Genomic DNA, 57,671 nt, shown 5'->3' on the forward strand with positions numbered 1-57,671 from the left:
TTGCACTAGACCAAATGAACTATAAGTACTTAACAGAGATTAAACTATAAAATAATAAGCTACCTTAATATCGGAAGCTCGATAATTACCTCCAATCCTCCTAAGCCGTTTTCCATGAAACCTAATTTTCCAGAATGCATTTTTACAATTTGTTGTACGATATAAAGTCCAAATCACTTTTGTTTATGTTCGTATATGTCACTTCCAGTCAAATAATTTGACTGAATCTCCAGAAGCTTCTTTGAGCAATAGTGGTGATATTATACTATGGGATATAATTAAAAACTTTGGAAAACTTGATATCATAGTTAATAATGCAGGGGTCAATTTATCAACAAAAGGAGTTTATAACACTAGAAATTTTACGAATTTGTCAGGTATTTTGATAAATTGATAGCTTCCAATAAATTATCTACCCAAAAGTTTTTTAGTTATGAATTCATTAAAAAATAAGTCTCTGTAAATATTTCCTATGGGAATTTCGTTTTCACCAATGTAAATAGTATTGTTATCTAAAGAATCTATACTATTTGAGTTTATAATATATGATTTACTCACTCTGGCAAAAATATTTTTTGGTAATTGTTCCTGAATTGTTTTGATATTCATCGCAGTAATTATTTTTTGATTTTCAGTATGCAAAATCACATAATCTTTCAAACCCTGAATAAAAAAAATTTCGTTAAAATAAAGTTTAAACATTTTGCGTTCTGCTTTCACAAATAGATAATCATCTGTAGCAGGCTCTATATTTGAGGTTTCATTTTTAGGTTTTAGAAGCTTAGAATAGATTTTGGCTTTTTCTACCGCTTTTTGGAAACGTTCTAATCGTATGGGTTTAATAAGATAATCTACCGCATCTACTTCATAACTATCAACAGCAAATTCTGAAAATGCAGTAGTAAAAACGACAAGCGTTTCTTTTGGGATACGATTGGAAAATTCGATTCCGTTGGTTCCTGGCATCTGAATATCGAGAAAGACTAAATCCACAGTGTTCGGATTGTTGTTTAGAAAAATTCCCGCAGATTCTGCACCATTAAAAGTATCCAGTAAAATCAAATTCGGTGTTTTCTCAATTAACATATGTATTGCTTCTCTTGCAAGAGGCTCATCATCAACAATAATACATTTCATTTCTTTAAATTTATAAGATAATAATTACTTTCAATTTTACTCAACAAATTAGTATGTAGCGATCTTAAAATGTCATCGATAAATAAACGGAAAAGGTTTGCTCATTATTCTCAATTGTTAGTGAATGGGTGGCTGGAAATAATAATTCTAGTCTTCGTTTAACATTCACTAATCCTAGACCTCCGGATTGAGAAATGGTTTTTTGTAGCGGTTTTGAATTGATGCATCGAAAGATCAATGCTTCATTCTTTACTTCAAAAAAAACATGGACGTAAGATGATTTTACAGAATCGTTATTATGTTTTACTGCATTTTCTACGAATGAAATAAACAGTAAAGGTGGAATCTGCACCCCACTTATTGCACCTTCTTTCGAGATAAGAAAACTGAAATTGTCACGTCTTATCTGTTCTAAATTAAGAAAATCTTCTACAAAATGAATATCCGCTGTTAGCAAAACTTTCTCTCTTGTACTGTCATATAGTTGGTAGCGCAGCAGATCACTTAACTTAAACAAAACCTGAGAAGCTTTTTTAGGGTCTTTTTGAGTCAACACGTTAGCATTATTCAACATATTGAATAGAAAATGTGGATTGATTTGATTTTTTAATTGTTCTAATTCGGTACGGGCATTAGCTTTTACCAATTCATTGATAAGTTGTGCATCGATGATCCATTGCTGAAATAATTTTATAAATGCAGAAGCAATACTGAGCACGATCACAACAAAAGACAATGACAGGAAATTAATTTTGTCATCCTGATAAGGCAAAAGATAGGGTTTGAAAAAATATGCTGCCAAATGATGTGTAAATGCCCAAAAAATGACATATAAAAACACAAACAATCCATAGATAGAATATTTGCTTTTGAAAAGATACCTGGGAACCCAAACATACATATTGATATAAGAAAGCAAAAAAACCTGAAAAAAAATCAACAGCCGATTGTATGTCTCTATTGGTTCAAAATATTCAGGATTACTGTAATATAAAACCACAAGACTGAAAACAATAAGTAATAGATGTCTATAGATCCGATGTTCCGGAGAAATGATAAATTGGAAGATCCGATTTTCATTGATAAACTTATTCTGTAAATTTTTGTTCATTCCATCAAAAAAATTAATAATAACAAATGTAAAGTTTACAACAATTATAACCGGATTTTTTATACAAGAGTATGTCTTTATTATACGAAAACCAAAATAACATCATTCTCAAATGAGAAATCATTTAAGCCAAAAAAATTTAGTCGTTGAAACATATACTTTCATATAAAAATCAATCACTTTCGTATAATTACAAGATAATGAGGTTTGTCCAAAGATAGCTTTGCTTCAGAATTTAAATGAATCTAAAACGATAATGAAGAACAAACTTTACATCCCGTTGTTTCTAGCGATTTCAATGACTGCTATTGCACAAGAGAAGGTAACACTCAGCGGCACCATTGCCAACAAATCTAACAACGAAACCCTTATTGGCGCAATTATTTCTATTCCGGAAGCCAATATTACGGTGGTTACAAACTCTTATGGTTTTTATTCTATCACCCTTCCACATGGTAATTATACTATTGTGATAAGCAATTCGGAATTTGAAACTTTCGAAGAAAGAATTTCATTAACCGAAAACACAAAAAGAAATTTCGTTCTCAATGAAAATAGTCGTACCAAAAATATTGACGAAGTTGTTCTCACAAAAAACACAACAAAAGCCAATATCCGCACACCGGAAATGAGCGTGAATAAACTTTCTATAGCAGCCATAAAAAAAATGCCTGCAGTGATGGGAGAAGTGGACGTTTTGAAATCCATTCTTCAGCTCCCTGGTGTATCCAATGCGCAGGAAGGCGGTTCGGGCTTCAATGTGAGAGGTGGTTCTGCGGACGGGAATCTTGTTCTTCTGGATGAAGCTGTGGTTTATAATACATCCCATTTATTTGGGTTTTTCTCGGTTTTCAATTCGGATGTGATTAAGGATTTAAAATTGTACAAAGGCGGGATTCCCTCTAATTTCGGAGGAAGGATTTCGTCGGTTTTAGATATTTATCAGAAAGAAGGAAATAACAAAGAATTTCACGCCAATGGAGGAATTGGTGCTGTATCGAGCAGATTGCTCGTAGAAGGTCCAATTGCGAAAGAAAAAGCTTCGTTCGTGATTGCAGGAAGAGCTTCCTATGCCCATCTTTTCCTGAAACTGGCAGATGAACCCAATTCTGCTTATTTCTATGACCTGAATGCCAAATTGAATTACAAGATCAATGATAAAAACAATTTATATCTCTCCGGTTATTTCGGTAAAGACGATATGAGCTTTAATAATAGTCTGATGAATGATTATGGCAATTCACTTTTCAATATAAGATGGAATCATATCTTTTCTGATAAACTATTCTCGAATGCTTCCTTAATTTATAGTAAATACGATTACGGTTTGAAAATAAAATTCGCCGGGCTGAACTGGAATTCTGACATCAAGAATTATAATTTTAAATACGATCTCAAACATTATTTGTCAGATAAGATCAATCTAAGCTATGGTATCAATGCAATATATTATCAATTTAATCCTGGGACAATTGATCCTTTTGATGAATATTCTCCGGTAATTCCAAGACAAATAGCGAAGAAATATGCGTTCGAAAGCGCACTATACATTAATGCAGAACAGAAATTATCTGATAAACTCTCCGTTAATTACGGCCTCAGATACAGTAATTTTCAAAGATTGGGAGATGAAAAAAGAAATATTTATCAAAACGGTCAGGCTGTGGTTTACAATCCGGAATTAAAAATTTACGAAGAAGGAACGCCGATCGGAACTGTTGACTATGGAAAAAACAAAAAAATTATTTCATTTGATAATTTGGAACCTCGTTTAGCAGTCGCTTATTCGTTCAATAATGATCAATCTATAAAGGCTAGCTATAACAGGATGAGCCAGTATGTTCATTTAATATCCAATACCGCTTCCATTTCGCCACTTGATATCTGGTCTCCAACTGACCAATATCTGAAACCTGAGATTCTGGACCAAGTCGCATTAGGTTATTTTCAAAATTTTAAATCAGGAAAATATTCTTTGGAAACTGAAGTCTTTTATAAAAAAGTCAAAAACAAAACGGATTACGTGGATGGCGCAGACCTAATTGCAAATGATGCTATTGAAAGAGTATTACTTACAGGTGAAGCCCGTTCTTACGGATTAGAAATTCTATTAAGAAAAAATACGGGAAAACTTACGGGATGGCTTTCTTACACACTTTCGAAAGCAGAACAAAGAGCACCGGGAAGAACTGCCGAAGAACCGGGAATCAACAACGGGGAATGGTACAGAGCAAATTATGACAAAACCCACAATCTCTCACTGACTGCAGCATATCAATTTACGAAAAAATGGAGTTTCGGTGGAATTTTCACTTATCAGACCGGAAGAGCTGCAACTTTCCCGAACGGCAAATACCAATATCAAGGAATTACGGTTGCCAATTATGGAAAACGGAATGAAGACTCGCTTCCTGCATATCATCACTTAGATATTTCGGCAACTTATACTCCCAAAGCTGACAGCAATAAAAAATGGAAAAGCGAATGGGTTTTTAGCATCTACAACATTTATGCAAGAAAAAATGCAGCTTCTTTAACATTCGGACAAAATACCGATACCGGCTTGAGCGAAGCCAGCAGAATATCAATTTTCGGAATCATTCCGAGTGTGACCTATAATTTTAAATTTTAATTCTAAAAACATATAAAAATGAATTTTTTCAGAAAATATTTTATCATAGCATTGGGATTGCTTCTGGTTTCTTGTGAAGATGTAATAGATGTTGACTTAGATACAGCAGAACCAAGATTGGTAATTGATGCTTCTATCGATTGGCAAAAAAACACCACGGGGAACGAGCAAAAAATCAAACTTTCTATGACCACAGCCTATTACAATGAAGAATTTCCAATAGTTTCCGGTGCTACTGTTACCGTTTCAAATTCATCTAACACGGTTTTTAATTTCGTAGAAAATACGGGAACGGGAGAATATGTATGCAACAATTTTCAACCTGTGATTGGAGAGACTTATACCCTAAAAGTTATTATAAACGGAGAAACTTACACCGCAACGGAAAAAATGATGAGTGTCGTAAAAATCGAAAACAATATCGACCAAAACAACGAAGGCGGAATAGCAGGTGACGAAATCGAAATCACTTATTATTATCAGGATGACGGCTCTCAACTCAATTATTATTTATACAGCAATAAAATTCCTCAGGTTGCTTTTCCACAATATGAAGTTGAAGATGATGACGATACGCAGGGAGGATTGACGCCGGTTTATTTTTCCAACGAAGATTTGAAACCCGGAGATATCGTCAACATAAAATTGTACGGAATATCGAAAAGATATTATGAATATTTCAGAAAACTCCTGAATGCTTCAGGAAATGACGGAAATCCATTTTCAACAACACCAACGGATGTTCGGGGTAATATCATCAACCAGACTAACAGCGGCAATTTTGCTTACGGATATTTCAGATTGTCAGAAGTGGCTCTAAGAGATTATACGGTTCAATAGCTTATCTTTATTTCGCATTTTACAAAAATGCATTATTTATAAGACCCTTTACTAGTGAAGGGTTTTATAATTTAAAATATTATCTTTTAATTCTTCCACAGAAAGTTTTCTTAATTCTACGGGGAAATGTGAGCGCAACTTTCAAAAAGCCATATCTTCACCAATAGGAGATCGGATATAAAAAAAGACTGACAATTAATTTTTATTATATACTTGCGCAGCACTTTGAACGCACCAAATAATCAAATAATCCTCTTCATTAAATTGGACGGCAAATATAATAGTATTGCTACGATTATCTATATTCTTAGATCAAGTTTAGCCTATTTTTTATTTTTAGGGAAAATTAAAACCCGATGAATTACCAGACATTTGACCAACATCAAGAATTGAAGATGCTTTTACCAAAGCAACAATATCAAAATCCAAAGCTGAAATTTCTTTCAGTGTAGAAATGATCGCTGTTGACGATATAATGTTGCAACTGTAGTTATCAATTTTAAAATACTGCGATGAAACATCGAGTCCTTCTGAAAAGTCCCTTTGCACGATCGCATTATTACCATAGATATTAGCGACCTTGACCTTTTCATCTGTGAGCATAGCGTCTCTATATACTTCGATCCCACGTCAAGTTTATTCTGGATGAGCCCATATTTTCTGCAGCTCTTCCTCAGATATCGATCTTTCTTCCTGTTGAACGATTTCATCAACGACAAAACGCAGTTCAATGTAAGAATTCTTGATGCTCTTCTCAATAAACCCTCTAAGAGTATAGATCTCATTGTTGGTGATCTTACTTCTTAGCAAGGAAGAAATACGAATCCCGATTGAAGTATGGTCATCTTCTGAGAACAAAAGGTCGTAGTAATAGTTCGCATAGGATTTGCCACCGCCAAAAGCATATCTGCCTTTAGATAGATCAAGATTGACCGTTTCGTTTAGCTTCAAAATACCTATTACTGATGCCGTCGAATAGACGTGATAAGAGACTTCTTGATCGTCCATGTGATTGACCGTCGTTTTAAAAAAAATTATGAGCAAAGATATTGCTAATTGAAATAAATAGTGTTCCTCATATAATAAAAGCCCGTGGGTTAAAATCACAGATATGTTATACCTTTTCCCAGAAAAGAAAAGCCAATAAAAAGATAAACTGATTTCCCATCAAGGCAACACTTATATTCTCGGTTTTCATGACAACAAAAATTTGTATTTTTAACGTGTCCATTATAAAGTTAAGAAATTATAAAAGATGGCATCGATTCCCCAAATTAAAACCTATCATTTTCTGCCCTTCAAATATGGATCGGAGCTTCTATTGGATATAGGACGTATTGAAACTCTGAAAAATTATGTACTGGACGGCACATTGCATCAACTCAGTTTTTACGAAATTATCTTCATCACAGAAGGTTCAGGAACATTGGCACTGGGCGAGAATAAAGTCTCAATTCAACCGAAAACCATCATATTTACCAGTCCAGGGCAGGTTCGCCGGTGGGAAATTGAACAACAGGTCAAGGGATACACGCTGTTCTTTGAAAAAGATTTTCTCCATCTCTTTTTTTCGGATGAACTTTTTCTGTACAGGTTCCAGTACTTTCATCAGTATTCGCATCCCGCTGAAATGCAGATCGATGAACAATCATTCAGGAAATGCCTGCAACTTGTGCAGGAAATAGAACTGGAATTCGGGCAAATCCGGAATGACAGCAATCATATGATCAGGTCAATTCTTTACCAACTGCTTATCGTACTCAACCGCTATTATGCCGGTACGTACAATATCCAGCCGGATACCTATGTCCATGCGGATTTCTATCGATTCCGGTCGCTGCTGGAAAAAAGATTCCTACAGGACCAGACCGTTGAGTCCTATACCAGAGCGCTTAATATCAGTCCAGGATTTCTCAATAAGATCTGCAGGCAGTTCAGCGGATTGTCAGCGCAGCAGATGATCCATCACAAGCTGGTTTCAGAAATAAAGAAACAGCTGCATCAGAATAAATCCGCAAAAGAGATCTGCTATGAGCTGGGATTCTCTGACCCGTCCAACTTTAACCGTTTCTTCAAAAAGATCACGCACATCACGCCGCAGCAATACCGGAAGAGTATAAAATGACAACTTTAAAGATAAAATGACCTTTTTTCAGGCGACGTATCTTTCTACTTTTACAGAAAAAAGAATATGATAAAATCTGCAACACTCGGTCTTTTAATCTTGTTTATGAATCTGCTTTGGATCAGGGCAGAGCAATTTTATGTGGATCCCCTGAAAGGAAGTGATACCAATTCAGGAACTAAGGCTCAGCCGTTAAAGAACCTTTTAGAGGCTGCCAGACGCGTCAACCTGAACAAACAGCAAGGAGAAACAACGATCATTCTTTCAGAAGGTATTCATATTTTAACTCAAACTGTTCTATTTAACAATGATAAATACAGCGTTAACAACCGTCTTATCATTCGCGCAGAAGTGATGCCGGATGATGCAAACTGGACACCCGATAAAATGCCGGTCATCATAACAGCGGTACCCCTTGAGCCCGGCATAGGCGGAGAAGAAGCGAAAGGCATACAGACCGAGGTAAGCCACGTGACCATTGAAGGCCTAAGGTTTACAGGCAGTCCTGATTATACTTATCTCGATCATGATAATTTGCGTCGCTCCTACCCTATATGGCGTGATGGAAAAAAACTGGATGACTTCTGGTAACCCAGTGCCTGTTTGCAGGGAATGTAGATGTAATGCCATTACACGTTGGTGTCATAGCCAATGGTTACGGTCTGGTGATCGACCATTGTGTTTTTTTCAACTGTAAGATCCCTGTTGTCTTCTGGAAAAACGATGGAAGCACCGGCAGCCGCAGTGCCATGAGACATTCGTTGGTCTATGGCGGATACTTCTGCGGGGTCTGGACAACACAGGGAACCAATGGAGATGATTTTGACTTTCATCACAATATCATCGCGAACACAAGTACCATATGGATAAGGGAAAAAGGAAGTCAGCGCAGATACAAAGCGTCTGATTGTATGTTTGTCAATTATAATAAACTGGCAGGATATGGAAACGGCCCCTTAAGCGACAGCGATGCCACCTCAACGGATTTTCTGGAAATGAAAAATATACAGACCACAGGAAACATTGTCATTGAAAAAGACCAGAGCAAACGCAATTACCTGCAATTGGCGGAAGGTTCGAAAGGTTCAGAATTAAATGCCGGGCTTTTTAAAAAACGAACACTATAAATACAGGTGCTAATCTTATGCCCATCAAATAATATGAAAAATACAAGAATAATTTTGTTTCTTTTTCTTTTTGCAGCAGAAAGTGCATACAGCCAAAAAGTAAATTTAGACAGTAGCAATCTTATACCTAATAAGGTCAGTATGCAAATTGATCATTCACAAGGTGAAAGTATTGTAAGGGTCGTTAAAGATCCTATTATAAAGGAAGCGGACGAACCTACATTTGTAAGGATAAAGAACATTAATTTTAAAAATGGCATCATCGAGGTAGAGGTTCTAAGCCGGCTTCTTCCTACAGCTTCTCCAACAGACCGCGGATTTATCGGATTGGCATTTAGGATCAATGAAACCAGTTCCAAATTTGAATCAATATATATACGTCCGACAAATGGAAGAGCTGAAGATCAGGTAAGACGGAATCACTCCATTCAATACTTTTCTTTTCCAGATTATAAATATGAACGTCTGAGAAAAGAGAATCCTGAGAAATATGAGACCTATGCTGATATGGGTTTGAACGAATGGATCAAGATGAAAATTGAGATCAAAGGCAGTCAGGCAAAGCTTTTTTTAAACAAAGACAAACAGCCTTCCCTTATTGTGAATGACCTCAAGCAAGGAGCAGATATTTCTGGGGCTATTGGTTTATTTGTAGATGTGGGCACAGAGGGTTACTTCCGCAATCTTAAAATTACCCCTTCAAATTGATTCATACGGGTACAGGCCTTGTACATATTAAGAGAATTTGATTGATACTATTCTCTAACAGAATGGTAATTTTTTTTAGCCGGCATGCTCTTAGGATCTGTATAAAGTATTTATAAGCTTACAACGAATTTACTACTTTGTATTGCATAGTATTTATAAATAGATATATCTTTGTATAAATTATAACTCAATGCAAAAATTTTTATTATTAAGTCTTGTTGTTTTGTCTTCTTTCCTTTCGAAGGCTCAGGATCTGAGTCGAAAAATTGATAGTCTGATCCAATCAGAATTTAAGGATATCAATGAACCCGGCGGCGTTTTCCTTATCTCCAAAAAAGGAAAGCCTGTTTATGAAAAAGCCTTCGGGATGGCCAATCTGGAATTGGATGCGAAGCTGAATACGAATAGTGTTTTTCAGATCGGTTCGATGACCAAACAGTTTACGGCCATCGGCATTCTGATACTGGAAGAGCAAGGAAAATTAAAGGTCAGTGATCCGATTTCCAAATACATTCCCTCATATCCCAATGGAGATAAGATCACTATCCATCATCTTCTGACCCACACTTCAGGTATCAAGGATTTTACGAAAATGAAAGCCCTGCAAGACATAGCCCAAAAAGAAATGACCCCGGAAAAGATGGTCGATTTCTTTAAGAATGAACCAGCCGATTTCGCTCCCGGAGAAAAATTCGAATATAATAATTCAGGATATGTCGTTCTGGGTTATATCATTGAGTTGGTATCAGGCGAAACATATGAAGATTTTATAAAGAAGAATATATTTGACAAAGCAGGAATGACGAATTCTTATTATGCCAGTGACAGGAAGATCATTAAAAACAGGGCATTTGGCTATCATAAGAAAAGTACCGGTTACGTGAATAAAACAGTCATTAATTTCAGCGTTCCGTTTTCTTCAGGTTCATTGATGTCTACTTTGGATGACATGCTTAAATGGCAGAATGCTTTAAATCAAAACTTACTATTAAGTTCTAAAGAAGAGACGAAAGCTTTTACCAAATACAAACTTAACAACGGCAAGGAGATAGAATACGGCTACGGCTGGCATTTGAAGAACATCAATGGAATCCCGACCCGTGAACACGGCGGAAGTATCTTCGGATTCAAATCGATGGCTGTTTACATTCCAAGTGAGGATTCTTATATACTTGGATTCAGTAACTGTGACTGCAACTCTCCTACTCAGCTGATAAGAGACATTGCAAAATTAACTATGGAAAATTCCAAAGTTAAATAACTTCAGGTGGATAATACTCCATCAAACAACAATCTTCAACCATCAAAAATATTAATATCATGAAAAAACTTAAGGCAGAATTTTCATTAATCTTATCTCTGACCATTTTACTTTGTCTTCAGAACCTATCGGCTCAAAGTATTATCAATACTCAAAAGCAACCAACCAGATCAATTGACAGCCTTATCGAAAAGAAAATGAATGACGCAGGAATCATCGGAATCGGAGCCGCCATTATCATCGATAAAAAACTGGCTTGGACGAACGGATATGGTTATGCAGACGAAGAAAATAAAATTCCTTTCAAGCCCACAACCATTATGAACATTGCTTCAATTAGTAAAACCTTTACAGGATTCTGCATCATGAAAGCAGTCGAGGAAGGAAAGGTCGATCTGGATGAAGATATCAACCATTATCTGCCTTTCAAAGTCATCAATCCTAATTTTCCCAATGAGAAAATTACCCTGAGACATCTGGCTACCCATACTTCAAGTCTTGCAGACCGTTATCCTTTCTACACGGACAGTACTTATGTTTCTAATGGTCAAAAACCAGAGCCTTTGGGTGATTTCTTAAAAAACTATTTTGTAAAAGGTGGAAAGCATTACGATAGAGATAATTTTATAAATTCTAAACCAGGTACAAATCGCGACTATTCCAATATTGGTGCAGGTTTAGCCGGCTATATCATTGAGCTGAGAACAGGACAAAAACTCAGTGAATACAGTAAAAAATATATTTTCAAACCTTTAAAGATGAAAAACTCCGGTTGGAATCTATCGGAGATCAACTCGAATAACCACTCCAAACTTTATCAAAAGGAAAACAATAAAATAAAGTCAATACCGCTGTATGAAGGTACAACTTATCCAGATGGCGGTGTCAGGACTTCTGTAGATGAACTTTCAAGATTTTTTATCACTCTGCTGAATGATGGAAAATACAATAACACGAGATTACTGAAAAAAGAACTGGCAGAAGAAATGATTCGGTTTCAGTTCACACAATCTAATACACCTGATAATGTCAAACCTGACAAGCTTAATTCAGGAATTTTCTGGGCAACAAAAATGGGAGGTACAAGAATTGGCCACAATGGTTCAGATCCAGGCGTCAGAACATTTATGCTTTCTGATGTAAAGAAAGATGTAGCTGTAATCGTATTTTTCAACACCTCATTGAGGGAGGCAGATGAAGACAAATTTTTCTATATCTATGAAGACTTGTATAAATACGGTATTAAATTGAGATCAGGATTATTACAAAACTGAATCTTTAAAATGTAGAAGATCAAACATTCCATTATTGAAATAAGCGTTCAAATGTACAACAGAGTACAAATACCAGACAGACCAATATGTTTTTTTAGCTGACCTTCAGATTTTCAATTCTTTTTATTTGAAAATTTGTAATTTTATACGTAACGGAATTCATATTTGAAGATTTGAATCCAAATCTATAGAATAATCACAATAACAACATCATGACCGAACAGAAAATTAAAAAACCGGCAAAGTCCTGCTATGACCATTTGGGTGGAAAATTAGGAGCATTGCTCATGGAGAAATTTATAGAAAAAGGCTGGATCGCAAAAGAAAGTTCAGGTGACAAATATTTCTTTATCACAGATAAAGGTCAGCAGGAATTTTCAAATCAGAAAAATTATAAATGAATTGTAAGTGTTTACCAGTATCACCTGATAAGACTTTTTCCGGATCGATCATCTCATAATTGCTAAAGTTTATTTTATCCATAGATTTGCAAGCATCATCCTAAAGGTCCATAGCAGTTATAGTCATTTAAACCGATGCGGAACCCAAATAACCTATTTTATGAACAAGAATTTTTTGCTCGCATGTTTCCTTCTCATTTCAACATCACTGATGCCCCAACAATTCAAAAATGACAGTATAAAAGACTTTATCGACAAGTCTATAGAGTTGATAAGGTTAAATTCAATACACACCGAAAATCTGGATCTGATCAAAAGTGAATTGTACAACAGGTCGAAAGACGTTCAATCGTTGGACCAGGTCGCCCCTTTTTATAAAGAAGTATTCAAAGACCTCAATGACCACCACGGCAGCTTAAAATACAAAGGCAAGACCTATGGCTGGGATAAAGCTTTGGCGGCCTCAAACCCATATCTTAAAAACAAGATAAAAAGTGAAGATAAAGTGGTCAGCACTCTAATAGACAAAAGGTTTGCATACATCAGGATCCCGGGAAATAATGATTTTGCATTTAAAAAGGTAGACAGTATTGCGAATGATATTGTTTCTCACATCAACAACATCAATTCAAATAAAATAAAAGGATGGATCATTGACCTGAGGTTGAATACAGGAGGAAATATGTACCCGATACTACTGGGGCTCAAAGAATTCATTGGAAATGATATTGCCTTCGGAGGATTTAGGGATTCTCAAAATCAACCGACAGGAAATTGGGAGATCAAAGCCGGTAAAATGATCATTGACGGAGTGGAACTGGAAAGAAAACTGGTCTTAAAAAGACCTATAGGAAATTTGCCGGTCGTCGTCCTTACCAGCTGCTATACCGCAAGCGCGGGCGAAATGACCGCCATCTCTTTTATCGGAAGGGATAAGACCTTTATCGCCGGAGAAGCTACAGCCAACTATACCACCGCAGTTCAAGGTTTCAATATCAACAAGGTTGCAGGGATCAATTTATCTACAGATTATGTAGTGGATAGGAACCAGAAAGTTTACAAAAGCAATATAACACCGGATATAGAGGTTATGGGCGGAGACAATTTAGATAACCTTGATAAGGACCGCAAAATAATAAAAGCAATACAGCTGCTAAAAAAGTAGTTTTGAATATTACGATTCAGACCATATTTCTACTATTAAAGCGGCAAAAAATGCCGCTTTAATAGTAGAATGTTTTAAACCATAAGATTAGTTTCAATAACTCATCTGCAACTTTTTCACAAGAAGCTGGATTTTCTCCGGTGACAAATCTCCGGTCAACGATAGTATAAGGGCTCCAGTCTTCTATCTTGCTGTATATACCACCATTCTTTTTAAGCATATTTTCGACCAAGAACGGAACAACATCAGTCAGTTGAACAGCATCTTCCTCGGTATTGGTAAACCCTGTGACATTTTTATCCTTTACCAGATACTCACTATGTATTTTTACATCTTTTAAAGCCCTCGGGTGCATGACACACAAACGCTACTGGTTTATGATTGTTATAAAAATCAACAATAAGGTCTTGTGAAACTTTATCTTCAGCGAGATCCCAAAAAGGACCGTGTCCACCAGGATAAAATACCGCATCAAAATCTTCGCTTTTAACTTCCGATAGTTTACGTTTTTTTTTAACTTCTCCTTTAAAATTACATCATCGGCCATTCTTCGCGTGGCATCCTTTTGAGATGATGAAATAGATGGATCTCCAAATAGAATCTCAATAAAAGATACTCAGGAGGAAACTAAAAAAGCTAAATCATTTAAGAGAACTCTCGATTAAAATTGAAAAGCTCCAGCTTATTTGAAAAATTATTTGTGTTTTACTAACCTTAGTTCGCAATAACTTTTCACAAAATATAAGTTGGCAATTAGTACTAGGTTAAGTCGAAGTAATGATTGGGATTATCAAAAAATATTGTCATTTCAGATTTTAAAAATAAATCGACGTAGTATAGTATGTTCAACCAAACCAACTGCTTAAATCTTAAAAGAAATTACTACAATTCTATTAAATAAACCTATTTTATGTTGATTTTAACATATTAATATAAGTTTAGCATACCATTTGTTATTTGATACATAACAGCAATATCATGGTGGTTTAGAAGAAGAGTCTGTACAAACTAAAAGAATTATACCCTATCATGACAAATCATCGACCAGCCTACTCCGACAATGAATTATTTATTTTCCTCATATCCCGAGAAAGAAAACATTTTGAAGTAATCTATACGTTATACAGTCCTGTGATTTACGGTTTCTTGATTCGTTTAGGTCTCGCTGAAAAATACTCTGAAGATATATTACAGCAGACTTTCATTACGATCTGGAACAAGCCAGTTCCAATAGTATCAAACAACAAGTTGAGTTTCCTATCATGGATTGTACAGATAACCATAGAATCCACAAAAAAATATTTGGAAAATAAAGGTCGTAAATTCATCATCCACCAGAAAAGCTATCCTTCGGTATCAATTGAATTTACCGATGTACTGGAGCATGAATGTAAAGTTCAACATATTGCATAGCTTTGTTCAATGTGCTAAAGTGATTCACCTCAACATTATAAATTTGCGTCAAAGAATCAAAATCATGAATCATCGAAAAAGAATATTTACTCACCGTTACTAAAATCCATTTCCTGAAGAAAACGAAACTTATTCACCTCAAAAAAATGGTATAAATTTTTGGTCATTATAACTGCTCAAATTTATATATACTTTCATGATTCTTTTATAACAAGTCAAATTTAAATCACATTGCGTTTTGATAGATCATGGTGACATAAAATTTTCATTTATAGTACACATCGGCTGTCATCACCATAATATTTGCTTCTCGCGTGACTTTTTGCTTACGGTTGTAGGTCGTCATCCTGCCGCTGTAAAAATCTTATGCACTTGGCATCGCAATTTCACACTTACATGTTTTTAAAAAATTCACTAATTTAATACTGTATTAGTGAATTTTTATTAAATTGCAACAAGTTTATCACCATAAAATATAAAAAAAATTTGTAATAAACTTTTTTCAGCAATATATGAGTAAGTGGCATTAGCATTAAATTGCTCGAAGTACTTTGAATTTATTTCTATTGTCTATAATTTATTTAATATAAAATTTCAAATATTTAAAGTTTGAAAAATTCATATGCATTTATTCAAAATGATAGTAATATTCAAACCCATTATTTATGTGATAAATACACTAAATATATTGGAAGTACATTTGGCACTAAAAAAAACATAAAAATATTTATTCAATAAATTTAAGCATTAATAAAGTAAATCTTTTATGAAATAATTACAGATATAAAATATTACTCATTATCTAATGCTATTTATCTTTTTGATCTAATAATTACAATAAATAATAATATACGAATAAATTACTTGTGTGAAAAAGTTAATTAATTCGATCATCTGCAGATAAGAGTACCTTCTTCAGTTTGATATTTTGATGTCAATATAATTTTTTTACGATTCCACATGCATCACTTTATTAATTCCGGAACAAATATTTTGCTACTAACTCAAAATAATCAGCTTGAATTAAATCACTGTTCCCAGATCTTGATTGAAAACATTTAAAAGACACCAAACTAAATTTTATCTGAAATTGGAATCGTCGTTTACCTACGAATTAAAGTGGATAAATTTTGATTTTGTGCCAAATTAACTGTGACTTTTTTTAAATAAGTACCATTACAAATGAATAAAAATTACTATTATTTTTTGAAAAACATAACCATTATTATTTTTTCTCTGTTGTCTCAATTTTTATGTGCTCAGATAGACGAAAAGCGACAACAAGAGATCCAGAATTTATGGAATAACTCCGATAAGTATATACTCAGAGATGCTGTAAGTTCAATGAGATATGCCAAGCAAGCTTCACTACTCTCCGAAAGGTATGGAGATTCTTTTAATAGGGCAAAATCTTACTTGATACTGGGTAAATGCCTACTTTCTATTGATATGTATAGTGAAAGCTTATTTTATCTGGACAAGGGCCTTAAAGAGCAGGCAACTGTCGATCATCATGTTTTAAAAGTCCTTTTTAAAGAGTTCAAAGGTGACAATTATGGAAAAATGGGCTTACCTGAGCAGGAATACAATGAATATATTGATATTTTATCTTTTGTTCCTAAAGATGAAAAAAATCATGAATATCAGAGATTGATATCCCGTACCTATGCAAGAATGTCTGCCAATCTTGCCGGAAGGAAGGAATATGACAAAGCTGATAAATACATTAATAAGTCAATAAAAATACAAGAAAACTTTTTAGATTCAGAAGGAGAAATATATAACATATATATGATCAAAGGAGACATCTGCCTTAATAGAAAAGTTTATGATTCTGCCTATTATTTTTTTAATAAAAGTTATAAACTAGTCCGGAAAGATATTGAATATAAATACATGAGCTTGAAGTCATTCGGGGATTATTATAAAGAGATTGGAAATAAATCTAAGGCAATTTTGTTTTATCAACAAGCTCTGGACGACATCATTAAATTCAAAATTGATAATATTTTAAATAAGGCAGAGTTGTATAAGAATTTGTCCCAGCTCTCGGGAGAAATGGGTAATATCGGCAATAAAAATTATTATTCCGAACTTTATCAAAAGGAGTATGAAAAACTGCAAAATAAAAATAGTAAAGATATTCAGTTTGCGGTCAGATCCATACTAAATAATGAAAAACAAGAAAAAAGAATAATGGAAAAGCATAATTTCCAGACAATGCTTTCTATTATTGGAATTTTCTCAATACTATCTATTATTTTTTATTTTCAGTTTATTAAAATTCACAGGAAGAAAAAAGAATTAAAAATAAGGTTTGATGAAATTGTAAGTGAATTAGAAGAAAGAAAAAAAAGACAGGAAGAAAATATTTTGGAAAATGTTGATTTTTCGCACTCAACAATAAATGAGAATTCTACAATAGCTGTTAAGAAAAACACAAAAATGATTTCTGATGAAAAGGAAAAAGATATTATTACAAGGTTAACGATATTTGAAACAGGAACAGCATTTACAGAAAAAGGATTTACGCAATCCAATCTTGCAACAATCCTTGAAACCAATACGAAATATTTGAACTACGTTTTAAAAATACATCGCAACAAAAATTTTAATGACTATGTGAACGGACTTAAAATAAATTTTATTGTTGATAAGATTTATAATCATCCTGAATATTTGAATTATAAAATCAGTTATTTGTCCGAAATATGTGGATTTTCATCTCAAAGTCGTTTCACACATATCTTTAAAGAGGAACAGGGTATGTCTCCATCAGAATTCATAAACCAGCTAAAAAAACTCAATCAAAACACAAGTAAATAAATAACAAATACTAAATAAAGTTTTGTTATTTTCCGGAATTCTACCAATGTCAATTTAGGATTCGATACTACCAACAGATATCTTTGTATGGAAATAAAAAACATCAATGACTATCAAAGCACAACAAACAAAGTTCGCTTATCTAATGTTAATGTATAAAATAAGTGAACAAAAAGAACTTTACTTGTACGATTTCTACCGGCGTGGTCTCAATGAAGTTCAGCTAAGAATTTCAAGTTTAAAATCGTTACTACAAGACATGTAAAATACAACAAGAAGCATTTGGAATTTATTTGCTTAAACTGCAGTTTAAATTTAGAAAAAGTACATACATATCAAAACACAATGTTATTATAAATAGTAGATAGGATTATAGAAATTTAAAATCCTCTTCGAAAAATTACAGAAAATGGGACGGCTTTGTCCCAGTCTGTAATTTGTGAATGCATATGTTACAAAAATACTGTGCTATCCTCTACCACCCAAATAGTGAATTCAATAATATATATTCGAAACAAAATAACACACTGTTTAAACTCAAAATAATAGTATTGCTAAAGTACTTAGTTATTGATCCATTTAAGTCTTCGTTACCTTAAATAAAAGACTAGATTTAAATACTTTTTAAACAAAGTTCCTAGATTCTGGAGAATAAAATACGTCAATTTAATGGCTGTGATCTATGAGGACATTTTAGCATATTTAAATTTCAGTTCAATTACAAAACCTATAATACATTGATAACCAAAACATTATTAAACAACAGTAATACTTAAGTAGTGCTTTTTTTGTAGTTACACAAAAAAACATCGGTAATTTGTCTCCAGATTACGTAGATGACTAAAAATTGAAAATAAGTCAAAATGAGACTTTTTTATTAATAGTTGCTTGGAGTATATCGGCAAAAAATTAAGATGTTTTTTACAATAAAAAGCCGAGTCACGACTACCACTCAAATAAATTTTGATTCCTACAACTTTTCAAATATTTACTGCGATACTCAAAACAATAATGATTATAGATAAACACTTTAGTAAAATTATTAAATATAAAACAATGAGAAAAACGATTTTTTTTACATTCATGCTATTTTCAACCATAGCATTCGCCCAAGTAGGCATAAACACAGAGAATCCAAAGCAGGTATTTCATGTCGATGGAAGCAAGGACAATCCAAATACAGGAATGCCAAATTCAGCCCAGCAAATGAATGACGTAGTGATTACCAGTAGTGGACAAGTAGGAATAGGAACTATTACTCCCGGTGCAAAATTGGATGTCTCAGGAAACATTAATGTTAATACAAACTCTACCGGAAACGCTTCATCAATTAACTTTTACGAAAACTCATCAAATGGTACAAATTCAGTTTCTCTGAAAGCTCCATCAAATTTGGGTACAGACCGTTCAATTATTCTGCCTTCCAATACCCCCTCAAACGGTTTCGTATTAAAAACTAATGATTTAGGAGCAACAGAATGGGGACCGGTCAATCCCGCTTCCGCAACATTAGCATCAATCTCTTTAAGCAACGCATCATCCGGTTCCACTTCTATAACGAATGGTGGAACAAACGGAACAACGGTAAATCAGCGATTTTTTCAAAAATTTGATAATACAGTCACTGACCCTAATAACAGATTTGATGTCAGCACAGGTACCTATACTGTTTCCCAGTCTGGTATCTACCTCATTACCGCCTACATCATGCCCAATGCAGCGCCCAACAGGAATGAAATGGGATTTTACTATCCAGTCAATCTTGAAATTAGAAAAAACTGTGGAGGAAATCCTTCTGCAGGTACTAATATAATGGATAATGCGACAATCAGGTGGGCGACTCCGGGACAATCGATCTTACGCTATTCTGTGGTAGTTACCGGCATGGTTTCACTCAGTGCTGGTGACACATTAAATACCGTCATTTATCTAAACGGAACCAATGCATTTGGGTCAAGCAATGAAGGCATATCTTATCCATCAAACTTTACTTATGCAAACATTTCCGACTTCAAAGCCTTATTTAGTGTCACAGCTCTATAATTTCATATATAGAAAACAGTATCCATTGATAATTGTTTTAAGTTGAAATAGCAATGTTAACAACAAAAGCGACAAGCCCCGGAAATTTATTAACGCTTATACAAGCATTCCGGGCTTCCGTTTATATTAGAAAGCCAAAATGAACTATCGGGAAATTCATATAGGTTCTATGATACAAAAGCTGGTTAAGGAACTGGGGATCGAATCATCGAGAATCTGTAATTTTTTTAATATTGCAGAATCTGAAATTGATTTAATGTACAAGTCCAAGACCCAAGATACTGAAACTCTTCTAAAATGGAGCAAATTGCTGGAGTACGACTTTTTCAGGGTTTATATACAACACCTGATCCTGTATTCCCCGCAAAACTCTAAAGGTTCGCCCGATAATATCAGCAAAAAGACATCTCTGCCCAGCTTTCGTAAGAACATCTACACAAAGGAAGTAGTAGATTTTATCTTGGAAAAAATAAAGTCGGGAGAAATGACAAAGATACAAGTAATAGAACGATACAAAATACCTAAAACCACCTTATACAAATGGATACTAAAATACACAGAGTAAAGCCTGACTATAAGCTCATATATTGGGATATTTTACAATTTAAATATCCTGAGAAGATTTCTTCCTGCAAAGCTATAATGCAAAAAGACAGTCTCTCAGCACTGGAAGTTATTAAGCTCAACAGCATGATTTTTGGTAATTCAGAAAAAAAATCAATAAAAAGAAATCAGAGTTATCGTGCATACGGTCAATCAGACATACTTCATATACTCGAATACCAGAAAAATAACAGCTTAAACAATACTGAGCTGGCCTGCCATTTCCGCCTTAGCAGGAATACGGTTACGAAATGGAAAAAATTGTTTATAGTCAAATAAAAGATGTTAAGGTATCTGACTTTCTAATTTAAAAGTGCCTTCCAAATTTTGATTTTACAATCAATTTCAGATATGATCACACATCAAATGTTTTAATCACCCATGCACAGCTTAATTGCAATATCGGCAAGAAATTTGGATTTTTTTGCCGATTTATTTTTTGCAAAGAAGCCATTTCACACCTCTTTCATAAGATAAGCGTACAATACTATCAGAAAGTATCTTAGATCTGTACTACAGCTCTTCTATATTATTGTTGCAACAGAAATTAAAAAAACACAAGTGGGTATTTGCTAGTGTTTTTAGATTTGAACTTTTGCATATTTCCAGAATTCTGCCAATGCAATGTTAGGATAAAGCTTTTTAATCATCATAATTTTGCAGTATTAAAGTTGAGAGTTAAACAAATTAATTTCGTGATAATTTCTGGACTTTTTAAAATTTAATACTAATTTAAAAACATATTTGATGAAAAAAATGCTTATCATTTTTGCTTATGTCGCAAGTGCGATGATGTTTGGACAGGTCGGAATCAATACCGAAACGCCCCATCCCAGTTCAGATCTAGAACTTGGCTCTAACAATAAAGCTCTATATTTAAATAGAGTGGCAAGTCCTGAGAACGAAATATCTTCTCCCCAGAACGGTATGATTCTTTACGACAGCACCAAAAAATGCGTGCGTGCCTATCAAGCTAACGCATGGTCTAACTGCCTTGGCGTTCCAATTGGAAATGAGGGAACCGTTCTATCTTTGGAGTGCAACGCTGCTACTCATTCTGGAACTATTTATTATGGTACAGCCTACACTTCCGGAATAGAAACAAGCGTTCCATATTCTGGAGGAAATGGTGGTTCATATTCTGCGGTGGCTATAAACTCTACAGGAGTTACAGGATTGGTCGCAACTTTACAAGCTGGAAATTTAAACAATGGTTCTGGGAATTTAGTCTTTCACATTACGGGTAATCCATCAGGAACCGGTAACGCTTTATTTACGGTAAATATAGGAGGAAAAACTTGCAGCTTTACCCGCAGCGTAGGACCAGCAATCCCAACCGTCGGGACTGTTACTACCTTAAATTGTAATGCACAGCTAAACCCAACTACATTGTTTATAGGCCAGAATTACTCTGGAGTGTTAAAAATTCAGTATACCGGTGGTAATGGTGGATCTTATAATTCAGACACATTTTCATTAAAAGGGCTTACATTTACACGAAATGCCGGGAATTTTGTAATAGGAAATGGCGAAATTATTTACAATGTCTCAGGGGTTCCTGATTCAACAGGTAGTATCATAATCAACGAAATAATCATTGGCGGACAATCGTGTACATCATTAAATATCGGTATCATAACAGGACTTACTCTATATTGTGGCACAGGGTCATACCAACCGGTTTTAAACCCTGACAATCTGATAGCAGGACAACCTTATACTGGAACTTATACCATAAAGTATTTTACGAATTCCGGAGGTTTTTATGATGGAACAACCTATCCCGCGGAGAGCTTTACAGTCAACGGACTCACATTTTCAAGTTTAGCAGGTACTTTTACAGGAGGATCAGTGACGGATATAGTTTATAATGTAACTGGAACTCCTACTACTAGTGGAAATATGAATATTACAGTCAATTTAGCTGATAAAAATTGTACAAAATCTGTAAATGTAAGTGCAATATCTGCTGGTTGTATAAATAACGATTACATAATACATAACGGACAAAAATCAGTAAGGATTTGTGGACAAATATGGATGCAGCATAACTTAGGAGCGAATACGAACCTCGATCCCAACGCCAATCCCCAATCACAAGCTCTGATTGGTAATTATTATCAATATGGAAGAAATGCGGTAATTGCAACGGGATACACTTCTTCAGGTCCTATAACAGGTTTTGATAACAACTGGCCCGTACCGGCAAATCCTGCACAAAGATGGAATACAGGTTCAGAAACCTCACCTGTAAAAAATACAACTTATGATCCTTGTCCTTCCGGATTTCGTTTACCAACCTTAACAGAATTTCAGACATTAGCTGCAAATACAAATCTAGAAGTCTATGGCAATAATTGGAATGAAAATGATAACAATTATAACAACGCCATAATCTTCAAAAGTGGAAATGTACAAATAACCTTTCCTGCAGGAGGATTTAGAACAGTAAACGGTCCGGGAAATCTTCAAGGAAGAGGCCAAGGAGGGACTTACTATACAAGCACTATAGGTAATGTAAACCCTTACAATACAAAACCTGCCTTTCTTGGTCAATCTGGTCTCGGGGGTGGAATGCAGGCTGGTAATAGAGCATTTAATGTAAAATGTATCGCCCAGTAATATTAATAAATACAATTAAAAATGATCTATCCTGTGAGTATTCCGGATCTACATTTTGTTATAAAGTAAAATTAATAATAGTAACACCATTCATATCGGCTATTTAATTAGCCAAAAGGTTACAGAGTTCGGGATAAATTCTTCCCGCGCTCTGTTTTGGTTAGCAATGACAATTTCAAAACTTTGGATAAAATTTTCAGTATTTTCTAACAGAGATCTTTGTATTCCTCAAAAATAGAACCTTCGTAAATTTTTATTTATGCTTAAGCTTTTACTAGCTTTCTTAGTTTAAGAAATCAATATTATCTATATTGTAGTTGTTGATTTTTAATGTTAAAAAAAATGAATTTTGTGAATGCTTGCCGCAGAAATGTTAAAACTTTGAAAACCAAAGCAACAGAAGGTACAGCATGCAATTTATAACTATAATAATAGCTCGATTTCCAAATGCAATAATTTCCGGCTTGGAAATGAGAATTAATTCTCTTTGCATATTTTCGAGCAACTGGCTCAAGCATTTTTACAATTTCCAATGGCATTGAATCTACTATGAAAGTGTTTTCAACATTATCGAATTGATTAACTCTAAGCTTTCTGAGATTTTCCATATGCAGGAATAGTTTCCTTTTCCTTAAATTAAAAACAATCCTTTAGTCATTCCATTAAGTTTTGAATTTGCAAGATATCTGATATAGCCGATATTTTGAATCTGCTGATAAATATATTACAGTGATATTTAAAGCAATGAGGTCCAAATCTATTAATTTTAGTGTTATTGGTTAAAATAAAAATTTGCAGTAGGATATAATTGCCGTAATTCTTTAGAATAAAATCGTAAATTGCTTTCTAGTTATTCATGTTGAATTTAGTTGGTAATCAACACAAGTTATACTTTTTTGTAGCATGGATAGCCTTTTATATAATGCACTAAAGATTTAAATTATAACTTAATAATATGTCGATATTTAGAATATTTGTGCTTTTTCTTTTTTTTTCACAATTTAGTTTTTCACAGAAGACAAAAGAAGTTTTAGCCTATGAATATCTTAAAAAGCAAGATTCTTTATATCTGCTATTTCAGTTCGAGAAGGCCAATGAATTCTCAAATAAGGCAAAAAAATAGGAATAGAGCTAAATGATTCTGCAATCAGAGCTCGCGCCTACCAGAAAATGATGGTCAATTATTCATCTTTAGGTCATTATACAAAAAGTATAGAGAGTGCAAACAATGCTCTAAAGGAGGATTATACAAACAAGAATTTAATTTATAAATTATCCTGCTATAAAAATTTAGGGATTATCTACAACCAATTAAATTATAAAGAGAAAGCTTCAGAAAATTTCAAGAATTTAATTAATGCAATCCCTAAAGATACAGACGACGTAGCCTTAAAGCAGATGCTCGCATCTGGCTATTTTAATTTAGGACTCATATACGATTATGTACCAGAAAATGCAGATGAAATAGATAAATATATGGGTATTTCTCAAGAAATATTGGAACAGTGCCCACCAGAAAAAGTATGTATTGATCTGTACTATACTTATATTTCTTTTGCAAACAGTAATACAGAATTAAGACATAGATTAGACTCCACAAAAATATACCTGGATAAAGCCTATAGCGTCATTACCAAATACCAGCCCGATTTCATCTTAACGGATTACAACATCTCCTTAGGACGATATTATTTTATGCGTAAAGATCACAAAAAAGCTTTGGAAATTTATTTAAAGGTAGCAAAAGCACTTGAAAGTAATCCGTATGAAAACACAAATTTAAAAACCGTTTATCAAGATATTTCTGAAATATACGAGTCATTTGGAGACACAAAAAAGTCAAAAGAATATTATAAAAAATCTTCTTTATTTAGCGATGATTTAAATGAAAATAAAAAGAAGAATACAGAATTTACATTAAAAAATATTTTGAATGATGAAATGGAAGTTGTGAATATTTCATTTACTAAGAAAATGATTGTGGCTTGTATTGCTTTCCTCATTATGTTATTTGCCATAATTGTTTTTTACAGCAAACAGAAAAGAAAATTGAAAATACAGAATTTAAATTCTCAAGAAGATTTACAACAAAAAGAAATCATTATTTCAGAAAAAGAAAAAGAAGCTGCTGAGCTTAAGCTAAAAGCCAATACTTCTTTTAGTGAAGTGCTTGAACTTGCAAAAGAAAATAATCCGCATTTTCTGAAAAGGTTCCAGGAAGTGTATCCAGAATTTCATAAGAATATCTTGAAGATAAATCCAAATCTAAAGTCCACAGAGCTTTCTCTCTCTGCCTATATATCCCTTGGTTTTTCAAATAAAGAAATAGCCGATTATACTTTTAAATCTATTAGAACAATTGAAAGTAACCGCTACAACCTACGTAAGAAATTAAATCTTTCTACAGAAATTGACCTTTATGTATGGTTGAATTCGATAAAGGAACTGTAGTCAAATATGATCTTGGTTTGACGTTTTAAAGACCATTTATCCCTGTCAACAATCCATTTATTGTTATTAATTTTCATTTATACATTAACTTGTTTACAAATTTCCATAATTATCTTAGAATTCTGTTATATCAATTACTGTTTCTATTACTGATTTTATTAATTGCTTAGCAATATACTTGCCCACACTTAATGTTTAAAAAATATAGTTTGGAAAACATTGATATCAAGTTACTAACCGGGAATTAAATTGGCCATTGCAAAAATATTGTCATTAATTTTCAAGCGACCAAAATTTCGACAACTGTACAATGGGTAGGGAATCATTCGGATCGGCATCTTTTTTGCCAATGCTGAGATATTTATCGAACAGTCAACATCTCGAACATTTTCATTTATAATAACAATATTCCACAGCTATATGAACAAATGCTACATCTTTATATTTTTACTCCTAACAAATTTAGCTTTATCACAAACTATCATCACTAAAAAAAATGATAAGGAACCTAAAACAAAAGATATTGAAGCTGTAATCTTACAGGATAAAAGTGATCCCAGAGCACTTGAAATTCTGCAGAAAGTCAACGATAAATATAAAATTAATTCTCCGGAAAGTCTTCTTTCCTATTCCTATAAATCGTATGAAAAAATCTCTATTGACTTTGACCAAGATAGTATCAAAGCGTACAATGACTTTATCACAAAAAGAATTGATTCTTTAAAAAAACTACCAATACAACCTTTTAAAGCTCCAGAAAGAAAAGATTCCATAGAATCTGTTAATCTGGCAAAACTCGCAGGACAAAGCAAACTCTTTCTTTGGGAAAGGGCTTCAGAAATTTTGTATTCCAGCCAATACGGAGAAAAAATAAATATTCTTGATAATAAAATTTCAGGTTTGAAAGAGCCATTATACGAATTAATGGCATTCCGCTCCAACAGAACTCAAATACCAAAAGAAATAAAAGAGGAAAACCGTAATCTCTACCGCTACTTTCTTACCGATTCCATTGATATTGACGGCAGAGAAAATTATGTAATTAGCTTCAGGCAAACCGGATACAGGACGTTTGCCGATAAAAAGAAATTTAACGGATATATTTATGTCGATAAACAAACCTATGGCCTGAAAAAAATTGAAAGTAACAGCAAAATTGATAATGAAGGCAGCATTACAAGTATCTGGACATTAAACAACGGAAAATGGTTCTTACTCAAAGAAGATTATAAACTTAAATTAAATAATAATCTTTTGAAGATTGGTTTAAACTCAGAAGGTAAAAAAAGCAAAGAGGATAAAAAACAGGATACCGAAAACAATAAGAAATTCGGGCAGTATGCGTATGCTACCGCAGACTATTTTGACATCAAAACAGATATCAAAAGCAATCCAAAAAATTTTCGAGGCTATACGATTGATGTTAAAAATTCTGACGGTACTCAAATTGATCAATACCGTACTTCTAAATTGACCGAACGTGAGGAAGAAACTTATGTTACTATTGACAGTTTAAGCAGCAGATACAAACTGGATCAAAAAGCCAAAGCTCTCACAGGTTTGTTGAAAGGTAAAATACGGTTGGGAATCGTTGATTTTGATTTGGCAAGAATTATCGGATATAATAAATATGAACATTTTAGATTGGGAGCTGGCATAAAACTGAATGACAGATTCAGCAAATATATTTCTCCGGATGCCTATTTTGCATATGGAATTTATGATAAAAAATTTAAGTTTGGCGGGGGTGTTGATATTCGTACGACATTAGAAAAAAACTCTTTCTTCAGGCTTGAGTATTTTAATGATGTAATGGCAGCAGGAAGATTTTCAGAAAACTTATGGAATTTCAGGATGAAAATCATGAATGCCGGAGTTGCGATTAACAATAACGTCTTTTACAATTATGAAGGTTTTAAAGTCAGCTATGAAAACGATCTTACCAATGGATTAACCGTTAACATAGCGGCAAAAAAAAGTAAAGAAGAAGCGTTATTCTCTTACAGTTATAAAAATCTTGGAAATCAATTTGATATTTCATCTGCAATCATAACTCTGAAATATTCTCCCAATTCAAAAAATATCATGACTCCCGGCGGGAAATATACGTATGAGCAGAATTTCCCTGAGTTCTATTTAAATTATGAACAGGGATTCAAAGGATTCGACGGAGATTTCAACTTCAGCAGATTTGATGCCTTGTTTACGCAAAATTTTAAAACCAAACTTGGAGTGACGGGTATCAGGGCATACGGTGGACTCATTGTCGGTGATGCACCTATTTGGAAAAACTTTACAATGAACGGGCTTGCCAATGGCAGAAATGGCTTTAATTTTAACCTGACCTCTTACTTGGGATTTGCGACCATGCAAGGTGGAAAATATTATAATGACAAATTTGTAGGAGCTTATCTTACGCATCGCCTTCCATGGTATTTCAAAAGCTTTGGAAAGAATGTATCAAGTTTCGACTTTATCTACCGTGGAGTTATCGGAGACATGAAAAATCCTGAATTCCATCAATTTGATTTTGAGAAATTAGATCATCTGTACAATGAAGTAGGCTTGGAGTGGAATAATTTTCTGTCTTCTCAATTTAATCTTGGCTTTTTCTACAGAGTTGGTCATTATAACACTTCAAGTTTTAAAGATAATTTCGCAATACAGTTTAAGCTGAAACTTCTTGGTTTTTAATATAAATCAATCTGTTATCATCAATGTTTAAGATTGCTAGGAAACGATAATTATAATATTGGCTAAGAAATTGCCTGTAACAGATTAACGTAACCATTTCAATTCATTAAAATCCAAATCCGATATGAAAATATTCCTTACAGGTGCGACAGGCTACATTGGCAAAAGACTTCTTATTCAGCTGCTCACCAATGGTCATTCTGTGATTTGTTCCGTTAGGGATGCCAAAAGGTTTGATATAAGTCTATATGAAAAGTTTCAAAACCAACTCACTGTTGTAGAATATGACTTCAGTGATGAAGGCATTTTTAAGCCTATTGATTATGACATCGAAGTTGCGTATTATCTGATACATTCAATGTCGTCAAACGCTGATTTTAGCAAGGCTGAAAAAAAATCGGCGAGAAACTTTTCTGAACTAATCGGAAAAACAAATTGCAGACAGGTTATCTATCTTACAGGAATTGTTAATGAAAAGGATTTGTCAAAACATTTACAGTCAAGAAAGGATGTGGAGGATGAACTGAAATCGGAATCCTATAACCTGACCGTTCTCAGAGCTGGAATTATTATTGGATCGGGCTCAGCATCTTTTGAAATTATCCGGGATCTGGTTGAAAAGCTACCTGTGATGATTGCGCCGAAATGGTTGAAAACTTTATGTCAGCCAATTGCTATCCGAAATGTAATCGAATTTCTAACAGGAGTAATAGGTCAGGAATACACATACAATAAGCATTATGATATTGCAGGTCCTGATATTCTGTCCTACAAAGAAATGCTGCTGGTTTTTGCAGAAGAAAGAAATTTGAAAAGAACCATTATTTCTGTTCCGGTTCTCAGTCCGAAAATTTCTTCATATTGGCTGTACTTTATCACCTCAACTTCATATGTTTTGGCTAAAAATCTGGTAGACAGCATGAAAATAAATGTGGTCGCAGAGAAAAACGATCTTGCTGAAAAACTTCAAATCAAACTTCTGTCCTACCGTGAAAGTCTCAGATTAAGTTTCGACAAAATTGAGCAGAACGATGTACTCTCCACTTGGTATGATTCTTTTGGGAGTTACAAATACTCTAAAAATGTCTGGAATTTTCTTGAAGTTCCCAACAAAGGAGTTTTTAAAGACCGAAAAGAAAAACGAATTAGCAACGAAACCATGACTATTCACAAGATTTTTGGAATTGGCGGACGGAACGGTTGGTATCATGCTGATTATTTGTGGAGCATCAGAGGTCTAATCGATAAGCTTTTTGGAGGTGTAGGACTAAAACGAGGCAGAAAAAATCAAAATTCTGTTTCTGCAGGCGATTCTCTCGATTTTTGGAGGGTACTTTATGCAAACAAAGAAGAAAAGAGATTGTTGCTTTTCGCTGAAATGAGGTTACCAGGTGAAGCTTGGCTTGATTTTCGAATAGTTGACGGTACACTTATCCAGGAAGCCACATTCCGACCCTTAGGTCTGCTTGGAAGATTATACTGGTATGCAGTGTTACCTTTTCATGGTTATATTTTCAGTGGAATGATTAAAAAACTTACAGATGGCTAAGAACAAAATTTTTGCATCAATGATGATGACATTATCACCGATCTCGCTTATACTCGCATTGTACATCATCAATCCTTTTGATGTATCTGACTATTTTTTAGTATTTTCAATTTGCGGTTTAATATGGTTTACACTTCACTCACTTATACTGTTGATAGCCGTATTTATGTATCGAAATAAATCCATGCTTGATAATCAGGCTGAGGAAAAACTGCATATAGAATAATTTTTGACCTTGTGGTATCAGATCTTAATTTAACCTATATTCCTTATCTGATAATGTTAAAGTCTTCTTAGTGTAACTCCTTTGGTTTGCTTATTATTTTGCGATCTCAAACATTAAAAAAATTACAAAAATAAGAATCAATGAAAATAGATTAATTATATATTGCAATAGTTTAAGTGCTAAAATGCTCATCTAAGAATTAGAAGCATCTGCAATATAATCACCATAAAATATAACAGCGGCATCTAAAGATACCGCTGTTTTTTTAAATAGATATTATCTTAAATAATTCTAAGATTAAATTACCTGATAATCACTTGATGATTCTCAACTTTATCATCATACGTAATTTTCAAGGTATAAACTCCTTGTAACAATCCTATGGCATTAATTGTTCCTTTATTATTATTTAATTTAGTAGCTTTCTGAACAACCCCTAAATTATTATACAACTCTGCTTTAATCTCAGATTTGTTTTGCGGAACTTCTGTTCTGTCTGCAAGATTTATATTGATAAAATCAACAGTTGGATTAGGAGAAATTGTGAAAAACTTTTCATCGGCAACTGCAATCCTGCTTCCATAATTATTAAATAAAATGTTTTTCCATGGTCCCCACCCACACCTGTTTTTTGCACGTGCTCGAACCTGCATACTGCTCGCTCCTGTAGTAGGAGATAGAATTGCCATTCTGCCGGTTACCTTTGTACCGTTATTGCTGACAGTGGACAAATATCCATTTCCGGAACTTACAAATGTAAAGTTGCCATAAACTTTTTCCCATTCATAATCTGTGTCATTATTGTAATTACTTTCCATTCCAACTCCATCCACAACCGCATTAAAAAGCTGCCCATAGCTACCACTATTAAAACAAACCGTATCGTAAGGATTTCCACAAGACGCGTTTGGCATTTTAACTCTTGGACCGCCAATCCAAACATTTTTTGTCACAGTATTACTTCCTCCATCACCTTGAAGAAATGCTTGTAAGGTTACAAGACCATTCGCATTGGGTTTAGGAGTCATTAAAAATTGTGGTAAATCGGTAGGCCCATTTATATCAACTAAAGAAGCACCTTCAATTATTGACCATGAGATTGATGGTGCAAATCCAGTTGTGTAAGCTACAGGTGTTCCTGTCCCACAAAGAACGTCTTCACCGCCAATTTTCACTTTATCTCCACAAAGATATGCGGAGGCACGGATCGTACTGTGATCACCTGCAAACGAAGAAAGTTGATCCTGTAAAAATAATCCACTGCGGTTGCTGAATCTTATATGACCATTGTTTTGGTCTACCGTTTCTGCCATAAAATTAACAAATGGTATTTGACTAACATCATTTGGTTCATTAGCACTAAACGGTTTCTGAAAATCAGCTTCCGTAAGAACGGTATTTCCTCTTTTATAGTCCAAAGCACTGGGTGTTGGGATAAAACTAAATTTAGTAACCGTCAAATCACTTGATACAGACGAAGGAATTTCATCCTCTGCAAGCATAAATCTTCCACCTCCGTATTTATCGTATGGCAGTATACCTGAAGGCTGGCTGGCTGTACCGCTGAGTAGACTGACTTGTGCGTTTACCAACCAAAGGATTTTTTTCTTATACTTAATACTGCCGTTATAGATCTGATTCGATGCATTTAGCTGAGTCATTGGTTTTGCAGTAAAATCAAAGACATATTTTGAACTTCCCGGCAAAGATGCTAAAATAATCATATCCAATCTGTTTGTCGCCACACCAATTAATGATCCTAAAATATCTGAAAACATATGCTGATTGGATGTCTCTTTATACAGACGCAACAAATTTGATAAAGTCTGATCGGTGCCGCATTCGCTTCCATTTGATATGGCTACATTTCGGCTTTGCTGAGGATAACCTTTTGCTTTCAGAATATTTTGCCAGTTATCATGAACGGAATTATCGATTTGATAATGTCTGTTAACATAATTGATCAGCATTTGCCTTGCAGCCGGCGTATCCGTTAATGTTAACATATCTCCAACAGATATTCCCTCGTTGAAGAATGGTACAACAAATTCACCAACTCCTACCGCGATGGGAGTCTTAACGTATGCACGTGTTACATTCACCAGCATATTTTGGATCGATAAAGGAATATTTGCACCTAAATGTGGGCTGTCATGAGAAACATACAACTTAGTCTGATGAGGGATACCATGATCTTCCATATCTTTTAAAGCATATCTTGCAACCAGACCACCCATACTCTGTCCTATCACAACATTTTGTTCAGTACCAACTTTATTTGCATTTACCCATGAAATGGCTGCAGCCAAAAGACCTGAATTATTTTGAATGTAATCCACCCCATTGTTCCAGTCTACATAAATAATATCGTAATCACTATTGATCAGGCTGTATAAGTACCCACCTTGTAACAATGAACTTTTAAAAGATTGAATATTTGTTAAGCCGGCTTCCCTTGTTGGAGCAATGATATTACCCATATCAAAACCTTCAGCAACAATAAGCGGCTTTGTTACTCTGGTTCTGCCAGGCGCAAGGTGGATGTACATTGTTGCTCTGTTGTTTCCGCTGTAAAGAGTTCTTTTACTTTGTGGTTCCAAATTACCATTTTTTGATGTACTGGCGCTTGTATCTACATAAGAACCCAAATCACCATCAACGACAAACTTGGTGTGACTATATAATACCTGACCATTGGTAAGAGTCATCTTGAATGTCCATATATACGTGCCTGTTGAAGGATAGCTCACATCAATGAGTTGATTTTGTGTTAAAGGCTGATAGGAAGAAGTATCTGAGAGTCTGTATTCGATTGATTGAATCAATGAAGACTGATTGCTGACAAACAGATTAGAAGGCATCTTAATCTTAAAAGCAAGTTTGTCATGCGAATTAACAGACGGAGCTATGGCGAATACATTCTTTTGTTCATAGGGATTACGCCATATCCCGTTTCGATATTTATCAAGAAATTTGCCATTATAAATCGAAACAATTCCCGGGTCTCCAAAGGTCTGAGCATTGTTAACGGCTTCTGCGGAGAATTGGCTGTATTGATAGAAAAGACCTCCTAGAGGTATTATATCAACAGCCTGAGCATTTTTCCAGTCTGAAACAAATTCTGCAGGTGATTTTGGCGTATAAGCTGAAGCTGACAGTCGACTCATTAGTAAAGTGTTGTATATACCTGCTACCAATTTGGAGCTTGTATAAGAACTGTCGGGAATGCTTCCGTCATATTTCTGAAAATTGGCAAACTCGATCGCTGCATCTAAAAGAAACCCTGTAGGGATTCTGTCTTTCTCTAAATCCGAAAATGCGGTTTCTAAAGTGTTATCCTGTACATCGGCAGGCTGAGTCTGTGCACGCAGGAAAAATATCCCTGTTAAAAGCAACAGAACTAAATAGATTTTTTTCATAATTAAATTAGTTGTAATTTTAAGTTTAGTATTCTTCAACAAAAAATTGATGAATAATTAATAATTGATGAGTAAAGCCTAAGGCCCATTTGGTAAATTCATGTTTATGTGATTTATGGATTCCTAAAATATAAATTAGTACTCTGATTTAAGAGAAAAACAGATTAAATATCAAACAAGTGGGGGTTATTTATAAATTTTTACTACATCTGACAGTTCTTAATTTCTTTGTTGAAGCAAAGTTCATCTTCAGATACGACAAAACTCGTCGTATTTTTAAACAATAAATAAGGTCATTGATAATAGTGTGGATATGAAAGAATATTAATTATTATCAGAAGATGTGATGCTGGTGAAAATATTCTTAGATCTATACAATTGGAAGCATTTGGTTGATGCTTTGATGTAAAATTTTTAATTATACCTATTGAAGAATACAGTGCTGAATTAATATCCTGTGTTGCCGGATCTGAAGTCAAAATCATAACCGATGGATTTTCTTATCCGTTATTTCCAACTCACTTCATTTCCTGAGACCACCCAAAAACTTTCTTTAGTTACAAGACGGGAAAGGAATATTTTTAACGTTCCAATCTATCCTTCCAATTGGTCAAAAGCCTTAATATCATAAGCAGTTTTAAATGGAGAAAGCAGTGAAAAAATTTCTTCGGTGGTAAAGAGCCTGTCAAAATCTTTTTGTAGCTGCGGTTCATAAAGGATAAAATATGAGGTGAATCAGAATATTTTCAATTCCGTAGGTCGCAAAAAATAAATACAGGAAGACAGAAAGCTTCTGAACCACCCCCTGAACTTGCTCCTCCCTTTTGTAAAGAAGATACCATTGATTCTGCCATTTCCTCCGCTTCAGCCAAAATTTGAATATACTTTTTGTGAAATGGATTTACTTTTTTAGACTTTTCAACTTCGTTCAGATTGATAACGTGAAAAATTATAATTGTATCCAGAATCTTTACTTTTTTTAAGCAAAATAATGATAATAGGCAATCTGTGCCAAATCAGGAAATTTAAAATCGTAGATGCAAATACGGAAACCTTTATTCCGCATCGACATCACTGCATGGCATTACTATCAATACAATGAAATAAATGGTCAATATGAGTCTTACAAATTGTAATACCGATAAGATTTTTGCTTTTTACAACGAATATTTTGCTCAAAAAGACCGATATTTACAATACATATAGAAAAAATTATGGCCTTAAAAGAGCAAAGATCTGGAAATGGTGAAAAGAGATTCACGAAATGTGCAGAGATCAAAATAGCAGAAAGAAAATTCCTACTCTCATAAACTCAGTAATGGCTATGGTCCTTAATACTTTATTCCCAAACAACGAAACACATAAAGAAGTTATCATATCCTCTATTTTGGTGGGATTTTCAGTGTATCTTCTTTTAATCATTTATCAGCCTTACGGAACGAGTGAATTCCAGAATGATCATAAATATCTTCTCCTGCTTCCCTACTTCATTTTCTTCGCCATCTGCTTTGGAAGCGTTTCTGCGTATTTCAGAAATTCCAGAAAATATACAGTTCTCACAGAAGTTTGCAAGAATATTTTAATCTTATTGGCATCGTCTGTTTTCTGCTACTTTTATAATTCATTGCTATTAAGCAGAGTACACCTTTCTTTTGAAAACTATTTATATATGCTTGCCTATACTTCTGCATTGGGAATTCCGGTAATGATCGCTTTTACACTGGGAAGATATATCTATTTTAATCATAAGGCCAATGTAAACAACATTACGGAAATATCCCAGAAAGTAAATCATGACCTTACTGATAGATCAGATGATAGGATCTTGAATGGTGACCCAAAAAGTTTAACCATTACTTCAGATTACGCCAATTTTAGCTTTCAGCTTACTGAAGAGAATTTTATCTATGCTGAAGCAGCAGATAACTATTGTATCATCTATTTCTATAAAGAGAGCAATTTTGTCAAAGAAATGATAAGGATCTCATTGAACAAATTATTGGACCAGGTTCAAACCGACAATATTCGACAGATACACCGGTCATGTATTGTTAATTTAAAACGAGTAAATAAGTTTAAAGGGAATGCGTCAGGATATAAGATCTCAATTAAAGACATCGATAAAGAGCTCACTATTTCAAGAAACTATATTCCTTCAATAGTACCTGTCCTAAAGGATATTGCAGCTCGTCCCTAATTCTTGCTACCCGCCACTAAGATTTGACTCATCATATTTGACCGTTCTAATTTTGCAAAGAACATAAACTTCAACTATGAATAAATTGAGACTTTTTTTGGTTTTTACAGTAGGATTTGTGCTGTATTTCTATTTTGACGCACTTACTTTTTCTTTTTTCCAAAAGGAAGCAACACTGATCACACAATCCAAAGCAGCAGGACATATTCTTGCTTACATAATTACACTGATCCCCTTATTTGCTACAGTCCACTTATTAAAGAAAGATAATAAGACTATCTTCGAACTGCTTGGATTGGTAGGAAGTCCTTCGATTGGAATTGCCTTTGCGTCTACAGCCACCTTACCGATGCTATTGGGATATGCTGTAAAATTTACCATGAACACGCACTTATCTTTAAATACAATTATTATCAACACGATATCATCGGCATTTTTTGAAGAGATCATTTACAGGGCATTTCTTTTTGGCATGCTTTACAGGTTAACGAGGCTGGGATTTTTACCTTCTGTATTTTTAGGTTCGCTGCTTTTTGGGGCAGCACATTTGTACCAGGCCCAAAATCTGAGTCAAATTATAGAAGTATTCGCAATCACGTTTTTGGGTTCGCTGCTTTTTTCATGGGTATATGCAGAATGGCAATTTAATTTGTGGACAGCAATATTTCTACATTGCTTTATGAATCTTTACTGGCTAGTGTTTAATGTTGATGAAGTGGCTATTGGAGGAACATACGCCAATATCTTTAGATTATCAGCAGTTTGTATAGCGATCGTTTTGACAATCATTTATAAAAAATGGCAAAAACGTCCATTGGAAATATCTAAGAGGACCATTTGGATTCAGCAGAACAAGGAATATATCTAATAAAACTGATATCGAAATTGATGTAATTTAACTTGATCGCAAAAAAGATTCTAAGAGATCTGTTGCAACAATATTTAAGTGATCTTTATAAGAACTGCAAAACTTCCTGATTTTCCTAAACTACCTCTCCGTCGGTTTTTATGAATCAGGAGCGGTGTGATGTCACTTGTTCTTTAAAGGTATCAAACATTCCATGATTCTTTTCATTCAAGCGATAAATTCTGTTCTTTCGGTATTCAAAAAGGTAATAAATGGTTTGAGCTTTTATTGGCTAAATTAAGTATTGACCATCATATGACCACTACCCTTTCGTTAATCGGAAAAAATTCCATACTTCTTTTTTTTTGATTAAATTGGTAGTTGCCAGTTTTTCTTTAGCTTTCTCAATTATTTTCCAGTTCCACTCATTCTTTGTCTTCTTTCATATCTCGCATGGTCGCAATAACATTCCAGCCTTTTGACTGGAAAAGCTTTGCAGTTGCCTTTCCCAAACCTGAAGATGATCCTTTAATAAAATTGTTTTTGAAATGTGTTAATATTAAAATTATAATGCAAAGTTCTCCTAAATCTGATAAAAAAGTGTTTCCGTTTCAAGGTAATGAGTGACCAAAATGGGGATTATCTGTTTTTACTTATATACTCACCGTGTCTCTTTGGGCTATCTCTAATTTTATTAAAAATTAATCTAGGTGACCAAGCCATCTCAACGGTGAATACGCATCTCCTATGCACAATTTTAATATTTGTGCATTGCTTTTTTCAAAGTTTTCACTGTTACTGAGGAGGATGACAGCAGTACCTGCTTTAGGATAAGCCACCGCATAATTCTGATTGGCTTCGCCATGACCTGTATGGAAAAAAGCTCTACCAAAAGGTGATTTAAACAATCCTACGCCCAATCCCCAGGCTAGCTGAATACTATCGTTCTCATTGGTAATACTGTCCTTCAAAGGTCCGAAACCACGTCTGCTCTTTACCATGATCTGAGGCCTAAACATCTGTCGGTAACCTGAGCCAGATAAGCCCTTCTTTTGCATCAGGTTGATCATAAACCTGGCATAGTCATTTGCTGTGGTCGACATTGAACCCGCCGCTCTGCTGCTTTCCCGTCTCTCTGAGCCATATTTGCTTCCATCTTTGAAATAGGCATAAGAAAAATTATTTTCGAAGGCCTTTTCCCAGATCATTCCGGTATGCCCCATCTGAAGCGGTCCGAAAATTTCCTCGCGGGCGATAACTTCAAGTTTCTTTCCTGTAAACTCCTCTATTATAAACCCCAACAGGTTGATCCCTTCGTTGGAATAATAGAATTTTTCACCGGGCCTGGCAATAAGGTGAACTTTATTATCGTACAACTGCCGCAAAACAGGAAGTCCCGAGCTGTGGCTTAATAACATCCTTAGCGTGATCCGATTGAAAGCTGCTGAGTCATCCGCCAAGTCCCTCCATTTAGGATACTCGGCTATCGGTTTTTTCAAGTACTTGTATATGGGCTGGTCAAGGCTGAATATTCCTTTTTCCATAAGACGCATAAAGATATACGCACTCACAGGTTTTGTCAGTGATGCAGCGTACATCACAGTGCTATCATTCAAATTCTGTTTATTTTCAACATCCTTAAAACCAAAACTGGATGAATAAACTATTTTGTTACGGTTAACAATCACAACTTGTAGACCTGAGATCTTGGCACTATCGACTAAACGTGTTAGACGCTGTTCTAAAATTACAGCATCGATTTTTTTTCCGTCGAGATGTCTGATCTGAATCGTTTTCTGAGCGAATAGCGGCAGAATCCAAATATAAAATGTGAGCATCAATAGGTTTTTCATATGGAAAGTATTTATGGTAAATTTAGCAATAAGATGTCAAAAATGACCACAACACTTTCACGACATGTTAACGCCATTTGACTCCGTAAGGCATATTTTAAAGGGTACGAACCTCTCACACAACCGTGCATAGTTGTCAAAATAAGTTGAAATAATTTTATCTTAATATTAGATATCCTCTAGCACAGGGGTTAAAACAAACTCTACTGCGAATTATAAAACCTATAAAAATCCATTTGTAAACGTTTTGATGAAATTCTCTCTATAAATCTCACCGATCGGAACCTCCCTGTCATTGAAATTGATTGAATAACTATCAAATGAAATGATATGCTCGCTATTGATCACATAAGATTTGCTTACTCTGATGAAGCTTGGCAAAGGAATTTTTTGATGGATAGTCTTAAGATTCATGGAGGCTATGATCTTCTGCGACGTGGTATGGATCAGAACATAATCTTTTAAGCCTTCAATGTATTTGATGTCCGTAAAATTGACCTTATAAAATTTTTTCTCAGATCTTATGATCAGAAACTCCAAAGTGCTTTTTTCCAGGTCGTTTTCTTTATTGGCTGATAATAGATCGATATAGTGTTGGGCTTTGTCGACCGCCTTTTGCAGCCGCTTATTGTCAAAAGGCTTTAGAAGGTAATCTATGGCATCCAGCTCATAGCTTTCCAGTGCATATTGGGGATAAGCTGTTGTGAAAATGACCAGACTGCTTTTTGGTATTGTTTCAATAAACTGCAATCCTGTCACTTTAGGCATTTGTATATCAAGAAACACCAGGTCTGTCTCATTTGCTGAAAGGAATTTTTCTGCGGCCACCGCACTTGAAAAACTTCCCACGACCGTGGGTCCGGAGATTTCTTCCAGCATCGAATATAATTCTTCTCTTGCCAATGGCTCGTCATCTATAATGATACAGTTCATATCGGGATTTTTAAGTTTACGGTATACTGATTGGCTGTGGATGAAATCTTTAACTTATATTCATCTTCATTAAATAAAAGTTGTAACCTTCGGGCAATATTCTTCAGTCCCAGACCTCCATAAAGATTTTGATGCGACTCTTTTTCTAGAGGCATCGAATTGCTGCATGAAAAAGATATTTCCTTTTTTGTGATGAAAAAAGTGATATTAATGCTGCTTGCATTTTCTGTACTCTCCGTGCTGTGTTTGATTGCGTTTTCTACAAATGGTATAAAAAGGTTAGGAGGTATTTCGATTTTTCTCAGATCCGGTACTTCATTATCTGTCTGAATCGTAAAATCAAAGTAATCCCTTCTGATCTTTTCAAGACTTAGAAAATTGGTTATGAACTTAATTTCGGAAGTCAGCCTGACCTTTTCATTGCTACTCTCATACAGCTGATATCTTAACAGATCTGATAGTCTTACAATGATGTCTGTTGCCTTCAAGGGATTGTTTCTGATCAGTGCTTTTATATTGTTGAGCATATTGAACAGAAAATGCGGGGTGATCTGATTTTTCAGCTCATTCAGTTCAAGATTCATGGTAAGGGTCATTAATTCTGACATTCTGGTGCTGTCTACGATCCACCTTTGCAGCAGTTTTACGGTCGTGGTCAATAAGATTAAAAGCATAACGAAATTCCCACTCTCAAAATATTCATTGACCTGGAACGTCCGATGTTGATCATTGATATGATAATTATTGAAGAGATCTCCAATGATAAAAATAAGAAACGTGAGACCTGTGATACAGAGCATCAATACAGCTAAAAGATATGCAAAATACTTTCCTTTGAAAAAAAATAAAGGGACAATTACGTACATATTGACGTAGATCATCATTACAAACGTCATAAACATCGTAAGGAATAGAAAATATCTGGAATCTACTGTAAAGTCAGAAGTAAAATTTACATTGACTAATAACAAAAATAACCATAGTAAAAGCAGAATATGCCTGAGAAAACGATAACGGGCATCCACTAAAAAGTTAATAATACCACTGTTCTTATTGGCCTGATAAACTTTCATTTTAAATTTATTCATTACAAAAATAGATCATTTACAATAGCACATTAAATAATTTATACAAAACCCCTGTTTTCGACTACCAAAAAAACTATGGGATTTGGTAGAAGTTCAGGGGTGTTTGGTATAAAAAAATAAAAACCAAGATCTAAAATCCTTTCTTTTGCTTCCTAAATCTGATCTATGGAGGTTAAAAGTTTTCTAAAAATTGTGGAAGAGATAGAGCATTCCTGTCTCTCAGCCGAACAACAGGAAGAGATGATCACGAAAGTCGCAGATCTAAGCCGTTTTATACAATCCTACGATCAATCTATTGAAATCATTCATTGGATGCGATGCAAGGTCAGTATCATCAGATACTCCGGCACAAATACAGGGGTGATCTTTTGCGATGATACAAAGCAGTCTTCGGCAAATGCATACTATTCCAATGCCAGATTGATGGACTTAAAAAAACGAGAGGGTCTAAAAGAGTTATGGCTCGTTGTCATCGGTAGTTGTACATCCAATGATCTGAGACCGTTCAAAAACTTATCTACAGATAAATTGCTTGATAAGATCTACGATAAAATATTCAGCCTTGACTTCTTGCAATCCCGGGTCCAGATCATAAAATAAAAATATTTACATTTTGAAAGCAAAATTCTCTTTATTAGCAACAGTTATAACCGGCACACTCTATTTCTCACAGGTGAAGGACAGCATGTCCACAAAAACCATGGCCTACATCGCAGAGAAATTTCCGATTACCCGTGTACTGAATATAGAATATAATCTGTTGACACCTTACACTTTTTCTTCTACATTGAGAGGTCGGGAATTGCCGGAGGCAAAAGTGAAAAATTTCTACCGTGCAAAAATGAGTGCCAATATCAATTTGATCACAAAACAGAAATGGGTATTGGGCACTAACCTTAATTACCGCTACGTTTCAGCAAATACTGAAATGAATGATCCTGCGGGTAACCTATTTTTCAGAAGCAAAGAAGATTATCACTATCATTCCGAGAGTTTGAGTCTTACTTATTTTTCAAAACTGTTCAACAAGATGATGATCTATTCGGCCAGCGCCTCAGTGGACGGGAGTGATCAACATTTTGAAAGACTGCGCGGAATAGCCACCGCAACGATGGTTTTAAGATCCAATGCCAAGACCAAAATGACCGTGGGACTTTTGGTTGCCATAGATCCTTCCGTTCAGACACCGGTCATTCCGACATTCACCTATGAGCAAAAATTCAATAATGGTCTGGTCGCCGACATTCTTTTACCCAAAAGCGTGTACCTCAGAAAAAGAATTGCTGAGAATGGCAGGCTATCAATTGGGAGTGAACTGGATGGGACATCATTGTATCTTTATAATATCGACAGTGCGGATAAAAAATATGAATTCCGGCAGATAGAGATCAATTCGGGACTGATGTATGAACATTATCTTGGGAGTTCTTTTGTTGCATCATTAAAGGGCGGAGCCAAAAGTATTGTGGAAGGTCGGTTATTTGAGAAATCTGAATCTTACAGTTCTTATATTTTCCAGGCAAAGCCACAGACAACATTTTATGTGAACGTCGGTCTGTCTTTCGATCCGTTTATCAAGAAAACAGCACAGCAATAAATATCTCTGTTTAAACTTTAAGATTAGATTAGATTTAAATCAAAGCAAATAATTAATTGCAAAACCTAAAAGGTAGAACCATTCAAAAGTTTTCCAGGTCGATATTACTGAATTTACAGCCAGATCATTCCACACAATGAGCCTGTAATACATCCGGTTGATATTTTTCATAAAGATGATTTGTTTGGATTTGTTTGGGTTGTTAGTATCGTACATCTGCTTATTAAAAAAAACAGCTGAATGGGGAAATTATTATGGTATTTAACCAATTGCAGTTACCGAGAAAAGAATAAAGCTGATTGATAAAAATGCTATGCAAAGAAAATGGAATATACAGGAAAGGTTATGCACCCGGTTGGTCGTCTATACCGGCAACAAAATTATTCGACCAATCCAAATATTCCTTACATTCACGTCTCTGATACTACTTTTTTATGTTATAAGAAAATTTCTGCTAGTCTCTGGAAATTATTTTCCGCAAAGGATCAATACCTGATTAAAATTTTAGAGAATATTTTTAAAAGTTCAAATAAACGCAATGGATCTACTTGAAAAGATAAAAAGGATTGAACACGGTTTCAAACACATTATTGAAGCGGGTGACATTATTCTGAAAGATTCTTCTATCAATCATCTGAAATTTGCTATAGAACAGCTGGATGATAACGCTTATCAAATCCGAATGTTAGGGACATATATCCTGGGACAATTATCGGTCGAAAGCACAATGGCGCTTGAAATACTCGAAACCGAGGTTGCAGTTGATAAAAACTGGAGGGTTCAGGAAATGTTAGCCAAAGCATTTGATTCTTACTGCCATTCTATCGGCTATGAGAAATCATTACCAAAGATCAAAAAGTGGATCAACGATGAGAATCCCAATATAAAAAGAGCAGTCATTGAGGGATTGAGAATTTGGACAAGCCGGGCTTATTTCAAAGAAAACCCGGAGGTTGCGATTCGACTGATCGCACAGTCCAGATCGGATGATAGTGAATATTTAAGGAGATCCATTGGCAACTCTTTAAGGGATATTTATAAAAAACATAAAGATCTCATCGATACAGAAGTTTCAAAGTGGGATCTTGCAGACGAAAAAATAGTATTCATCCGAAAGTTGATTTACAAATAGTGCGCAAAAAGGATGCAATTTTTTGAAATTTAAAATGTTGCACACCTTACGAAAGTTTGTCTGATGCCTTAATAATGAATAGTTTGAAAGATATTGATTGCGGAAGCTGATGCGCCCAATTGGGCGCATCAACCATAAAATTATATAGGCTCACAAATAGCAAGCCGCTGTTTATCACAATGGTCTATGCAACACAAAAATCATAATCTTCATTTAAAAAAATTGGGTGAAATTTTTATTGAGCTTTTATCAGTGAAGACGATTAAATGTATCTAATAAAAATTTCAGGGCTTCTTTGGAGTGCATATTTTCCATAGATTCCAAGGTAATCTCAGTAATTTTAGCAGCACGCTGGCGCATAGCAATTTCATATTTTGAAATGGCAGTCTTGATGTCGCTGAACCCTTTTGCAGTAAGCTGTTCTGCTAGCTCTAGTGCATCCAGCATTGCCATATTCACCCCTTCACCGGCATAAGGAGGCATACGATGTGCAGCATCACCCAACATCGTGAGGTTCGACAAACTCTGCCATTGCTGGTCGGTTGGAAAGTGATATTGTGGACGGGGTACGAAATAACTTTCATCACTTCCAAACAATTCATGCCATTCGCTCCCCCAATCGGCAAAACGCCCTTTAAACCAATCATAGACTGCTTCTTTGTTTTCGAAGTTAATACCAGAGGTCTTAACCCAATCTTTTTTCTCCTTAGTTCCGGTGTAAAAGGACAACGAACCATCGCCTTTAGTACTCAGGATAATGCTTTTCTCAAATCCTAGTGCAAATATTTTTCCGCCCTTGGCCAGTTTCCATAGGTTCGGCGCATTCCTAGCCGCATTATATATATTGCCTTCTACAATGGTTAAGCCCGAATAAACGGAAGCGACATCGGTAATGTAATTTCTGATTTTTGAATTGGCGCCATCTGCTGCAATGACTAAATCAGCATAAACTGTATTGCCGTTATCAAAAATGAGATCCCAACCTTCATCTTTGGCTTTAAGCGATACAAATTTTGAATTCCAAACAATGGTGTCTTTTTTCAATGAAGAAATCAACAAATCACGGAACGGACCTCTATCTATTTCCGGACGGAAAGAACCGCCGTTTTGCGCTACAGGAATTTCACTGGTATGGTCGTCAAAATGCACCACCGCATTATGATCCGTCAAACGCAGTTTATCGGCATCAGGCCTATAATGTTTCTTAAAATCACCCAACAACCCGGCTGCGATCAGTGCCTTAAGCCCAGACTCTTCGTGCAGGTCTAAAGTTGCACCTTGTTGACGTACATTTTTGTCGGTATCCCTTTCATATACCTTTACCTCATAACCTTTCAGCTGTAACAATCTGGCCAGGGTCAGACCACTGGGACCGCCCCCAATGATGGCAATTTTTTTGTTTTGTATTGATACCATTTTTATATATTTATATAAGACAAAACTATTTTATCCTAAACAATTATAATAATTGAATAAGTCATAAAAATACTCGTAAACGACATAATGAAAATTGAAATTAAATCAAAAGACGGATTAGGAATGCTCGCAGCTTTTGCCGAAAAAGTAGGTGGTACCCTCGAAAATGGAAGGGTGAAAGTGCCAGAAGAGTTTGGAATAGGCTTTATACAAGGCTATAGTTTCGATGAGCGACTGAGGATGATGATATTGAACTATGAGCTACGTCAAGACTTTGCCATCAGTCGAAGAAATCAACCTACTAATATGCTCATATTCAATTTTCAACATATCATCAAGCCATCTAATTCCCAAACAGGTTTCAAATTCCAACCGTCGGTTCAAATTGCGACCCAAGGATTAAATGTGGAACTTTTTGTGCCCAAAAATACCATTCAGAATTCTATATCATTGAGTATCGATGCCGACTATCTGCGAGAACTAATTGGATCCCGCATCGATCATCCTTTGGTAAACAACATTTTAGAAAATAAGCAACCGCTGTTGTTTGAGGAGTTTGTATTTGCGCCGTTGCTGAAAGTTGTTGACGTTATCGTGACAAATAATGTGCCGATACCGCTTCAAGATTTTTACTACAGACTAAAAACGCAGGAACTCATTTGCCAGTTACTGATTGAACTTATCAGCCGGAATGACAAGAAAGTGTACGGTTTGAATATTGCTGATATCAAGATGCTGTATCAGGTAAAAGAACGTTTACTACAGGACCTTGAAAAAGCGCCTTCCATTGCGGAGTTATCCAGATTTTCCGGCATGAGCGAGACTAAATTAAAGAGATTATATAACCAGGTTTTCGGTAAGAGCATATTTCAGTATTTCCAAAATTTCAGAATGCATGAAGCTGCCCGCTTGTTGAGAGAAGAACGGCTATCTGTTTCGGAAGTGGGCTATCAGCTTGGTTTTTCAAACTTGGGACATTTTACCAAAGTTTTTGAAGAGGTGATCGGAGTTAGACCGAAACGGTATAGTAAGTCAGTTAACGAAGTTCTTATGGTTCCACAAAAATGATTTTAGCTTTACATCTGCATTATGCTTACTGTCTGTTGAAGCTACTTTTTCAAAAACTATGAGCTTTGCTTTATAACCAAGAAAAGGGTCTTTGCTGAGCCAGCCATGTATATACAAAGTCTGATGATTTTTTGAAGTTTTTAATATATTTCACAGCGGTTTTGTTTCCAAATTAGTGCACAATTCGAAGCCAGAAATCATAATCCATTGTGAAAGCATGATCTATAACCTTGATATCTATCGTGATTCGTAAGTAGATGAGAGCGGCTCCGTTTGTTGTTATTTTATTCTTTTTTAGATAAAAAATTGATTGAAAGACCTTCTGTACTGTAAATCCAATAGATCAAATTAATGTTCGTTATATTTTAATGTCATTTTTTGTGAACATATTGAAAATGATAACAAGTTTAAAAAAATGATATTACTATTACACTTTTGGGTAGGCAATTATTTTTACAATATGTATAATTTTGAAAATAAAAATGGCAGAAGTATATTCCCGAAACCGGCTTTATGTAGATAAATATGAACAAGATCTTATTAAGGATATTCCTATTTTGCTGGCAGGATGTGGCGTCGGTAGCAATATTGCCGAATGCATCCTAAGATTTGGCTTTGAAAATATAACCCTTGTGGATGGTGACAAAGTTGAAGCATCAAACCTTAACAGGCAAAATTACACTTCTGAAGATATAGACAGCATGAAAGCTGAAGCACTTTACAAAAGACTAAAGCAAATAAATCCACATGCAAATGTTAAATATCGCACAGAATATATTTCAAAAGAGAATCTGGAAAGCATTCTGGAACACCATTCAATCGCCATCAATGCGCTTGATTTCACTTCTCAGCTTCCCTTGGAATTTGACAGGATATGCCAAGAAAAAAAAATACATGTTCTGCATCCCTACAATTTAGGTTGGGGCGGGCTGATCACTGTTATTACTCCGGAAACCCTGAATTTAGAATCCCTTTCAAAAGACAACAGCTTCAATGAGCTAAAAATGGTGGAATATGTTGCCGGCTACTACCGTTTCTGGGATAAACCTCTTGAATGGTTGGAAAAGATCATCTATGATTATAAAGCTGAAGAGGAAATCCTATCTCCTCCTCAGTTATCCATAGCATCTTTCATGCTCGCAGGGATGTGTACCAATCTGCTTTTTAAAATTTCGACTGGTAAGACATTTAAAAAATTTCCGGAATTTTATTTAAACACTATATTATCACAGGAATAACAAAATGATAAGAATAACTATTGTTTAGACTATAGCAGTTTATTATTGATTGCGAAGGCTAAGGCTTCAGTAATATTGTGAACATCTATTTTCTCAAACAACTTTCTCCTGTGAAATTTTACGGTATCAACAGAAAGAAAAATTCTCTCAGCAATTTCATTGATGGTAAGTCCCATTGCATGCATTCTGAGGATTTCGAGTTCCCGATCCGTCAACTGCACCTTTTGTTCAGTGCTCCATACTTCATTTACCAAATCAAATTTCCATATAGTCTCTGATGAATGTTTGCTAATCGTTATATTACCTGATGTATTTTCGGTAGCCAGAGCAACGATGCACATTGCCTTCCAAATTTTGCCTTCCTCGGTAAGAAAAACAGGTGTCAATTTATGATTAATGAGTATATCCTTACCTTTTTCATTGGTAATATGAAAATCGTAAGATATCGTATATAATTTTCTTTCGTTCAACGGCAATTTCTCAAAAAATTCAAATCCCACTTCGTTAATCTTAAAAAGAAGATTTAAATCGTCGTCTTTTACATTACGAAAATAGAAACCGTAGCCAAGCTCTTTTACTTCTTGAGGCTTTAATCCGCAAAGGAATAGAGGATTGTCTGAAACATACTCAAATGCTTTCTTTTGGTAATCTATAATATAAATACTTTTATAAGAAATACGGGCAAAAGCCTCAACGATATCAAAATAATTTTCTGTCTGTAATAAATCATCGTCCGTTAATTTTTTTACTGCATTTCTATCAGAAAAAAATTTGTCCAGCTTTTCCATATTAATTCCTTTTTCCATTTTCGGTATTGGTGTATAAACAAATCTACACAAAAGTGTAGCAAAAGACAAATGTCTAACCAATAAATTTACAATATCAATTCACATTACTATGATACATTATTACAACTTAAATCGTAAGGATTTATATAAACTAGCACAATTTGTTGTAGAAGAAAACTACAGTCATCATGAGTTTACAAAGCCAAAACATTTAAAAAATGAAATTGACTTAGTATTTTCAGATGAATACCATTTACAAAATTCAAAAATATTTATCGCTGCTGATACAAAAGATGAAATGATCGGATCAATACGCGTTCTGAGATGGAATTTTTCCGATATTCTTCCCATTGAAAAAATTTTTAATATAAATCCTTTATCACTAGACGCTCCATGCAAAGTATATCATATTGGCAGGTTTGCAATTAAAAAAGGGAGTGATAAGTCTGGATTTATGGTGTTTAAAACATTAATGACTTTAGCTCTTAATGAAGTGTGTAAAAATGAAAATACCTTTGCCTTGGCGGAATGCGATGCTAAATTGCTGAAAATATTAACGCTTTTAAATATTGATTCGAAGATCTTAGCAAAACCAAAATATTATTTAGGTTCCGAGACAATTCCTGTTTTGCTGCCATACGAGGGGCTAAAAAAATTTTTAGCGAAAAATAAAGCTCTTATCAGTCTTGATTCGCCGAACGTACACTTTAGTATAGATTTGAAGGATACCATGAAATTCTACACTTTCGTGTAGCGGTTAAAAAAACTCATAGTTATAGCTTTGAGATAATAATCAAAACGAAGTAATTCCCTTTCACCCCAAATTGCAAAATTATTCAGATTAAAATCAGGCACTGAACCATAAGTAATATGTCAAAACTAATCACAAGCTTTTTTCTAACCTCATCTTTTTTTGTTTATGGACAAAAATCCATTGACGATTCCATCATCATTGAAAAGCAGATACAGGAGGTTGAGGTTGTTGGAAAAAGGAAATTGATTGAAAGAAAGATAGACAGATTGGTTTTTAACGTTGAAAATTCAATAACTGCAATAGGTGGGGATGCTTTGGATGCACTCCGTACAACACCAGGCGTACGGATTCAGAATGACCAGATTTCAATGGTTGGAAAAAGCGGGATGTCGGTAATGATTGATGACAGAATGATTTTGCTAACTGGAGATGACCTTGTCAATTTTCTCAGAACAATAAAGTCTGACAATATCAAAAGTATTGAGGTGATCACATCTCCTCCTGCAAAATATGACGCAGAAGGCAATAGCGGAATCATCAATATCAAGCTTAAAAAAGCAAAAGAAGACAGCTGGAGCAATACCATAAGAACTACAGCAAAACAGGCAACCTATTCATCATTTTCTGCTGGAAATAATTTTACCTACCAAAAAAATAAACTTGATATATTATTGGATGTATCCGCCAGTAAAGATCAAAATATTTACACAAATGACATCAATTATTTCTATCCGACAGAACGCTGGATTAACGGAATTTATAATAAGTCTGATGCAGATCGCCTAAGTGGAATTTTTAACATCAAATACAATGCTTCCAAAACTTTTGATATCGGTTTTCAATATTTGGGAAATTCAGGAATATTAAATAAAGGAGAGGAAAGCACAGCCAAAATTTTCGATTTGAAAAACCTTGAGCTTAACAGAACGTTGAACGCAATAGGCAGTACCAGAAACAAATCCAGCAACCATTCCTTTAATTTGAATATGGTAAAAAAACTTGATACTTTAGGAAAAAAACTGACAGTAGATCTTGATTATTTTACCTTCAAATCTAATAAAGACAATAGTTTAAATTCTGAAAATTTTGACAGGGCAACAAATAACATTCTACTTGAGAATATAGACAACAAAAATGTACAAAAAATTAATAATTTTTCAGCAAAAGCTGATTTCGAAATGCCTTTCAGCTGGGCAAACCTTTCTTTCGGGGGGAAAGTGAGTTTTACAGAAACAAACAACAATATTGATATTTACAGGTATAATACTTCTGTTGTACCACCATCCCTTATATTCGGACAATCTGATGAATTTACCTACAATGAAAATATCCAGGCATTGTATATGTCTGCAAATAGAAAATTTGGTGACAGGTGGGAAGTAAAAGTTGGTTTACGCGCCGAATCCACTCAGAATGAGGGGTACTCAGAAAATGTTAACCAAACCAACACAAACAATTATATAAAACTATTTCCCACACTCTACCTCTCCTTTGTACCGGATCATGAAAATACTCTTGTTGTAAGTTATGGAAGAAGAGTAAACAGACCGTCGTACTCAAATCTGAACCCTGCGAGATGGTATCTGACAGCAAATTCTTATGAAGAGGGGAACCCTTTTTTACAGCCTTCTTTTACATCTAATTTAGAGCTATCACATTCTTTTAAAGATTTACTGACGACCACAATTTCAGTTTCCAGAACGACCGATGGCTTTGGACAGCTTACTACCCATGACCTTGAAAACAATTTTCAAAGTTTTATACGAAGAAACTACTATGATTACACCAATTTTTTATGGTCAGAATACATCAACTATAATATATTTCCCTGGTGGAATACCAGCGCTGAAGCGTCTGTTTATTATACGGAAACAAAAGCATACTCACCATATTTAAACCCAAAATATTCAGGTTGGGGGGGATATTTTTCGAACAGTAATAATTTTACCCTGAATAAGAAAAAAACTTTTTCAGCGCAACTTACATATGAATACAACTACCCTACAATCTTCAACGAGAACCGATCTGAGGCATATTCAAATTTAGGGATTGGACTAAAGCTGCTATACTTTGAAAAGCAACTGCAGATAGCAGTTACAGCAAATAATATTTTAGGTTCTGACAGAGTAAAGACAAGCAATATTACACAGGGAATTAATCAAAGCTTCAGACAATATTATGATACTCAATTTGTAAGGCTTTCCCTTTCGTACAAATTTGGAAACAAAAACCTAAGCATTGGTAAAAAAGCGACCGGTAATGAAGAAGAAAAATCAAGAACCAATTAAATAATAGTCCGAAAAATGACCTGATGACTGTAAAACGATATGGGTCTGTAATTTTAAAATTCTTTTGGTTATGAAAAATAAGAATTTAATTTCCAGATTAAAAGACTTGAAAAAGTCGCAAGCTTTGGAAACCGTAGAGGGATCTATGCTTCAAAGCATCAGAGGTGGGAAGAACGGAATTGGTGATTCTACTCTTGACCCTTGTGGAACGAAATGTAAGCCAAACAGTGCTTGCAATGGAAACAATTAATAATCAAAACCTGATTATTGACTAGCAGGTAACATTTCTGTTGCCTGTTAGTTTTTCTATTTTTCAAAATTCTATGTAAACGCTAAAAATATAATATATGCAGTATAAAATTTCTAAATACTTGGTAATAACTGATTCATCAATTGATGATGAGCAAGATCAGAAGTTGGTATATTCCACTAGATCCGGACAGGTAATGCTTTTGAATGGTGATACAATTGAAGATATCAGAAATGGAAACATTTATTCTTTGGATGAAAAGCTAATTGATAAACTTATTTTTTCCGAAATAATAGTTCCAGAATACGAAAATGAATTAGAAACAGTACTTAGTGAATTTGAAGTTTCAAAATCCGATAATGATTCTTTGGGAATGGTTATAACTCCGTCTGCAAATTGTCAACTGGGGTGTAATTATTGTGGTCAGATACATAGTAAAGTTAATATCACAGAAGATTTATCCTCAAAAATATTTACACATATCCGAAATAAGCTCACATTGAAAAAATATTCAAGCCTGGATATTGTATGGTATGGTGCAGAACCGCTTATGGGGATCAATTCGATTCGAAACCTCAGCAGTCAGCTCATCGAGCTTTGCAAAGAAAATAAGATTCAATACAGTGCCTCCATGATAACCAATGCCTTAAATCTTAATGAGAGGAACTTCAATGACTTGGTATGCAACATGAAGGTTAAAAGCTTTCAAATCACTATTGATGGTATTAAAGAAACGCATGATAACAGCAGGTTTACCAAAAAAGGGAAACCGACATTTGATATTATATTGAAAAATGTTATTAATGCTGTCAACAGTCCGGTGTATGAAAAAGAAAAAGCTCTGATCAGCATCAGGGTTAATGTACATAAGGAGAACTATCTTGATGTAGAAAAACTCTTAGAGTACTTTACCAAATTGCAGATTCAGGATAAAATAATGATCAATTTTGCACCCGTGCATGATTGGGGAAATAACAATGCCGATAAAGAGGTTGGGTTAAGCCTTGAAGAATTCTCAAACTTAGAAATTGACTGGTTTCTCAAAATGAAGGAACTAAATTTCAGAAACCAAAATTTAATTCCAGGAAGAATATATGGAACATGTATGACAACCACCGATGACTCTGAGCTGATTGATGCCAAAGGAGAGGTATCATATTGCTGGGAAGTACCTTACACGCCTGATTTCGAAAATAATAAAGATCTGATAATCGGGAATGTTTCAGATGAGAATATCTATAAAAAAGATACCATCGATATGCCTTTAAGAAACTGGTATGAGGATATCAGAAATAAAAATCATAACAGTGAAAATTGTAATAAATGTGAGTACTTACCTGTTTGTGGTGGGCAATGCCCTGTTTCATGGTTCAAAGGAGTTCGAGCATGTCCTTCTTTCAAAATTAACATGGAAGATCGTCTTATATTACAATATCTAAATGAGAAGGAAGTATTAGTTTAAAAATTATTCTATGATTGATCAAATAAAAACCAGACTTGAGAATGAAATCATAACCCCATCAAAAGTTGATGAATTCAACAGGAACCACATTTTCTACGACATAAAAAATATTGTTATAAAAAATTCCAATACTGAAAGTATTGTAGATTTATATTATTGTTTCTCCCTGTATGAAAAGTGTTTGTCTCTTGCCAGAGGGAATAACATGGATTTGGCTGCCTATTGGCTCCATAAAGTGGAACAGGCACATTCTAATCTATCCAAAGAATTATTAGAATACTTGCAAATCCTTTATATTCCTTGTTTAGCATTCTATCATTATAAAAAAGAAAATTATGATATAGCCATGGATTTATTATCTACTGAAATACGCCATTCAGACTTGCTTTTAAAAAACAATCAAGCTCTGAAGGTTGAAATGAAGCTTGAACAGCTTATCAATAAATATCGCATATACGTTGCATTAAAAGATTATGAAAGCTCTGTCTCATTAGCAGTCGCTATGATTAATTTTGTAACCGGTAATAAAAAATTTGATGAAATTGGCGAGGATGATATCAATTGGGTTGCAGATGAAAATTATGACAACTACTTAAATTGGGTAAACTTCTTGGTTAATAATATAATCAGTAAGATTGAGCATGACAAGGAAATTTCTGAAAATGAAAAAACAATGATTTACTATGCAATATTTAGCAATGCACAAAACTTACATTGCAACGATTTTATAGAACTGATTGATTCATTTAATGCTTATAAATATCACTATGAGGGTAATCATGAAGCATTTCTTGAGCACATCTCAAAGGCTTTTAAAAAAATACATACGTTGCCGGTCAATCTTCAACGGATATTGCTAAAATGCCTAACCAAATCGGGATACATCGATTCTCAATTAAACGACGAATACATGACGAAAATTCTTAAAATAAAACTTCCTGTGTACCAGTAATGAATTTTGTACCTCAACACGATCAAATGGACTGCGCTCCGGCATGCCTATGTATGATTGCCAGCGCATATGGTAAAAAATACCCATTACAGTATTTGAGGGACAATTCATTTATCACCCGAGAAGGTGTATCACTGCTGGGAATTACAGAAGCATCCAAAAAAATTGGATTTGATGCACTATCCACTAAGCTTGATATTGATGTTTTACGCAATGAAAAAGAAGCATTTCCATGCATCCTTCATTGGAATCAGAATCATTTCGTTGTATTGCGGAAAATCACCAAGAACCTTATCAGCAGCAAATACAGTTATCATATTTCCGACCCTGCATATGGGAATATAAAACTTGATGAAAAAAAATTTATATCACATTGGATTTCTGATACAGACAAAGGTATTGCTGTATTTCTGGAGCCATCAAAGAACTTTCACGATGTACAAACACCACCAGAAGAAAAAATAAGTTTTAAATTCCTACTCAAGCATCTTAAAAATTACCGGAAACAATTATCGCTGATGTTTTTAATGCTTCTCTTAGGAAGTTTAATCACACTGACTTTTCCATTTCTAACGCAAAGTCTAATTGATAAAGGAATAAATGCAAAAGATCTTAATATTATTACTATACTCCTGCTGGCACAACTAAGCTTGTTTCTTGGCTCTATAACTATTGAAGTGATTCGAAATTGGTTAATGCTCTCTATTGGAACACACCTGAGTATTTCCATAATTTCAGATTTTCTTAAAAAGCTATTATACTTGCCTATCAAGTTCTTTGATTCAAAGATGATGGGAGACTTCAATCAAAGAATACAGGATAATGAAAGGATTGAACAATTTCTGACTTCCCAAAGCTTACTGACCTTTTTCTCTATGATTACTTTTGCGGTATTTTTCGGAGTCTTATGGTATTACGATTTTAAAATTCTAGTAGTTTATACAGTCCTGACAATTGCTGCATTGGGATGGTCTACATATTGGCTGAAAAGACGAAAATTACTTGATTATTTTCGTTTTCAGGAAAAAAGCAGGAATCAGGAATCTATATATGAAATGATAAACGGAGTCACAGAAATGAAAATTAATCAACTTGAAGATTATAAATTAAGAGAATGGCAGCAACTACAATCAAAACTGTTTTCAGTAAATAAAAGAATTTTGAAGATTGATCAGATACAGATTGCTGGATTTGATTTTTTAAATCAACTTAAAAATATCGTTGTAACATTTTTGGCTGCTACATTTGTTGTACATGGTAAAATGACTTTGGGTGAATTGTTGGGAGTTTCCTATATTGTTGGACAAATGAATTCACCGGTTAATCAGTTGGTAAGTTTTTTCCGCTCATTTCAGGATGCTAAATTAAGTTTTGAAAGATTAAATGAAGTGCAAAATCAAAAGGCAGAAGAGCAATCAGGACAAATAAATATAGAAAGTGGGTTTGATAACAATAAGGAGGGAATCAAGCTGAATAATGTAAGTTTTCAATATGAAGGTAGTAACTCTGAATATGTACTACAAGGTATCAACTTACTTTTTCCTGAAGGTAAAATTACCGCTATTGTTGGAGCCAGCGGAAGTGGTAAGACAACTTTAATGAAATTACTATTAAAGTTCTATAAACCAACCCAAGGAAGCATAAACCTCAATGGAATAGATCTAGAAAAGCTTTCTGCGAAAAGCATAAGACAAAATTCCGGAGTGGTCATGCAGGATGGCTTCATTTTTTCAGATTCTATAGAAAGAAATATTGCTACGGGCGATAAGGAGATCAATCAAAAGATGCTTGAAAAAGCAATTCATCTTTCTAACATAGATGAATTTATTAAATCACTGCCTTTAAAATCGTATACTAAAGTGGGTGCATCCGGTAATGGAATATCAGGAGGTCAAAAACAGAGAATTTTAATTGCACGAGCTGTTTACAAAAACCCGAAATACATTTTTTTTGATGAGGCTACCTCTGCTCTTGATTCAGAAAATGAAAAAATAATTCATGACAATTTAAAAGGTTTTTTTAAAGATAAAACAGCTGTCATTATTGCACATCGTTTGAGCACAGTAAAAAATGCGGATAAAATTATTGTTCTAAAAAAAGGAAAAGTTATAGAAGAAGGTAAACATCAGGAATTGGTTGATAAAAAAGGAGAGTACTTTAATTTGATTAAAAATCAGCTAGAACTTGGAAATTAGTAGCAACAGAATAATAAGGATCAAAATTTCAGCGAACTGCATTTGCATATTGTGAGGCAACTATTTTTTTCTATACAGATTACTATTCAGACAGGTACAAGAAAAACTGCAATCAAATTCTTCAATTAGAAAGCACATTAAAATTTTGCAGAGTTTCTTTATCCCCGATTACAGAAATTTATTTTTAAATTTTGACCATGGTTCCTACAAATTTATCTTCTTTATGAAGTTTCTCCAATTGGCTAAACTTTCTTTGCAAATCCCCCAACCTTAAGCTTCGAGGATACATTGCCTCGCTGCATCACTTAAAGATAGTGGCTGAATCTTAAACTTTTTTCTGATCTTTTTCATACTCTTAAAGATAAAGAGTATGAGAATTGTGTCCTAATAAAGTTAGCAACTCCAAATATTAAATCTTATGGATCCTATACAACCCATTGCAAGCTGTTGTTTGGTTCAAGATTTACAAATATGAATTCGGAGATAGTTACATAAAAACGCAGGTCTTAATTTATATATTACTGAATATCACATATAATAATTTGTAAAACAATAATACCATCAATGATTTTTGTTTAGTACAATTCGGAAATTGCCAAATACAACTTTTGCAGAGAATAAGTATTCAGCATAATATTGTTATTAATTATTTTATGTAAAGGTCGGAGCACTTAAGTGTTTAAACCAATACATTGTTCCGCATATGAACAAAATATGTTTGGAGGATTATCAATACAGATTAGTAATTGATGATGAGATTATTTTTAGCAACAATCAACATCCAACAGCTTGAAAAAACTGATAACAAACAAGAACTCAATTCTTAGTATGAACTCCAAGAGTTTCATTAGAAAAATTATTGTTCTTATTTCGTTTTTAGCCAGTCTAATACCTCAGGTACTCTTCGCATTTCGCACAGAATATTCCATTGAGATGAAGAGTGATTCGTCAATCGTTACTATTCTCATGTCAGAAGAAAAAATTCTGCATATATCAGAAGGAACTACTGTTTACGGACTAAACGATATTTCGCAAAAATCTTTAGATGTAAGTTTATCTCACAAGAAAAAAAAAATAAAGATAAGAAGCAAGAATCAGTACTATTTTAATAAAAACAAAAAAAAACAGGTAGCAAAAGCCAAGCAGAGGCCAAATTTAAGTGCATATACTTTAAAAAAATCAGATTTATTTTATAATATTTCAGAAAAAAATTTAAAAGAAGGAACTTTAAATACAATCTTACCATTTAAAGTTTCTATTTACTTTGTTATTATCATATCAAAAAGCATAATACAAGGCAACACAAATTCATTATATACCTATTCAATTTTTTTTAAGGGAGGGTTGGTACAATCTTCATATTTCACTCGTCCCCCTCCTTTTCTTGCTTGATAAATAGCTTTATACTTTGTTTAATTATTATATAACAATGTAAAGACAATATTGTTAATCAATAGATATGAATGTTGCTAAATATTATTTTCAGGAATTTACAGTTGATAATCTTGATTCTAAACCGCAAGAATATTTAATATATAATATTCAGTATGATAAATTCTTCACTCAGGATTATTCTGATCAAACTTATAGAAACAAATCTTTCTTTCCATTGGATGGAATAACCGAAAATTTACAAAAAACAGATATGAAAAATTGCTTAAGAACAAAATAATGATTGATTTTAAAAACATACACATCGGTGAGATGATTGAAAAAAGAGTACAAGAAACAAACATTGATGTGAATCGTATCTGCAGCTTTTTAAAATGCACAGAGAACGAAATACAACAAATGTACACCTCAAAAAGTATTGATTCTTACACCCTACTGAGATGCAGCAAATTACTTAAATATGACTTTTTCAGGATATACTCACAGCATATACTGCTGTTTACCTCTTCTTCTAGAAAAGAAAAAAATACCAATGAAAAAAGCTCATTTCCTGAATTCCGTAAAAATATTTATACCAAAGAAATAATCAATTTC

The 57,671-nt window shown here is 34.3% G+C and carries 44 protein-coding genes and 3 pseudogenes (1 of these 47 running past the window's edge); 33 read left to right on the forward strand and 14 right to left on the reverse strand.

Annotated elements, in window-relative coordinates:
• Positions 1-408: 408 nt before the first annotated feature.
• Both BM371_RS14535 and BM371_RS14540 read right to left on the reverse strand, forming a co-directional pair.
• Complete coding sequence (locus BM371_RS14535; RefSeq protein WP_034679541.1) at positions 409-1,137, reverse strand: LytR/AlgR family response regulator transcription factor; 729 nt, start codon at positions 1,135-1,137, stop codon at positions 409-411.
• A gap of 64 nt (positions 1,138-1,201) precedes the next feature.
• Positions 1,202-2,248: a sensor histidine kinase gene (locus BM371_RS14540; protein ID WP_034679538.1), complete on the reverse strand. Its 1,047-nt coding sequence runs from the start codon at positions 2,246-2,248 to the stop codon at positions 1,202-1,204.
• A 256-nt stretch (positions 2,249-2,504) separates the two neighbouring features.
• Here BM371_RS14540 and BM371_RS14545 point away from each other — a divergent pair, with 256 nt between their 5' ends.
• Together BM371_RS14545 and BM371_RS14550 are read left to right on the forward strand one after the other, a co-directional pair.
• Positions 2,505-4,880 carry a TonB-dependent receptor gene (locus tag BM371_RS14545; protein WP_034679534.1) on the forward strand — a complete coding sequence of 792 codons (2,376 nt, stop codon included), beginning with the start codon at positions 2,505-2,507 and terminating at the stop codon, positions 4,878-4,880.
• Positions 4,881-4,898: 18 nt separating this feature from the next.
• A complete protein-coding gene (locus tag BM371_RS14550) occupies positions 4,899-5,720 on the forward strand; it encodes a DUF4249 domain-containing protein (protein ID WP_034679532.1) in 822 nt (273 codons plus the stop codon).
• 336 nt (positions 5,721-6,056) lie between these two features.
• Here BM371_RS14550 and BM371_RS14555 read toward each other — a convergent pair whose 3' ends face one another.
• Both BM371_RS14555 and BM371_RS14560 read right to left on the reverse strand, forming a co-directional pair.
• The gene (locus BM371_RS14555) at positions 6,057-6,323 is read right to left on the reverse strand and encodes a hypothetical protein (protein ID WP_034679531.1); all 267 of its coding nucleotides are present in this window, start codon (positions 6,321-6,323) and stop codon (positions 6,057-6,059) included.
• A 33-nt stretch (positions 6,324-6,356) separates the two neighbouring features.
• A complete protein-coding gene (locus BM371_RS14560; RefSeq protein ID WP_034679529.1) occupies positions 6,357-6,728 on the reverse strand; it encodes a hypothetical protein in 372 nt (123 codons plus the stop codon).
• 247 nt (positions 6,729-6,975) lie between these two features.
• Between BM371_RS14560 and BM371_RS14565 the strand changes: the two genes are divergently transcribed.
• From BM371_RS14565 to BM371_RS14595, 8 genes are all read left to right on the forward strand, one after another.
• Positions 6,976-7,845, forward strand: coding sequence for an AraC family transcriptional regulator (locus BM371_RS14565; protein ID WP_034679527.1), 870 nt, complete (start codon positions 6,976-6,978; stop codon positions 7,843-7,845).
• Positions 7,846-7,911: 66 nt separating this feature from the next.
• Positions 7,912-8,436: a hypothetical protein gene (locus tag BM371_RS20780; RefSeq protein WP_228376815.1), complete on the forward strand. Its 525-nt coding sequence runs from the start codon at positions 7,912-7,914 to the stop codon at positions 8,434-8,436.
• Between the two features lie 158 nt (positions 8,437-8,594).
• A complete protein-coding gene (locus BM371_RS20785; protein WP_228376814.1) occupies positions 8,595-8,972 on the forward strand; it encodes a hypothetical protein in 378 nt (125 codons plus the stop codon).
• A 141-nt stretch (positions 8,973-9,113) separates the two neighbouring features.
• Positions 9,114-9,680, forward strand: coding sequence for a 3-keto-alpha-glucoside-1,2-lyase-like domain-containing protein (locus tag BM371_RS14575; RefSeq protein ID WP_228376813.1), 567 nt, complete (start codon positions 9,114-9,116; stop codon positions 9,678-9,680).
• Between the two features lie 190 nt (positions 9,681-9,870).
• Positions 9,871-10,941 carry a serine hydrolase domain-containing protein gene (locus BM371_RS14580; protein WP_034679525.1) on the forward strand — a complete coding sequence of 357 codons (1,071 nt, stop codon included), beginning with the start codon at positions 9,871-9,873 and terminating at the stop codon, positions 10,939-10,941.
• A 59-nt stretch (positions 10,942-11,000) separates the two neighbouring features.
• On the forward strand, positions 11,001-12,215 hold the full coding sequence (locus tag BM371_RS14585) for a serine hydrolase domain-containing protein (protein ID WP_081874600.1): 1,215 nt from the start codon (positions 11,001-11,003) through the stop codon (positions 12,213-12,215).
• A 212-nt stretch (positions 12,216-12,427) separates the two neighbouring features.
• Complete coding sequence (locus BM371_RS14590) at positions 12,428-12,616, forward strand: hypothetical protein (RefSeq protein ID WP_034679524.1); 189 nt, start codon at positions 12,428-12,430, stop codon at positions 12,614-12,616.
• Between the two features lie 160 nt (positions 12,617-12,776).
• On the forward strand, positions 12,777-13,781 hold the full coding sequence (locus BM371_RS14595) for a S41 family peptidase (RefSeq protein ID WP_081874599.1): 1,005 nt from the start codon (positions 12,777-12,779) through the stop codon (positions 13,779-13,781).
• A gap of 58 nt (positions 13,782-13,839) precedes the next feature.
• Here the strand turns inward: BM371_RS14595 and BM371_RS20790 are convergent, their stop codons facing one another.
• Both BM371_RS20790 and BM371_RS20795 read right to left on the reverse strand, forming a co-directional pair.
• The gene (locus tag BM371_RS20790) at positions 13,840-14,145 is read right to left on the reverse strand and encodes a type 1 glutamine amidotransferase family protein (protein ID WP_228376812.1); all 306 of its coding nucleotides are present in this window, start codon (positions 14,143-14,145) and stop codon (positions 13,840-13,842) included.
• A pseudogene (locus BM371_RS20795) lies at positions 14,099-14,236 on the reverse strand (type 1 glutamine amidotransferase domain-containing protein); the annotation flags it as partial. The gene BM371_RS20790 and the pseudogene BM371_RS20795, both read right to left, overlap by 47 nt.
• Positions 14,237-14,810: 574 nt before the next feature.
• Between BM371_RS20795 and BM371_RS14610 the strand changes: the two are divergent.
• The 5 genes from BM371_RS14610 to BM371_RS14635 all read left to right on the forward strand — a co-directional run bounded on the left by BM371_RS14610 (position 14,811) and on the right by BM371_RS14635 (position 23,288).
• Complete coding sequence (locus tag BM371_RS14610; protein WP_074958762.1) at positions 14,811-15,194, forward strand: RNA polymerase sigma factor; 384 nt, start codon at positions 14,811-14,813, stop codon at positions 15,192-15,194.
• Between the two features lie 1,182 nt (positions 15,195-16,376).
• Positions 16,377-18,020, forward strand: a complete 1,644-nt coding sequence (locus BM371_RS14615) for an AraC family transcriptional regulator (RefSeq protein ID WP_051883067.1) — start codon at positions 16,377-16,379, stop codon at positions 18,018-18,020.
• Positions 18,021-19,076: 1,056 nt separating this feature from the next.
• Positions 19,077-20,063 (forward strand): hypothetical protein, encoded by a 987-nt coding sequence (locus tag BM371_RS14620; RefSeq protein WP_131431024.1) that lies wholly within the window; start codon positions 19,077-19,079, stop codon positions 20,061-20,063.
• Positions 20,064-20,603: 540 nt separating this feature from the next.
• The gene (locus BM371_RS14630) at positions 20,604-20,945 is read left to right on the forward strand and encodes a hypothetical protein (protein WP_034679514.1); all 342 of its coding nucleotides are present in this window, start codon (positions 20,604-20,606) and stop codon (positions 20,943-20,945) included.
• A 468-nt stretch (positions 20,946-21,413) separates the two neighbouring features.
• The gene (locus BM371_RS14635) at positions 21,414-23,288 is read left to right on the forward strand and encodes an autotransporter outer membrane beta-barrel domain-containing protein (RefSeq protein WP_034679512.1); all 1,875 of its coding nucleotides are present in this window, start codon (positions 21,414-21,416) and stop codon (positions 23,286-23,288) included.
• 339 nt (positions 23,289-23,627) lie between these two features.
• Here BM371_RS14635 and BM371_RS21035 read toward each other — a convergent pair.
• Both BM371_RS21035 and BM371_RS21040 read right to left on the reverse strand, forming a co-directional pair.
• Positions 23,628-23,734, reverse strand: a pseudogene (locus tag BM371_RS21035) (IS982 family transposase); the annotation flags it as partial.
• 71 nt (positions 23,735-23,805) lie between these two features.
• A pseudogene (locus BM371_RS21040) lies at positions 23,806-24,128 on the reverse strand (IS982 family transposase); the annotation flags it as partial.
• A gap of 330 nt (positions 24,129-24,458) precedes the next feature.
• On the opposite strand from BM371_RS21040, the gene BM371_RS14645 reads away from it, so the two are divergent.
• From BM371_RS14645 to BM371_RS14655, 3 genes are all read left to right on the forward strand, one after another.
• Positions 24,459-25,739, forward strand: coding sequence for a LuxR C-terminal-related transcriptional regulator (locus tag BM371_RS14645; RefSeq protein ID WP_034679509.1), 1,281 nt, complete (start codon positions 24,459-24,461; stop codon positions 25,737-25,739).
• A 420-nt stretch (positions 25,740-26,159) separates the two neighbouring features.
• Positions 26,160-28,433: a DUF5686 family protein gene (locus BM371_RS14650; protein WP_034679508.1), complete on the forward strand. Its 2,274-nt coding sequence runs from the start codon at positions 26,160-26,162 to the stop codon at positions 28,431-28,433.
• A 124-nt stretch (positions 28,434-28,557) separates the two neighbouring features.
• Positions 28,558-29,982 carry an SDR family oxidoreductase gene (locus BM371_RS14655; protein WP_034679505.1) on the forward strand — a complete coding sequence of 475 codons (1,425 nt, stop codon included), beginning with the start codon at positions 28,558-28,560 and terminating at the stop codon, positions 29,980-29,982.
• A 528-nt stretch (positions 29,983-30,510) separates the two neighbouring features.
• Here BM371_RS14655 and BM371_RS14665 read toward each other — a convergent pair.
• Complete coding sequence (locus BM371_RS14665; protein ID WP_034679501.1) at positions 30,511-33,627, reverse strand: T9SS type A sorting domain-containing protein; 3,117 nt, start codon at positions 33,625-33,627, stop codon at positions 30,511-30,513.
• A 1,318-nt stretch (positions 33,628-34,945) separates the two neighbouring features.
• Between BM371_RS14665 and BM371_RS14675 the strand changes: the two genes are divergently transcribed.
• Together BM371_RS14675 and BM371_RS14680 are read left to right on the forward strand one after the other, a co-directional pair.
• Positions 34,946-35,824, forward strand: a complete 879-nt coding sequence (locus BM371_RS14675) for a LytTR family DNA-binding domain-containing protein (RefSeq protein WP_074958765.1) — start codon at positions 34,946-34,948, stop codon at positions 35,822-35,824.
• 76 nt (positions 35,825-35,900) lie between these two features.
• Entirely contained in the window at positions 35,901-36,692 is a 792-nt protein-coding gene (locus BM371_RS14680; protein WP_034679498.1) for a CPBP family intramembrane glutamic endopeptidase, read from the forward strand.
• Between the two features lie 680 nt (positions 36,693-37,372).
• Here BM371_RS14680 and BM371_RS14685 read toward each other — a convergent pair.
• The 3 genes from BM371_RS14685 to BM371_RS14695 all read right to left on the reverse strand — a co-directional run bounded on the left by BM371_RS14685 (position 37,373) and on the right by BM371_RS14695 (position 40,530).
• Positions 37,373-38,524 (reverse strand): serine hydrolase domain-containing protein, encoded by a 1,152-nt coding sequence (locus BM371_RS14685; protein ID WP_074958769.1) that lies wholly within the window; start codon positions 38,522-38,524, stop codon positions 37,373-37,375.
• A 222-nt stretch (positions 38,525-38,746) separates the two neighbouring features.
• Entirely contained in the window at positions 38,747-39,457 is a 711-nt protein-coding gene (locus tag BM371_RS14690; RefSeq protein ID WP_034679493.1) for a LytR/AlgR family response regulator transcription factor, read from the reverse strand.
• Positions 39,454-40,530 carry a sensor histidine kinase gene (locus BM371_RS14695; RefSeq protein ID WP_034679492.1) on the reverse strand — a complete coding sequence of 359 codons (1,077 nt, stop codon included), beginning with the start codon at positions 40,528-40,530 and terminating at the stop codon, positions 39,454-39,456. Before BM371_RS14695 ends, BM371_RS14690 begins: the two co-directional genes overlap by 4 nt.
• A 255-nt stretch (positions 40,531-40,785) precedes the next feature.
• On the opposite strand from BM371_RS14695, the gene BM371_RS14700 reads away from it, so the two are divergent.
• The 3 genes from BM371_RS14700 to BM371_RS14710 all read left to right on the forward strand — a co-directional run bounded on the left by BM371_RS14700 (position 40,786) and on the right by BM371_RS14710 (position 43,274).
• Positions 40,786-41,145, forward strand: coding sequence for a hypothetical protein (locus BM371_RS14700; RefSeq protein ID WP_131431023.1), 360 nt, complete (start codon positions 40,786-40,788; stop codon positions 41,143-41,145).
• A 13-nt stretch (positions 41,146-41,158) separates the two neighbouring features.
• A complete protein-coding gene (locus tag BM371_RS14705; RefSeq protein WP_034679490.1) occupies positions 41,159-42,142 on the forward strand; it encodes a DUF6268 family outer membrane beta-barrel protein in 984 nt (327 codons plus the stop codon).
• Between the two features lie 538 nt (positions 42,143-42,680).
• Positions 42,681-43,274 (forward strand): HEAT repeat domain-containing protein, encoded by a 594-nt coding sequence (locus tag BM371_RS14710; protein ID WP_034679487.1) that lies wholly within the window; start codon positions 42,681-42,683, stop codon positions 43,272-43,274.
• Positions 43,275-43,523: 249 nt separating this feature from the next.
• Here the strand turns inward: BM371_RS14710 and BM371_RS14715 are convergent, their stop codons facing one another.
• Positions 43,524-44,690, reverse strand: a complete 1,167-nt coding sequence (locus BM371_RS14715; protein ID WP_034679485.1) for an FAD-dependent oxidoreductase — start codon at positions 44,688-44,690, stop codon at positions 43,524-43,526.
• Between the two features lie 87 nt (positions 44,691-44,777).
• On the opposite strand from BM371_RS14715, the gene BM371_RS14720 reads away from it, so the two are divergent.
• Together BM371_RS14720 and BM371_RS14725 are read left to right on the forward strand one after the other, a co-directional pair.
• Complete coding sequence (locus tag BM371_RS14720; protein ID WP_051883063.1) at positions 44,778-45,758, forward strand: helix-turn-helix domain-containing protein; 981 nt, start codon at positions 44,778-44,780, stop codon at positions 45,756-45,758.
• 482 nt (positions 45,759-46,240) lie between these two features.
• Entirely contained in the window at positions 46,241-46,996 is a 756-nt protein-coding gene (locus BM371_RS14725; RefSeq protein ID WP_034679483.1) for a ThiF family adenylyltransferase, read from the forward strand.
• A 29-nt stretch (positions 46,997-47,025) separates the two neighbouring features.
• On the opposite strand, the gene BM371_RS14730 is transcribed toward BM371_RS14725, so the two are convergent.
• Positions 47,026-47,784: a response regulator transcription factor gene (locus BM371_RS14730; protein ID WP_034679615.1), complete on the reverse strand. Its 759-nt coding sequence runs from the start codon at positions 47,782-47,784 to the stop codon at positions 47,026-47,028.
• Positions 47,785-47,893: 109 nt separating this feature from the next.
• Between BM371_RS14730 and BM371_RS14735 the strand changes: the two genes are divergently transcribed.
• From BM371_RS14735 to BM371_RS14775, 8 genes are all read left to right on the forward strand, one after another.
• Positions 47,894-48,538 (forward strand): N-acyl amino acid synthase FeeM domain-containing protein, encoded by a 645-nt coding sequence (locus tag BM371_RS14735; protein ID WP_051883061.1) that lies wholly within the window; start codon positions 47,894-47,896, stop codon positions 48,536-48,538.
• 116 nt (positions 48,539-48,654) lie between these two features.
• The gene (locus tag BM371_RS14740; RefSeq protein WP_034679481.1) at positions 48,655-50,826 is read left to right on the forward strand and encodes an outer membrane beta-barrel family protein; all 2,172 of its coding nucleotides are present in this window, start codon (positions 48,655-48,657) and stop codon (positions 50,824-50,826) included.
• Positions 50,827-50,896: 70 nt separating this feature from the next.
• A complete protein-coding gene (locus BM371_RS14745) occupies positions 50,897-51,076 on the forward strand; it encodes a hypothetical protein (protein WP_034679478.1) in 180 nt (59 codons plus the stop codon).
• A 97-nt stretch (positions 51,077-51,173) separates the two neighbouring features.
• Positions 51,174-52,538 (forward strand): radical SAM/SPASM domain-containing protein, encoded by a 1,365-nt coding sequence (locus BM371_RS14750; protein ID WP_034679476.1) that lies wholly within the window; start codon positions 51,174-51,176, stop codon positions 52,536-52,538.
• 10 nt (positions 52,539-52,548) lie between these two features.
• Positions 52,549-53,490, forward strand: a complete 942-nt coding sequence (locus BM371_RS14755; protein WP_034679475.1) for a hypothetical protein — start codon at positions 52,549-52,551, stop codon at positions 53,488-53,490.
• Positions 53,490-55,685, forward strand: coding sequence for a peptidase domain-containing ABC transporter (locus BM371_RS14760; RefSeq protein ID WP_034679473.1), 2,196 nt, complete (start codon positions 53,490-53,492; stop codon positions 55,683-55,685). Before BM371_RS14755 ends, BM371_RS14760 begins: the two co-directional genes overlap by 1 nt.
• Positions 55,686-56,651: 966 nt before the next feature.
• Positions 56,652-57,077, forward strand: coding sequence for a hypothetical protein (locus BM371_RS14765; protein WP_034679472.1), 426 nt, complete (start codon positions 56,652-56,654; stop codon positions 57,075-57,077).
• A 279-nt stretch (positions 57,078-57,356) separates the two neighbouring features.
• Positions 57,357-57,671: the 5' portion of a transposase gene (locus tag BM371_RS14775; RefSeq protein ID WP_316931485.1), read on the forward strand. Its footprint extends 120 nt past the window's final position; 315 of the gene's 435 nt are visible here — the first part of the coding sequence; its start codon is at positions 57,357-57,359; its stop codon lies off the right edge, out of view.

Source organism: Chryseobacterium formosense, assembly GCF_900116415.1.
GTDB classification, from domain to species: Bacteria; Bacteroidota; Bacteroidia; order Flavobacteriales; family Weeksellaceae; genus Chryseobacterium; species Chryseobacterium formosense.

Coding starts and splice junctions, on each gene's coding strand:
- BM371_RS14535 (WP_034679541.1), bottom strand. CDS start 1,137: ATGAAATGTATTATTGTTGATGATGAGCCTCTTGCAAGAGAAGCAATA.
- BM371_RS14540 (WP_034679538.1), bottom strand. CDS start 2,248: ATGAACAAAAATTTACAGAATAAGTTTATCAATGAAAATCGGATCTTC.
- BM371_RS14545 (WP_034679534.1), top strand. CDS start 2,505: ATGAAGAACAAACTTTACATCCCGTTGTTTCTAGCGATTTCAATGACT.
- BM371_RS14550 (WP_034679532.1), top strand. CDS start 4,899: ATGAATTTTTTCAGAAAATATTTTATCATAGCATTGGGATTGCTTCTG.
- BM371_RS14555 (WP_034679531.1), bottom strand. CDS start 6,323: ATGCTCACAGATGAAAAGGTCAAGGTCGCTAATATCTATGGTAATAAT.
- BM371_RS14560 (WP_034679529.1), bottom strand. CDS start 6,728: ATGGACGATCAAGAAGTCTCTTATCACGTCTATTCGACGGCATCAGTA.
- BM371_RS14565 (WP_034679527.1), top strand. CDS start 6,976: ATGGCATCGATTCCCCAAATTAAAACCTATCATTTTCTGCCCTTCAAA.
- BM371_RS20780 (WP_228376815.1), top strand. CDS start 7,912: ATGATAAAATCTGCAACACTCGGTCTTTTAATCTTGTTTATGAATCTG.
- BM371_RS20785 (WP_228376814.1), top strand. CDS start 8,595: ATGAGACATTCGTTGGTCTATGGCGGATACTTCTGCGGGGTCTGGACA.
- BM371_RS14575 (WP_228376813.1), top strand. CDS start 9,114: ATGCAAATTGATCATTCACAAGGTGAAAGTATTGTAAGGGTCGTTAAA.
- BM371_RS14580 (WP_034679525.1), top strand. CDS start 9,871: ATGCAAAAATTTTTATTATTAAGTCTTGTTGTTTTGTCTTCTTTCCTT.
- BM371_RS14585 (WP_081874600.1), top strand. CDS start 11,001: ATGAAAAAACTTAAGGCAGAATTTTCATTAATCTTATCTCTGACCATT.
- BM371_RS14590 (WP_034679524.1), top strand. CDS start 12,428: ATGACCGAACAGAAAATTAAAAAACCGGCAAAGTCCTGCTATGACCAT.
- BM371_RS14595 (WP_081874599.1), top strand. CDS start 12,777: ATGAACAAGAATTTTTTGCTCGCATGTTTCCTTCTCATTTCAACATCA.
- BM371_RS14610 (WP_074958762.1), top strand. CDS start 14,811: ATGACAAATCATCGACCAGCCTACTCCGACAATGAATTATTTATTTTC.
- BM371_RS14615 (WP_051883067.1), top strand. CDS start 16,377: ATGAATAAAAATTACTATTATTTTTTGAAAAACATAACCATTATTATT.
- BM371_RS14620 (WP_131431024.1), top strand. CDS start 19,077: ATGAGAAAAACGATTTTTTTTACATTCATGCTATTTTCAACCATAGCA.
- BM371_RS14630 (WP_034679514.1), top strand. CDS start 20,604: ATGGATACTAAAATACACAGAGTAAAGCCTGACTATAAGCTCATATAT.
- BM371_RS14635 (WP_034679512.1), top strand. CDS start 21,414: ATGAAAAAAATGCTTATCATTTTTGCTTATGTCGCAAGTGCGATGATG.
- BM371_RS14645 (WP_034679509.1), top strand. CDS start 24,459: ATGATGGTCAATTATTCATCTTTAGGTCATTATACAAAAAGTATAGAG.
- BM371_RS14650 (WP_034679508.1), top strand. CDS start 26,160: ATGAACAAATGCTACATCTTTATATTTTTACTCCTAACAAATTTAGCT.
- BM371_RS14655 (WP_034679505.1), top strand. CDS start 28,558: ATGAAAATATTCCTTACAGGTGCGACAGGCTACATTGGCAAAAGACTT.
- BM371_RS14665 (WP_034679501.1), bottom strand. CDS start 33,627: ATGAAAAAAATCTATTTAGTTCTGTTGCTTTTAACAGGGATATTTTTC.
- BM371_RS14675 (WP_074958765.1), top strand. CDS start 34,946: ATGGCTATGGTCCTTAATACTTTATTCCCAAACAACGAAACACATAAA.
- BM371_RS14680 (WP_034679498.1), top strand. CDS start 35,901: ATGAATAAATTGAGACTTTTTTTGGTTTTTACAGTAGGATTTGTGCTG.
- BM371_RS14685 (WP_074958769.1), bottom strand. CDS start 38,524: ATGAAAAACCTATTGATGCTCACATTTTATATTTGGATTCTGCCGCTA.
- BM371_RS14690 (WP_034679493.1), bottom strand. CDS start 39,457: ATGAACTGTATCATTATAGATGACGAGCCATTGGCAAGAGAAGAATTA.
- BM371_RS14695 (WP_034679492.1), bottom strand. CDS start 40,530: ATGAAAGTTTATCAGGCCAATAAGAACAGTGGTATTATTAACTTTTTA.
- BM371_RS14700 (WP_131431023.1), top strand. CDS start 40,786: ATGATCACGAAAGTCGCAGATCTAAGCCGTTTTATACAATCCTACGAT.
- BM371_RS14710 (WP_034679487.1), top strand. CDS start 42,681: ATGGATCTACTTGAAAAGATAAAAAGGATTGAACACGGTTTCAAACAC.
- BM371_RS14715 (WP_034679485.1), bottom strand. CDS start 44,690: ATGGTATCAATACAAAACAAAAAAATTGCCATCATTGGGGGCGGTCCC.
- BM371_RS14720 (WP_051883063.1), top strand. CDS start 44,778: ATGAAAATTGAAATTAAATCAAAAGACGGATTAGGAATGCTCGCAGCT.
- BM371_RS14725 (WP_034679483.1), top strand. CDS start 46,241: ATGGCAGAAGTATATTCCCGAAACCGGCTTTATGTAGATAAATATGAA.
- BM371_RS14730 (WP_034679615.1), bottom strand. CDS start 47,784: ATGGAAAAGCTGGACAAATTTTTTTCTGATAGAAATGCAGTAAAAAAA.
- BM371_RS14735 (WP_051883061.1), top strand. CDS start 47,894: ATGATACATTATTACAACTTAAATCGTAAGGATTTATATAAACTAGCA.
- BM371_RS14740 (WP_034679481.1), top strand. CDS start 48,655: ATGTCAAAACTAATCACAAGCTTTTTTCTAACCTCATCTTTTTTTGTT.
- BM371_RS14745 (WP_034679478.1), top strand. CDS start 50,897: ATGAAAAATAAGAATTTAATTTCCAGATTAAAAGACTTGAAAAAGTCG.
- BM371_RS14750 (WP_034679476.1), top strand. CDS start 51,174: ATGCAGTATAAAATTTCTAAATACTTGGTAATAACTGATTCATCAATT.
- BM371_RS14755 (WP_034679475.1), top strand. CDS start 52,549: ATGATTGATCAAATAAAAACCAGACTTGAGAATGAAATCATAACCCCA.
- BM371_RS14760 (WP_034679473.1), top strand. CDS start 53,490: ATGAATTTTGTACCTCAACACGATCAAATGGACTGCGCTCCGGCATGC.
- BM371_RS14765 (WP_034679472.1), top strand. CDS start 56,652: ATGTCAGAAGAAAAAATTCTGCATATATCAGAAGGAACTACTGTTTAC.